Here is a 47,832-nt window from a genome sequence, read left to right on the forward strand (position 1 = left end):
TGACACACCGCATTCGCGAGCAAGCCCGCTCCCACATTTGCTCCGTATCGCCTGAAGGGGCCGGTTTACTTACCCTGCACCCCGGGTAGAATGGCGCCTCTGCCCAATCACCCGAGCTCACTTCATGGCGTTGCCGACCCTACGCATCATCGGTTTCATCATCGGCATCTTCCTGATCACCCTTGCGATCGCCATGGTCGTCCCGATGGCCACCCTGGTGATCTTCGAACGTACCCAAGACCTGCCCTCGTTCCTGTGGGCCAGCATGATCACCTTTATCGCCGGCCTGGCCCTGGTCATTCCCGGCCGTCCCGAGCACGTGCACCTGCGCCCCCGGGACATGTACCTGCTCACAGTGACAAGCTGGGTGGTGGTGTGCGTGTTTGCCGCCTTGCCGTTCCTGCTGACCCAGCACATCAGCTACACCGACTCGTTTTTTGAAAGCATGTCCGGCATCACCGCCACCGGTTCCACGGTGCTGAGCGGGCTGGACAGCATGTCCCCGGGCATCTTGATGTGGCGCTCGTTGCTGCACTGGCTCGGCGGCATCGGCTTTATCGGCATGGCGGTGGCGATCCTGCCGCTGCTGCGCATCGGTGGCATGCGCCTGTTCCAGACCGAGTCTTCGGACCGTTCAGAGAAGGTCATGCCCCGTTCACACATGGTGGCGCGCCTGATCGTGGCGACTTACGTGGGCATCACGATCCTCGGCAGCCTGGCGTTCTGGTGGGCCGGGATGGGCCTGTTCGATGCGATCAATCACGCGATGTCAGCCATTTCCACCGGGGGTTTCTCCACCTCCGATGAATCCCTGGCCCACTGGAAACAACCCGCCGTGCACTGGGTGGCGGTGGTGGTGATGATCCTCGGCAGCCTGCCGTTCACCCTGTATGTGGCCACGTTGCGCGGCAACCGTCGGGCACTGATCAAGGATCAGCAAGTACAAGGCTTGCTCGGCCTGTTGATCGTGACCTGGCTGGTGCTGGGCACCTGGTACTGGTGGACCACCAACTTGCACTGGCTGGACGCGCTTCGGCATGTGGCGGTGAACGTCACGTCCGTGGTCACCACGACCGGCTTTGCACTGGGGGACTACAGCATCTGGGGCAACTTCTCACTGATGCTGTTCTTCTACCTGGGCTTTGTCGGCGGCTGCTCCGGCTCTACGGCGGGCGGCATCAAGATCTTCCGGTTCCAGGTCGCCTATATCCTGCTCAAGGCCAACTTGAACCAGCTGATTCACCCGCGCGCGGTGATCAAGCAGAAGTACAACGGCCACCGCCTCGATGAAGAAATCGTACGCTCGATCCTGACCTTTTCGTTCTTCTTCGCCATCACCATCTGCGCGATTGCCCTGGCCTTGTCGCTGCTGGGGCTGGATTGGATGACCGCGTTGACCGGTGCCGCCAGCACCGTGTCCGGCGTGGGCCCGGGCTTGGGCGAGACCATCGGCCCGGCCAGCAACTTCGCCAGCCTGCCAGATGCAGCCAAGTGGATCCTGTCGTTCGGCATGCTGCTGGGACGGCTGGAGATCATTACAGTCTTTGTTCTGTGCATTCCGGCGTTCTGGCGTCACTGATCGTCGAGGCTTCCAGCAACCGCGCCCGGTATTCGCCGGGCGTGGCGTCGAACCAACGGCGAAACGCGCGGAAGAAATTGCTCGGGTCGGCAAACCCCAACAGGTAGGCGATTTCCAGCAGGGTCATGCTCGGCTGTGCCAGGTACTGCTCGGCCAGTTCGCGGCGGGTGTCGTCGAGCAGCGATTGGAAACTGGTGCCCTCCTCCTGCAAACGCCGCTGCAACGTGCGCTGGGACAGGTGCAGGGTCTGGGCGACCACCTCACGCTTGGGCTCGCCCTGAGGCAGCAGGCGGCACAGCACCTGCCGCGCCTTGTGGGTCACGCGGCTTTCCGAAAAACGCGCCAGGTATTCACCGGCAAACCGATCATGCAGCAGCGCCATGGCCTCGTTGGCCGTGGGCAGCGGCGCGTCCATGTCGGCCCGCTCGAAAATCAGCGCGTCATAGGGCGCGTTGAATTCCAGGGGCGCGTGGAAAGCTTGTTTGTAGGGCGCCAGGTCCACCGGTTGATCGCCTTGCAACAGCACCTTGCGCGGCTGCAGGGTACGCCCGGTCAACCAGCCGCACAGCGCCAGGGCACTGGCCAGCGAAGCCTCGGCGCTTTGCCGGGTGGGGGGCAAGTGATCGCCATGCACCGTCAGAATCAACGCATAGCCTTCGGGCAACAGTCGGAAACTCAGGTCGGCGCTTTCGGCGATGATCCGCTGGTAGCGCACCAGGCGCATAAAACCTTCGGCCAGCGTGTTGCTGGACATCAGCGCATAACCGGCCACATGAAACGATGCGGGACGCACCACCTTACCCATGTTCAGGCCGATCGCCGGGTTGCCCGACAGCTCGACCGCCCGTTGCCAGAGTCGGGTCATGGAGTCTTGTGGAAAACGCGCGTCAGGGTCACTGAGGGCGGCATAGTCCAGGCCCAGTTGCTTGAACAAGGCCCGGCAGTCCAAGCCGTCCATTTCCAACGCCTTGACTATCCCCATCGCCCAGCTTGCAGAAGTTGTTCGTTCGCTCATGGCGTCTTCTTAAAAAAGCAGGCTTAAAACGGCAGCCAGGAAGCCAAGGATACTAAAGTGGCATCTATTGTCACTGGCTGTTACCACTGATCACTCTAGACTCAAATAAGCTCCCCGCCGAACATCTGTTGGGCACCACAATAACGAGAGGGCCGGCTACCGTGGAAAATGTCAGACAATTCAACAGCTTCGCCGAGTTCTACCCGTATTACCTGAGCGAACATGGCAACAGCACCTGCCGGCGCCTGCACTTTATCGGCACCACGCTGGTGATTGGCATCCTGGCCTACGCCATCGGCAGAGGTTCGTTGGGCCTGTTGCTGGCTTTGCCGATAGCCGGTTACAGCTTTGCCTGGGTCGGCCATTTCTTCTTCGAAAAAAACCGCCCGGCGACCTTCCAGCACCCGTTCTACAGCCTGCTGGGGGATTTTGTGATGTACCGCGACATGATCCTGGGCAAGGTGCCGTTCTAGCCCCACGACCGTTTTAACCGTGAAAGTTCGTACATCCGGCGAGATAAAAATCTTTTTGTCATTTTAGGTGCTGTATCCTGCCAAGGCTTTTTGAGAGCGCGGAATCACCTGCGATTGATAAAACAGACCTTGCGAGGAGCGACGACGATGCACGAGATACCTAATCTCCCCTTCCCAAGCCTGCACCCAACCGAGCAGCCAACACCGCAGCAGGCCAGCAACAAGCAGCCTGAGGCCAAAGAAGCAAAACCAGTCGACAGCAAACGCCAGGACTGACGCCGTAACAGACCGTGTGGAAAGCGCAACATTGAGCGCTTTCCACACTGCCTGAAGACTTTGGATACCGCGATGACCGACACCCTTCCCGACGCCGCCGTACTCGACGCTGCCCTGCAGATGGTTGAAGTATGGAACCGTCTGAGCGCCGACAAACAGGCCCTGCTGCTCAAGCGCTTCGGCACCCAGGAAAACGCCTTGGCCGCCCTGGTGACCACCCAACTGTTGGCCCCTGCCCAGCCTTGACGCCTTTTTGAGCTGACGTTTTTTGCTTTTGCCACCCTGCGCAGGCCAAAGCACCGGTATCATTAGCAGCCTATCTTTACCTGCTGCGACAGTGGACCTTTCCCATGCCAGATACCCAGCGCCCCATGGCGGTCACGCTGCAAGTCGTTTCCATCGTGTTGTTTACCTTTATCGGCTACCTGAACATCGGCATTCCCCTCGCCGTCTTGCCGGGCTATGTGCACAGCGAACTGGGCTATGGCGCGGTGATCGCCGGCCTGGTGATCAGCGTGCAATACCTGGCCACCCTGCTGAGCCGCCCGTATGCGGGAAAAATCATCGACAACCTGGGCAGCAAGCGCGCGGTGCTGATCGGCTTGGCCGGTTGCGGCCTGAGCGGTGTGTTCATGTTGTTTGCGGCGTTCTTTTCCAGCTTGCCGGCCTTGAGCCTCGGCAGCCTGTTGATCGGCCGCCTGGTGCTGGGCAGCGCCGAAAGCCTGGTAGGTTCCGGCGCCATCGGGTGGGGCATTGGCCGCGTCGGTGCGGCGAATACCGCCAAGGTCATCTCCTGGAACGGCATCGCCAGCTACGGGGCGCTGGCCGTCGGCGCACCGCTGGGCGTGGTGCTGGTCAGGCACTTCGGGCTGTGGAGCATGGGCGTCAGCATTATCCTGCTGGCGGTCATCGGCCTGTTGCTGGCCTGGAACAAAGTTGCCGCGCCCATCGTTGCCGGCGTGCGCCTGCCGTTCATGAACGTGCTGGGTCGGGTACTGCCCCACGGCTGCGCCTTGGCCCTGGGCTCGATCGGCTTCGGCACCATCGCCACCTTCATCACCCTGTACTACACCACCCAGCATTGGGATAACGCGGTGTGGGCCTTGAGCCTGTTCGGCGCCAGTTTTATCGGCGCGCGCTTGCTGTTCGGCAACTTGATCAACCGGATCGGCGGTTTTCGCGTGGCAATCGCCTGCCTGTCGGTGGAGGTCCTCGGCCTGCTGTTGCTGTGGCTGGCGCCGGACGCCAACCTGGCCCTGGCCGGTGCGGCGTTGAGCGGTTTCGGCTTTTCCCTGGTGTTTCCGTCCCTGGGCGTGGAGGCGGTCAACCTGGTGCCCGCGTCCAGCCGGGGTTCGGCCGTGGGGGCCTATTCGTTGTTTATCGACTTGTCCCTGGGCATCACCGGCCCGCTGGCAGGCGCTGTGGCGGCAGGTTTTGGCTTTGCATCGATCTTCCTGTTCGCCGCCCTGGCCGCCTGCGGTGGGTTGGTGCTCAGCGTGTACCTGTACCGCCAGGCCCCCAAAGCCCGCGAGGCGCGCGACGCCTAGAAGTCGACCTTGCCGCGCCCGGCCTTGATCGTGCCGCGCTTGGTCTTGGATTCCAGGCGACGTTTTTTCGAGCCCAGGGTCGGCTTGGTCGGGCGGCGCTTCTTTTCCACCTTGGTGGCGCTGAGGATCAGTTCCACCAAACGCTCCAATGCATCCGCGCGGTTCTGCTCCTGGGTCCGGTATTGCTGGGCCTTGAGCACCAGCACCCCTTCGCTGGTGATCCGGCTGTCACGCAGCGCCAGCAAACGCTCCTTGTAGAACGCCGGCAGCGACGAGGCCGGAATATCAAAGCGCAGGTGCACCGCGCTCGACACCTTGTTGACGTTCTGCCCACCGGCGCCCTGGGCGCGAATGGCGGTCAGCTCGATCTCGGCGTCGGGCAGGTGCACATTATTGGAAATCACCAGCATCAATTAAAAACCTTAGGCAACGGACAAGCCCAACTCGGACAACAACATCGACGCCTGGGCTTTGGAAATCACGGCGCCTTTGAACAGTTTGGCATCATTGAGGCGAAACCCGCTCAAATCCGCGCCCCGCAAGTCCGCGCCGGCGAAATTGGCGCCGTTGATGCGCGCATGGGCCAGGCTGCAGTCGATCAATTCAGCCTTGCGAAAATCTGCGTCCGACAAGTCGCTGTCAGAAAAATCCAGGTTATTGAGCACCGTGCGCGCAAACGACAAACCAGATAAAAACGCGCTGTTGAGCAAACTCTCACTGAAGCTCAGGCCCAATGAAGCGCAATGGGTGAAGTTGGCGCCGGTCAGCTTGCACTGATCAAATTGGGCCTGGGACAGTTTGCTGCGTTGCCAGCGGGTGTTGTTCAGGTCGCAACTGTGGAACTGTGCTTCCAACAGATTCGCCGCTTCAAAGACCGCCTGGCCGGCGCGACAGCTTTTCCACTGCGTACCTTCCAGGCGCGAGCCGAGGAACGAGGCCTGGGCCAGGATGCAGCGTTCGAATATCCAGTGGTCCAATGCCATGCGCGACAGGTCGGCCCCACTCAGGTCGACACCCACCAGGCGCAAAGGCCCGCCGTGTTGGTCGATCAGGTCTTCCAGCTCGTCGCGCTGCAGGGTGCCGCCGTCGATATCGGTGTGGTGCATGGGGCCTCCGGGCGCGGAACAGGTGAAAACGAGGCGGGAGTCTAACCCGTGAGCGCCCACAAAAAACCCGGCAATATGCCGGGTTTTCTGTTTGCGCAAGGCGGGTTACTTCAGTGCCGCACTCGTCGAGGTCAGCGCCGCTTCGGCACTGCGCTTGTTCTTGACCCAGTAGCACACCGCCATGAACGCCACCCACACCGGGATCGCGTACACCGACACCTGGATCCCCGGGATCATCAGCATGATCACCAGGATAAACGCCACGAACGCCAGGCAGATGACGTTGCCGTACGGGTACCACAGCGCCTTGAACAACGGCACCTGCTTGGTGCGGTTCATGTGCTGGCGGAACTTGAAGTGGGAGAAGCTGATCATCGCCCAGTTGATCACCAGCGTGGCCACCACCAGGGACATCAGCAGTTCCAGGGCATGCTGCGGGATCAGGTAGTTCATCAGCACCGCCACCAGGGTGACGGCCGCCGAGGCAAGGATCGAGCGCACCGGCACGCCGCGCTTGTCGATCTTGGCCAAGGCCAGTGGCGCATCACCCTGCTCGGCCATGCCCAGCAGCATGCGGCTGTTGCAGTAGGTGCCGCTGTTGTACACCGACAACGCCGCGGTCAGTACCACGAAGTTGAGGATGTGCGCGGCGGTGTTGCTGCCCAGCATCGAGAACACCTGCACGAACGGGCTGCCACTGTAGGCATCGCCGGACGCGTTGAGGGTTTGCAGCAGGCTGTCCCAAGGGGTCAGCGACAGCAGCACCACCAGTGCGCCGATGTAGAAGATCAGGATGCGGTAGATCACCTGGTTGATCGCCTTCGGGATCACGGTGCGCGGTTTGTCTGCTTCGGCAGCGGTGAAGCCGAGCATTTCCAGGCCGCCGAAGGAGAACATGATGATCGCCATGGCCATCACCAAACCACCGACGCCGTGGGGGAAGAAGCCGCCGTGTTCCCACAGGTTACTCACCGAGGCTTGCGGGCCGCCGCTGCCACTGACCAGCAGGTAGCTGCCCAGGGCGATCATGCCGACGATGGCGACCACCTTGATGATCGCAAACCAGAACTCGGCTTCACCGAAGACTTTGACGTTGGCCAGGTTGATCGCGTTGATCAGTACGAAGAACGCGGCGGCCGAGACCCAGGTCGGGATCTCGGGCCACCAATAGTGCACGTACTTGCCGACGGCAGTCAGCTCCGACATGCCCACCAGGATGTACAGGATCCAGCAGTTCCAGCCCGACAGGAAGCCGGCGAAACCGCCCCAGTACTTGTGGGCAAAGTGGCTGAAGGAACCGGCGACCGGCTCTTCGACGATCATTTCGCCGAGCTGGCGCATGATCATGAAGGCGATGAAGCCGCAGATGGCATAGCCCAGGATCATCGACGGGCCGGCCGACTTGAGCACCCCGGCCGAGCCCAGGAACAGGCCGGTGCCGATGGCGCCCCCGAGGGCGATCAACTGGATATGCCGATTTTTCAGGCCGCGTTTCAGCTCGTCTGAAGAGGAATGGGGTCCACTCATGAAAAGGGTCTCACGCAAGGTTTGATGATGTTGAATGCACGTTGCTGTCTTGAATCTCGACTCAAGCAGCGCCGCTCAAACCCCAGCGCAGGCACCAGGAGTACAGCGTCGTTCTAAAGGTCATGCGTCACCTGTTTGTTTTTATCTGTGACGAAATCGAACCCGTCTGGCTCGTGGCCAGGCGGAGTGATCAGGGAAGGTAAACCCTGAGGTCTTGGCCTTTTGCGTGGGTACGCAAGGGGGGTCACAGTAAAACGCGGCGCATTGTACACCGCTCGACAGCTTAGGGCGGCCCTCGGCAAGGGCACGCGACAATCTGTCAGGCATTCCTTACAGCATCGCCACGCCCAGGAATGCAGCGACTTTCACGTAAATTAATCGTTACAGCGCGGAAAATAAGCGTTACAGCCAGCAACGAACAGAAAAATGTCGGTAGGAAATCTCCGACAAATTACCCTCGCCAGTCCGTTGTTTTTTCTAAATAAATATTTCTGGCGAAAAAACAGAACAAAAAATCCAAATGAGACCGTGTCAATAAATATTTTGCATTCCGAAACACTCTCTCCTAGGTTCTTCCCACTTGCCCAGTGAAGCCCGCTGGCAAGCCGTTCTCAAACAACGTCCTCTAGGAGAAACACCATGCAAGCACTGGAAAACGACCTGGAAACCGAACTGCAACTCGACGATTGGTTTGAAGCGCCGACCCATGAGGCCGCCGTTGAAATGATGCAAGCCGACGCCGTCGTGCCATTCGGCACCGCGATGTGGCCGTTCTAACACCCGGCAGGCACTGGCAGGTGCTGTGCACGGCATCTGCCTCCTTACCCAAGGCACAGAAGGACACCCGTCATGGACAAGGCCCGCGCCGTCGAACACTTTCTCTACTACCTGGCCCACCACCCGGCCCTCAGCGGCCTGAACTGCCCGAACGTGCTGCTGGGCCATACCGAACGCTATGACGCCATCGCCCAGGCGATCACCCACGGCAGCGCCGCCCGTTTCAATTTCCAGGTGCAGCGCCTGGACCTGGCCGCCTGCGACAGCCTGGCCCAGGCCATTGAAGCCTGCGACCTGTACCTGTTTCTCTACGACTCTTCGACCCTGCCCAACCCACGCGCCGAAGGCCCGGACTTTATCCGCGCCCTGCAAGGCGTGATGGCCGAGCACTGGAAGAAATCCCTGCTGTTCAAGGATTATGGCGACTATTTCTACGACACCTTCAGCGTTGAGCCACAGCGCATCGCCGACCTCAACGCCACGCTGATCCGGCGCATGTCCCAAGCCAACGTGCTGAGCTTTACCGACAAGCACGGCTCACGCCTGGAAGCGCCGATGAGCAGCATCAAGAAGTGGACCAATATCAACGGCGTCGGCAACCACGACCTGGCCCCCGGCGAGATCGCCACCCACAGCGAGGCCATCAATGGCCAGGTGCGGTTTGTCGGCACATTCCTGAGCACCATCCCCTTTGCGCGCAAATACGGCGTGTTGCAGTCACCGTTGGAGCTGTGGATCGAGAACTCGACCATCTGCAGCGTGGCCAGCGACGTGCCGGGGCTGGCGGATGACTTCAACAAGTACCTGAACGCCAACCCGTCGAACCGGCGTGTGGAGGAATTGGGGATTGGCACCAACGAAGGCGTGAAGGATTTGTATGCACGCAATGCCGGGTTCGAGGAGCGCCATTGCGGGCTGCACCTGGGCCTGGGCGGCGGGCAGAAAGGCAGCCATCACCTGGATCTGATCTTTGCCAGTGGGGTGTTGGCGTTGGATGACAAGCCCGTCTTCGACGGCACCTTTGCCTTCTGATCAGTGATTTAGAAACCTATGAAGATCCAAATGTGGGAGCGGGCTTGCTCGCGAAGGCGGAGTATCAAGTAACACATGCATCAACTGACACGCCGCCTTCGCGAGCAAGCCCGCTCCCACATTTTTGACCGTATTCCAAGGCATAAAAAACGCCAACCCTAGGGTTGGCGTTTTTGTGCAGCGCTTAAACCATCACTGCGGTTTCTTGCGACCAAAACCAGGACGCTGGCCCGAACCGGCCGGGGCGCCGCGGCGCTTGCCCGACGGCTCGTCCGCCACCAGTTTCGGGCCAGGGCGCTTGTTCGCCGCTGGCTTGGCTGGACGCTTGGTGCTGGCGTTGTCGGCCGGACGTTCGCTTTCACCGCGGTTGCTGCGACCACCGGCCGGCGCTGGGCGCGGTGCACGTGGCGCACGTTCACCTTCCTGGCGCGACGGCGCGATTGGGCGACGCTCGCCTTCGATCTGCGGCTCACGGGAAATACGACCGCCGGTTGCCGGTGCATTCAGCGCCGGGCGCAGGGTGCGGGCCACGCGTTCGGTACGCGGCACAGGGCGCGACGATTTACGCTGCATCCGCTCAAGCTTGTCTTTGCTCTTGGCGTTCATCTGCGGCATGGCGACCGGCGTCAGGCCCACTTCGGCGCTGAGGATGTCGACTTCGTACTGGCTCATTTCGCGCCAGCGGCCCATCGGCAGGTCGGAGTTCAGGAACACCGGGCCGAAACGCACGCGCTTCAGGCGGCTGACCACCAGGCCCTGGGATTCCCACAAGCGACGTACTTCACGGTTACGACCTTCCATCACCACGCAGTGGTACCAGTGGTTGAAACCTTCGCCACCTGGCGCCTGCTTGATGTCGGTGAACTTGGCCGGGCCGTCTTCCAGCACCACGCCCGCCTTGAGGCGTTCGATCATCTCGTCGTCAACTTCGCCACGTACGCGCACGGCGTATTCGCGGTCCATCTCGTACGACGGGTGCATCAGGCGGTTGGCCAGCTCACCGTCGGTGGTGAACATCAGCAAGCCGGTGGTGTTGATGTCCAGGCGACCGATGTTGATCCAGCGGCCTTCTTTGGGCTTGGGCATCTTGTCGAACACGGTCGGACGGCCTTCCGGGTCGTCACGGGTGCAGATCTCGCCGTCCGGCTTGTTGTACATGATCACGCGGCGCACCGATTCGGCGGCCTCTTCACGCTTGATGACCTTGCCATCAATGGTGATTGCATCGTGCAGGTCGACGCGCTGGCCGAGGGTGGCCTCGACGCCGTTGACCTTGATGCGCTTCTGGGTGATCCAGGCTTCGACGTCGCGGCGCGAGCCCACGCCGATACGCGCCAGCACCTTTTGCAGTTTTTCGCCTGCTGGGCCGATTTCCTGGCTGTCGTTCTGGTCTTTGTCGTTCATCTTAAGCACCTCCCGGTGGGTCGATTCAGGCGTGGCCTGAAGAGTGTTGAAAGCGGGGCTTTGGCCGACGGTGTCGGCAAAGGGTCGCGAATCATACGCGTATGGCGCGCGTTGCGCATCAGAGACTAGTCGATAAAGGCCAAGTCACCTGCTTTACGCCGACCGGTGGACCACAGCAGGTCAAAATGTGGGAGCGGGCTTGCTCGCGAATGCGGTGGATCAGTCGCCATCTCCGGTGACTGTCCCTCCGCTTTCGCGAGCAAGCCCGCTCCCACAGGGGTTCAGCAGTGTTTGCAGGAACGCGTCAGTCCTCGAACTGGCGGCGCTCGGCTTCAATGGCTTCGGCCAGGGCGCGGGCTTCGTCTTCTTCGTCGCTCAGGGGCGGCTGCTCCAGGGCGGCGACGGCGGCGAGGAGTTTTTCGCGGGCTTCGGCGACGCCGAGGATGTCTTCCTCGGGTTCCGGCTCAGGCTCGGCCTCGGGTTCACTGTTTTCCTGGGTTTGCGGCTCGGCAGCGCCGTCACGCAGCAAATCGTCGAAGTCGGTCTTGATGCCCTGCTCCATATCGTCCAGTTCCAGCAGCAAGGTGTGGAAACTGGTTTCGTCCTTCGGTTCTTCCGGTTCGGCGCTGGCGTCGGCCAGTTCCTGCAGGCCCTCGGGCACCGGCGCATCGTCGAAATCGAGCACCGGCTCGGCTTCCATCTCGCGCAGTTCGGCAAGCGGCGGCAAATCATCAAGGTTCTTCAGGTTGAAGTGGTCGAGAAACACCTTGGTGGTGGCGAACATCGCCGGTTTGCCGGGCACGTCGCGGTAGCCGACGATGCGGATCCACTCGCGTTCCAGCAGCGTCTTGACGATATGGCTGTTGACCGCCACGCCCCGCACGTCCTCGATCTCGCCCCGGGTGATCGGCTGGCGATAGGCGATCAGCGCCATGGTCTCCAGCATCGCCCGGGAATAACGCTGCGGGCGTTCTTCCCACAAACGGCCGACCCACGGGGAAAACTTCTCACGGATCTGCAGGCGATAACCCGACGCCACTTCGCGCAGCTCAAAGGCACGGCCGTCGCAGGACTTGCGCAGGATCTCCAGCGCCTTCTTGAATACCGGCGGCTCGGGGCGCTCGGCTTCTTCAAAGAGTTCGAACAGGCGCTCCAACGATTGCGGTTTGCCCGAGGCCAGTAGAAAGGCCTCCAGCAACGGGGCCAGTTCGCGGGGTTCAGTCAGATTCATTGATTCAGCTCTTTATTCGGCTCGCGCCCGCACGTGGATAGCCGCAAAAGGCTCATTCTGGACCAGCTCGACCAAGGATTCCTTGACCAGTTCGAGGATCGCCATAAAGGTCACCACCACCCCCAGGCGCCCTTCTTCCGCAGTAAACAGCTCAACAAACGGCACAAAGCCGCCGCCCTTGAGGCGTTCCAGCACATCACTCATGCGCTCACGGGTGGACAGCGCCTCGCGACTCACCTGGTGGCTTTCAAACATGTCGCCACGGCGCAGCACCTCGGCCATGGACATCAGCAATTCTTCCAGGCTCACGTCCGGCAGCAGCTTGCGCGCGCGGGCCTCGGGGGCATCGAGCTTGGGCACCACCACATCACGGCCCACCCGGCTCAAGCCGTCGATGCCTTCGGCGGCGGCCTTGAAGCGTTCGTACTCTTGCAGGCGGCGGATCAGTTCGGCGCGTGGGTCGTCCTCTTCGGCTTCCACCGTCTCCGAACGCGGCAGCAACATGCGCGACTTGATCTCGGCGAGCATGGCGGCCATCACCAAGTACTCGGCGGCCAGTTCCAGGCGCACCGACTGCATCAACTCGACATAGCCCATGTACTGGCGGGTGATTTCCGCCACCGGGATGTCGAGGATGTTGATGTTCTGTTTGCGGATCAGGTACAGCAGCAAGTCGAGCGGGCCTTCGAAGGCGTCGAGGAAAACCTCCAGGGCATCCGGCGGGATGTACAGGTCCAGCGGCATTTCCATGACCGCCTGGCCATAGACCATGGCAAATGGCAGCTCCTGCTGGGCGCCGGCCTGGGGGTCAACCGTTTCCACCACCGACATTCAGGCCTCGACCATGAACGGAGCCGGGTCACCGCAACCCACGCGGATCACTTCGGGTTCACCGTCGGCCAGGTTGATCACGGTTGAGGCCTTGTTGCCGCCGTAGCCGCCATCGATGATCAGGTCCACCTGCTTTTCCAGCAGTGAACGCATTTCGTACGGGTCGTAAAGCGGCTCGGTCTCGCCGGGCATGATCAGCGACACGCTCATCAGCGGCTCACCCAGCTCCTCCAGCAGCGCCAGGGCAATCGGGTGCTCGGGCACGCGCAGGCCGATGGTGCGCTTCTTGGGGTGCAGCAACAGGCGCGGCACTTCACGGGTGGCGTTGAGAATAAAGGTGTAGGGCCCCGGCGTGTGGGCCTTGAGCAAACGGAAGGTGCCGGTGTCGACCTTGGCGAACAGGCCGAGCTGGGACAGGTCGCTGCAGATCAGCGCGAAGTTGTGCTTGTCGTCCAACTGACGCAGGCGTCTGACACGCTCGACCGCACCCTTGTCGCCGATCTGGCAACCAATGGCGTAGGACGAGTCCGTTGGGTAGATCACCACGCCACCGGCACGGATGATCTCCACGGCTTGCTTGATCAGGCGCGCCTGGGGGTTTTCCGGATGAATCTGGAAGAATTGACTCACGTGTTCTACCTGTTCAGACGGTGGCAATAATGGGGTCATGCTTGAATCGCCCCCACAAGAGCGGCAGGTCTTCCGGGACGGGGCGGTACTCGCCGATCTCGGACCAGCCGCCTGGGCCATGAAAATCACTGCCGGCGCTGACCAGCAGACCAAATTCGCGGGCAAGAATCGCCAGGCTGCCCACCTGCTCGGCGGGTTGGTGCCCGTTGACCACCTCGATGGCGTGGCCCCCCGCTCCAATATAGTCGGCAATCAGCTTGCGGCGCTTGCTGCGGGTGAAATCGTAATGCCAGGGATGCGCCAGGCTGACCCAGGCCCCGGAGGCCCGCAAGGTCTCGACGGTGTCTTCCAGGGTCGGCCAGTGCTGCTTCACATCCCCCAACTTGCCGGCGCCCAGCCATTTGCGGAAGGCTTCGGCGCGGTCTTTGACAAAACCTTCACGCACCATCCAGTCGGCAAAGTGCGGCCGGGCCGGTGCGTTGCCGCTGTCTCCCAGTTCCTGCTGGATCGCGCGGGCGCCTTCGAGGGCGTTGGGCATGCCTTTGAGGCTGAGTTTTCGGCTTATTTCTTCGGACCGCAGCCAGCGGCCATCGTGCAAATCGGCGATGGCCTGCACCAACGGCGGGGCCTTTTGGTCGAAACCGTAGCCCAGTACATGAATGGTGGCGCCACCCCAGGTGCAGGACAACTCCACGCCGTTGACCAGTTGCATGCCCAATGAATGGGCGGCTTCACGGGCTTCGTCCAAGCCTTCGAGGGTGTCGTGGTCGGTCAACGCCAGGACTCGCACGCCTTTTTCAAACGCACGCGCAACCAGTACCGCAGGCGCCAGGGCGCCGTCGGAGGCCGTGCTGTGGCAGTGCAAATCAACATTCACGGGGATGTGTAACCTCAAGTCAGGTGGCGCTTTCGCTACCAAGGATGTTTGTTATTATGCCGCCACATCCAGCTTCTGGCTCTTACTGTGAAACAATTCATCGACTTCATCCCGCTGTTGCTGTTTTTCATCGTTTATAAACTCGACCCCAGGGTCATCGATCTCGCCGGCCATGAGCTGACGGTCGGAGGCATCTACAGCGCCACCGCCGTGCTGATCATCAGCTCCGTCGTGGTCTACGGCGCCATCTTCATCTCCCAGCGCAAGCTGGAAAAAAGCCAATGGCTGACCCTGGTCGCCTGCTTGGTCTTCGGCAGCCTGACCCTGGCCTTCCACAGCGAAACCTTCCTCAAGTGGAAAGCCCCGGTGGTGAACTGGCTGTTCGCCCTGGCCTTCATTGGCAGCCACTTCATCGGTGACCGCCTGCTGATCAAGCGGATCATGGGCCACGCACTGACCCTGCCGGAGCCGGTCTGGACACGCCTGAACGTGGCCTGGATCGTGTTTTTCCTGTTCTGTGGCGCTGCCAACCTGTTCGTGGCGTTCACCTTCCAGAGCTACTGGGTCGACTTCAAGGTGTTCGGCAGCCTGGGCATGACCGTATTGTTCCTGATCGGCCAGGGTATCTACCTGTCGCGCCACCTGCATGACACCGACCCTACCACGCCAAAAACCGAGGACTGACATGCTCTACGCCATCATTGCCACCGACGTCGCCAATTCGCTGGAAAAACGCCTGGCCGCACGTCCGGCCCACCTGGAGCGCCTGAACGTATTGCAGGCCGAAGGCCGTCTCGTGCTGGCGGGCCCGCATCCGGCTGTCGACAGCAATGACCCGGGCGCGGCGGGTTTCACCGGCAGCCTGGTGGTTGCCCAGTTCGCTTCCCTGGCTGACGCCCAGGCCTGGGCCAAGGCCGATCCGTATGTCGCGGCAGGCGTTTACGCCGACGTCGTGATCAAGCCGTTCAAGCAAGTCTTGCCTTGATAACGGCGGCGCCGAACCTATTCGGTTCGGCAATCGCCTGATGGCTCATCATTCTCGGTAACCTGCCGACAACGTTCTGAATATTCGTGTGGAATCAGGAGTTCCGATGCGCTTAAGTCAGTTGTGTCTGTTGGCAGTGTTAATGATCGGGGCCACGGCCCACGCTGAAGAACCCTCGAACACCGGCAGTTCCACGCCCCTGTCCTTGAGTGCCGGCAGCCAGATCACCGATTTGCAGCAACGTTTGAAAGAAAGCGAGCGATTGCGCGAAGAACTGAGCAAACAATTGCAAAATGCAGACGCTGCTCGCGAAAGCGCCCAACTGAGTCGCTTGCGCCAGGAGAACCAACGCCTGGTCCAGCAACTCAAAGAAACACAAAGTGGCGCCTTGACCCGCTGGCTGACCGAGCAACAACAGTGGTTTGTCACCGGTGGGGCTGTCGCACTGATCGCCTTGCTGTGCGGGATCTTCGCCAGCGGTGGGCACCGTCGCCGTCGACAATGGCTAAATTGAGTGAGTCATGAGCGAGCTGTTACTGATAGATGATGACCAGGAGCTCTGTGAGCTGCTGACCAGTTGGTTGAGCCAGGAAGGTTTCCAGGTGCGTGCCTGCCACGACGGCTTGAGTGCGCGCAAAGCCCTGGCCGACAGCGCACCGGCCGCGGTGGTGCTCGACGTGATGCTGCCCGACGGCAGCGGCCTTGAGCTGCTCAAGCAATTGCGCAACGACCATCCGGAGTTGCCAGTGCTGATGCTCTCGGCCCGGGGCGAACCGCTGGACCGCATCCTCGGCCTGGAACTGGGCGCCGACGACTACCTGGCCAAGCCCTGCGACCCACGCGAACTCACGGCCCGCCTGCGCGCCGTGTTGCGCCGCAGCCACCCGGCCGCCGTGTCCACCCAGCTGGAACTGGGCGACCTGTGCTTCAGCCCGGTGCGTGGCGTGGTCACTATCGATGAACAGGAATTCCCCCTCACCGTCTCCGAAAGCCGCCTGCTGGAAGCCTTGCTACGCCAGCCGGGCGAGCCGCTGGACAAGCAGGAACTGGCGCAGATCGCCCTGGGCCGCAAGCTGACCCTTTACGATCGCAGCCTGGACATGCACGTGAGCAACCTGCGCAAGAAGATCGGCCCGCACCCGGACGGCCGCCCACGCATCGTGGCGCTGCGTAGCCGGGGCTACTACTACAGCCTCTGAACACGCTGCAGAAGTCCTGTGGAAGCTGGCTTGTGTGAGAGCGGGCTTGCTCGCGAATGCGGTAGATCAGCCACTCTTTGCGGCGACTGACACACCGCCTTCGCGAGCAAGCCCGCTCCCACATTCGAATAGCTAAGCCCTGATAGTTTTGTCAGTTCGCACCAAAACCCTCTTTACCCAAGCTTTACCCACACCTGACCGCCGCTGACCTCTATCTCCTTAATCTACTCACATCCGGACTCACCGGAATAGAGACAGGAGAATCACCATGCGCAAGACCCTTATCGCTTTGATGTTCGCCGCTGCCCTGCCAACCGTTGCCATGGCGGCACTGCCTGACGGCCCAGGCCCGATGGGCGGCCCCGAAGGCCACATGATGGGTGGCCCGGGCCACGGCGGTGAACACGGTCCGCGTGGCAAAGGCGGCCCCTTCAGCCAGCTGGACCTGACCAAGGAACAGCGCCAGCAGATCGGCAAGCTGATGGGCGACCAATGGCACGCTCGCAAAGACCTGGTCAAAAAGTACCTGGATAAACTCCCGGCCGCTGACCAGAAAGCCATGCAGGACGAAATCGCAGCCGGCAAGCAGAAAACCCAAGCCGACATCCGTGCCGTGCTCAAGCCTGATCAGCAGAAGAAGTTCGACGAGATCGTCAAGAAACAAGCCGAGCGCCGTGCCGAGTGGAAGGAATTCCAGGCCTGGAAAGCGCAACAACCGCAAAAAGCGCAATAATGGCTTAGCGTCACGCTCCAGCCCAGTGGTCACCGCCACTGGGCTTTTCCTGTTTGAGGGTTTCCTGTGCGTTCATTGTTCTGGCGTATCCTGGCCAGTTTCTGGCTGGCCATCGCCCTGGTTGCCGGGTTGTCGATTCTGCTTGGGCACATGCTCAACCAGGACGCCTGGATTCTCAGCCGTCACCCCGGCCTCAATACCCTGGCGCAGGAGTGGACGCAGCTCTATGAAACCCAGGGCGAAGATGCCGCTCAGGAGTTGCTGCAACAGCGCAAACGCCAGTACCACATCGACGTACAAGTGCTGAATGAAAGCGGCGACCCGGTGGTTCGCGGCACCTTTCCGCGCCGTGCCGCCGCCTTCGAAGCCCGGCAAAACGACAGCCAGGACGGTCACCTGCCTTGGCGCCGCCTGACCGCCGAATACACCAGTGAAAAAACCGGCGATACCTACCTGCTGATCTACCGCATTCCCCACCCGGAACTGGATGCCTGGCACCGCAGCAGCCTGGCCTGGCCCTTGAGCGCGCTGGCAATTGCCCTGGTGGTGCTGACCCTGTTCAGCCTGCTGGTGACGCTGTCCATCACCCGCCCGCTCAGCCGCTTGCGTGGCGCGGTACATGACCTCGGCCAGACCACCTACCAGCAAAACAGCCTGGCGCGCCTGGCCAACCGGCGTGATGAGTTCGGCGTATTGGCCACCGACTTCAACCGCATGGGCGCGCGCCTGCAAAGCCTGATCGGCAGCCAGCGCCAGTTGCTGCGCGACGTGTCCCACGAACTGCGCTCGCCCCTGGCGCGCCTGCGCATCGCCCTGGCCCTGGCCGAACGCGCCAGCCCCGAAGAACGGGAAAAACTCTGGCCACGCCTGACCCGTGAATGCGACCGCCTGGAAGCGCTGATCAGCGAAATCCTGGTACTGGCCCGCGTCGATGCCGACAATGCCGGCGCCGAAGAGGTTGAACTCACTCCACTGCTCAAGGCCCTGCAAAAGGACGCGCAACTGGGCGCCCCCGACCAGGTGGTGCAACTGACTGCCGAACCCGACCTGCACCTCAAAGGCTGGCCGACCATGATTGAACGCGCCGTGGACAACCTGCTGCGCAACGCCCAGCGTTTCAACCCGCAAGGCCAGCCCATCGAGCTGAGTGCCCAACACTTGAGCGAACGCATTCTGATCAGCGTGCGCGACCACGGCCCCGGTGTTGAAGAGGAACACCTGAGCCAATTGGGCGAGCCGTTCTTTCGCGCCCCCGGTCAGGTCTCCCAAGGCCACGGGCTGGGCCTGGCGATTGCGCGCCGCGCGGCCGAGCGGCATGGCGGCAGCCTGATCCTGGCCAACCATCCGCAAGGCGGTTTTATTGCCAGCATCGAGCTGCCATTGGAGCCGGGGGTTGCCACACCGCCCTGAGGATCTTCTATAGTGGCCCTTCTCTTACGGAGGGCCTTTGATGACTGACCTGCTGACCCCCATCCAAGCCGCACTCGCTTTACCCCCTACACCGCTGACCTTTACCGAAGCCGGCGCCCTGCCCTCGACCTTCGCCGTGACCGACCTGGCCAGCGCCAGCATCGGCGCCGCCGGCCAGGCCGTGGCCCAGTTGATCGAGCAACAGACCGGGCGCTTGCCGGGTGTCACCGTAGACCGGCGCCTGGCGTCCTTCTGGTTTTCCTCGTCCATTCGCCCGGTCGGCTGGCAAGTGCCGCCCCTGTGGGACCCGGTGGCCGGTGATTACGCCTGCGCCGACGGCTGGATCCGTTTGCACACCAACGCGCCCCACCACCGCGCCGCCGCCGAACGCGTGCTGGGCAAGGTCGCCGACCGTACCGAGATGGCGAGCAAAGTAGCCCCCTGGAACGCTGCCGAACTGGAACAGGCGATTGTCGATGCAGGCGGTTGCGCCGCGCAGATGCGCACCTGGCAAGCCTGGCAGGCCCACCCGCAAGGGCTGGCGGTGAATGCCGAAGCGCTGGTGCAGCGCCAGACCTATGACACCACCACCGACAAACCCTGGCTCGGTAACGTGGCGCGCCCCTTGGCCGGCCTCAAAGTGCTGGACCTGACTCGCGTACTGGCTGGCCCAGTGGCCAGTCGCTTCCTCGCAGGCCTGGGCGCCGATGTGCTGCGCATCGATTCACCCGCCTGGAACGAACCCGGCGTAGTGCCGGAAATGACCCTGGGCAAACGCTGCGCCCGCCTGGACCTCAAGAGCGCCGAAGGCCGGCAGGTCTTTGAAACGTTACTCAAAGAGGCCGACATCCTGTTCCACGGTTACCGTGCCGATGCCTTGGAAGAACTGGGCTACACCGCCAACGCGCTGCAGCAGATTGCGCCCGGCCTGATCGACGTGAGCCTCAACGCCTACGGCTGGAGCGGCCCCTGGCGCAACCGTCGGGGCTTCGACAGCCTGGTGCAGATGAGCAGCGGGATCGCCGACGCCGGCATGGCCTGGAAACAGGCGGACAAACCGGTGCCTTTGCCGTTGCAGGCACTGGATCACGCCACCGGGTATCTGATGGCGGCCGCTGCGATTCAGGCGTTGAGCGAGCGGCTGAAGTCAGGGCGTGGCGGTTCGGCGCGGTTGTCGTTGGCGCGCACGGCGACGTTGTTGGTGGAGGCTGGGCAGGTGCCGGAGCAGCCTGCGTTGCGGGCCGAGGAGCCGAGTGATCAGGGGTTGGTGGTAGAGCAAACCAGTTGGGGGCCCGCCCATCGGTTATTGGCGCCGTTGACCATCAGCGGCACGCCGTTGCAGTGGGATTTGGCGGCGGGGGAATTGGGGTCACACCGGGCGCAGTGGTGACCTGACGAACGCCTTCGCGAGCAAGCCCGCTCCCACATTTTGACCGTATTTCAAAGGGTGTACGCGGTATAAATGTGGGAGCGGGCTTGCTCGCGAAGAGGCCCTCACAGCCACCCTCAATCCCCCCGGCTCAACGACGTCCACAAATGCTGCGCCGCATACGCCCGGAGCGGCCGCCACGCCTCGGCCCGGGCCAATAACTGTCGCGCCGACACTGGTCCACCCTCCAGCGCCGCCAGCGCGTTGATCAAACCGATATCCCCCGACGCAAACGCATCGGCCTCGCGCATCTGGCGCATGGCGATGTACTGCGCTGTCCAGTCGCCAATCCCCGGCAACGCAACCAAGCGCGCCACGCCTTCCTTGAGGCTGGCCTTGGGTTCAAACAGTTCAGGATCATCCAACAGCGCCTGGGCCACTCCGGACAAGGTGCGGCCACGGGCTTTGGGCATGCCCAACGTGGCCAGGTCCGCCGCCGCCAACACTTCGGCGGTGGGAAATACATGGGTGATGCCCCCATGGGGCGTCTCCAGCGGCGTACCGTATTGCGCCACCAACTTGCCCGCCAGGAGGATCGCCGCGACCACCGTGATCTGTTGGCCCAGCACGGCACGAATGGCCAGCTCCAGGCCGTCCCAGGTGCCCGGCACCCGCAAGCCGGGGCGTGCGGCAACCAATTGCGCCATCAGCGGGTCCTTCGCCAATTGCGCGTTGATCAGTTGCGGCTGGGCGTCCAGGTCAAACATGTTGCGCAACCGCCGTTCGATCTCGGGCAAGGCCGACGGGCTCGGAAAATCGACATCAACGTCCAGCCAATCCCCTGCCCCCGGCGCCACGCTGATCAGGCCAGGTTGCCCGTTCACACGGATACTGCGCCGGTACACGCCGGCCTCGACGGTCTCCAACCCGGTGATCGCCCGCAGCGACAAAAAACCCACCATCGCCGCCCAATCATAGGGCGGTTGATACGCCAGTTTCACAACGACAGCACCCCGCTGTACAACCCATACGCCGCCAACCCCGCGCCAGCGATCACGCAGCTGAAAATGCCTTTTTCCATGGCCGTGAACAAGGGCTGGCCCTGCTCACGCTTGGCCAATGCAAACAGGATCACCCCCGGCGCGTACAGCAGCGCCGACAGCAACAGGTATTTCAAGCCGCCGGCATACAAGAGCCACACGGCGTAGCCGAGGGCGATCAGACCGACGAGCAAATCCTTCATGCGACGGCGCTGGGCACCTTCATAGGTTTCACCGCGCCCGCTCAACAGCACGGCGTAGGCCGCCGACCACAGGTACGGCACCAGAATCATCGAGGACGCCAGGTAGATCAGCGTGGTGTAGGTGCTTTGGGAAAACAGCGTAATCACCAGGAACAGCTGGATCATCACATTGGTCAGCCACAAGGCATTGACCGGCACCTGGTTGGCATTTTCCTTCTTCAAGAACGCCGGCATGGTCTTGTCATGGGCGGTGGCGTAGAGGATTTCCGCGCAGAGCAACGCCCAGGACAGCAAGGCACCGAGCAACGAAACCGCCAGGCCGATGCTGATCGCCATCGCGCCCCAAGGGCCGACGATATGCTCCAGCACACCGGCCAACGACGGGTTTTGCAATTGCGCCAGTTCTGGCTGGCTCATGATCCCCAAGGACAACACATTCACCAGCACCAACAGTGCGAGCACGCCGAGAAACCCGATCACCGTGGCGCGCCCCACGTCCGAACGTTTTTCGGCGCGGGCCGAATACACGCTGGCGCCCTCAATGCCAATAAACACAAACACGGTGACCAGCATCATGTGACGCACTTGGTCCACCACGCTGCCCATGCTCGGGTTGCCCAGGCCCCAGATATCGCGGGTGAAGATATCGGCCTTGAACGCCACGGCAGCAATCACGATGAACATCAGCAGCGGCACGATCTTCGCCACGGTGGTCACCTGGTTGATGAACGCCGCCTCCTTGATCCCGCGCATCACCAGAAAATGCACGGCCCACAGCAACAGCGACGCGCAAGCGATGGCGATGGGCGTGTTGCCCTGGCCGAACACCGGGAAAAAGTAACCGAGGGTGCTAAATAGCAACACGAAGTAACCGACGTTGCCCATCCACGCACTGATCCAATAGCCCCAGGCCGATGAAAACCCCATGTAATCGCCAAAACCGGCCTTGGCGTAGGCATACACACCCGAGTACAGCTCGGGTTTGCGATTGGCCAGGGTCTGGAATACGAAGGCCAGGGTCAGCATGCCGACGGCGGTGATCGCCCAGCCGATCAACACGGCACCGACCTCGGCACGGGCCGCCATGTTCTGCGGCAATGAGAAAATCCCGCCGCCAATCATCGAGCCCACCACCAGGGCAATCAGAGCACCAAGTCGAAGTTTCTGGGCCGGTTGGGACATGAAAACTCCTGAATAAAAATAATTGCTTGAGCTGACAACTGTGCACTCAACTCATTAACTCAGCGAGTGTAGCGTTTATTAGGGACCGCGATAAAACAGGCAGGCTCATAACGTAATGGCATGTCAATTATTAAAGTTTAGGCTTATTTAGAATTTAAATACCGCTTGAACTTCGCCGTTCGCGAGCTACGCCACACTGTCAATGAGAAAAGTTTGCACTTTAAAAAAAACAGACTAGCTTCAAACGTCCATACCCCTGACTAAATGATTAACCACAACGGGCGCAAGGCTCTGGAACAAGCCTTCCCGAGGACTTCTATCGCCCACGAACTTTCAGCCTAAGTCATTAATTCACAATGGAATGTGCCAATGAAGTGATCTGAGTCAGCTGTTTGAATAGCGCACGGAATTATTCTGTGGTCTCTCTTCTCCTGCATTGGAGTCACGCAATGTCTGAAACTCCCGGAAAACTAAGGCTTGGTGCACTCGTTGCACTTGTCGTGGGCTCGATGATCGGCGGGGGGATCTTCTCACTGCCGCAGAACATGGCCGCCAGCGCCGACGTCGGCGCCGTGTTGATCGGTTGGGTCATCACAGCCATCGGCATGCTGACCCTCGCATTTGTGTTCCAGACCCTCGCCAACCGCAAACCTGACCTCGACGGCGGCGTCTATGCCTACGCCAAGGCCGGCTTCGGCGACTACATGGGTTTCTCGTCCGCCTGGGGCTATTGGATCAGCGCCTGGCTGGGCAACGTCGGTTACTTCGTGTTGCTGTTCAGCACCCTCGGCTACTTCTTCCCCCTCTTCGGCGAAGGCAACACGCCAGCGGCCGTGATCGGCGCCTCGGTGTTGCTGTGGGCCGTGCACTTTCTGGTGCTGCGCGGGATCAAGGAAGCGGCGTTCATCAACCTGGTGACCACCGTCGCCAAGGTTGTGCCGCTGGTGCTGTTCGTGTTGATCGCCCTGTTCGCGTTCAAGCTGGACATCTTCACCGCTGACATCTGGGGCGTGAAAAACCCGGACCTGGGCAGCGTGATGAACCAGGTGCGCAACATGATGCTGGTCACCGTGTGGGTGTTCATCGGCATCGAAGGCGCAAGCATCTTCTCGTCCCGTGCGGAAAAACGCTCCGACGTGGGCAAGGCCACGGTGATCGGCTTTATCACCGTGCTGCTGTTCCTGATGCTGGTGAACGTGCTGTCCCTGGGGATCATGACCCAGCCGGAACTGGCCAAGCTGCAGAACCCCTCGATGGCCGCCGTGCTGGAGCATGTGGTGGGCCACTGGGGCGCGGTGCTGATCAGCGTTGGCTTGATCATCTCGCTGCTGGGGGCGCTGCTGTCGTGGGTGCTGCTGTGTGCGGAGATCATGTTCGCTGCCGCCAAGGACCACACCATGCCGGCGTTCTTGCGCAAGGAGAACGCCAACCACGTGCCGGTCAATGCCCTGTGGCTGACCAACGCCATGGTGCAACTGTTCCTGGTGATCACGCTGTTTTCGGCCAGCACCTACCTGTCGCTGATCTACCTCGCCACCTCGATGATCCTGGTGCCTTACCTGTGGTCGGCGGCCTACGCGCTGCTGTTGGCGGTACGCGGCGAGACCTACGAAACCGCCCTGGCCGAGCGCAAGAAAGACCTGTTCATCGGCGCCATCGCCCTGGTGTACGCGATCTGGCTGCTCTACGCCGGCGGCACCAAATACCTGCTGCTCTCCGCCCTGCTCTACGCCCCCGGCGCAATCCTGTTCGCCAAGGCCAAGCGTGAACTGGGCAAACCGATTTTCACCAACGTCGAGAAGCTGATTTTCGCCGCAGTGGTCATTGGCGCCCTGGTGGCAGCCTATGGGCTCTACGACGGCTTCCTGACGCTGTAATTGTTGATAACTGGAGGATCTGTAATGACCACGGAAAAAGTGAAGTACGGCGTACATTCCGAAGCCGGCAAACTGCGCAAAGTCATGGTGTGCTCCCCAGGTTTGGCCCACCAGCGGCTGACCCCCAACAACTGCGATGAACTGCTGTTCGATGACGTGCTGTGGGTGGCCCAGGCCAAGCGCGACCACTTCGACTTCGTGACCAAGATGCGCGAGCGGGATATTGATGTGTTGGAAATGCACAACCTGCTCACCGACATCGTCGCCATCCCCGAAGCGCTGGACTGGATCCTGGAGCGCAAGATCACTGCCAATACAGTTGGCCTGGGCCTGGTCAATGAGGTCGGCTCCTGGCTGCGCAGCCTGGAACCGCGCAAGACCGCCGAGTATCTGATCGGGGGCGTGTCGGCCGATGACCTGCCGAGCACCTTCGGCGGCAAGGCGATCGAGATGTTCCGCGATTTCCTCGGCCACTCCAGCTTCATCCTGCCGCCGCTGCCCAACACCCAGTTCACCCGCGACACCACGTGCTGGATCTACGGCGGCGTGACGCTCAACCCGATGTACTGGCCGGCGCGACGCCAGGAGACCCTGCTGACCACTGCCATCTACAAGTTCCACCCCGAGTTCACCAACGCCGACTTCCAGATCTGGTACGGCGACCCCGACCAGGAACACGGCGCCTCGACCCTGGAAGGCGGCGACGTGATGCCCATCGGCAACGGCGTGGTCCTGATCGGCATGGGCGAGCGTTCGTCCCACCAGGCGATCGGCCAGCTGGCGCGCAACCTGTTCAAGAACAAGGCGGTGGAAAAGGTGATCGTGGCCGGCCTGCCGAAATCCCGTGCGGCGATGCACCTGGACACCGTGTTCAGCTTCTGCGACCGCGACCTGGTCACCGTCTTCCCCGAAGTGGTCAGCCAGATCGTCCCGTTCACCCTGCGCCCTGACGAGAGCAAGCCCCACGGCATCGATATCCAGCGCGAGAAAACCAACTTCCTCGACACCGTCGCCGCCGCCCTCGGCCTCAAGGCCCTGCGCGTGGTGGAAACCGGTGGCAACAGCTTCGCCGCCGAACGCGAGCAGTGGGACGACGGCAACAACGTGGTGGCCGTGGAGCCAGGCGTGGTCATCGGCTATGACCGCAACACCTACACCAACACCCTGCTGCGCAAGGCCGGGGTGGAAGTCATCACCATCAGCGCCGGTGAACTGGGCCGTGGCCGTGGCGGCGGCCACTGCATGACCTGCCCGATCATCCGCGACCCAATCGACTACTAAGCGACCATCCCTGGCCGGCGTCCATAAGACACCGGCCAGGCAGATCACCGAATCCTAGGAGAATCATCATGGCGTTCAACATTCACAACCGTAACCTGCTCAGCCTGGAACACCACACCCCACGTGAGCTGCGCTACCTGCTGGACCTGTCCCGCGACCTCAAGCGCGCCAAGTACACCGGCACCGAACAGCAACACCTCAAGGGCAACAACATCGCGCTGATCTTCGAAAAAACCTCCACCCGCACCCGTTGCGCCTTCGAAGTGGCGGCCTATGACCAGGGCGCCAATGTCACCTACATCGACCCGAATTCCTCGCAGATCGGCCACAAGGAAAGCATGAAGGACACCGCCCGCGTGCTCGGGCGCATGTACGACGCCATCGAATACCGTGGCTTCAAGCAGGAGATCGTCGAGGAGCTGGCCAAGTTCGCCGGCGTGCCGGTGTTCAACGGCCTGACCGATGAGTACCACCCTACCCAGATGATCGCCGACGTGCTGACCATGCGCGAACACGCCGACAAGCCGATCCACGAGATCAGCTACGCGTACCTCGGGGACGCGCGCAACAACATGGGCAACTCGCTGCTGCTGGTGGGCGCCAAGCTCGGCATGGACGTGCGCATCTGCGCGCCAAAAGCGCTGTGGCCCCACGACGACCTGGTAGGTCGCTGCAAAAAATACGCAGAAGAAAGCGGTGCGCGCATCACCCTCACCGAAGACCCGAAAGCGGCGGTGAAGGGTGTGGACTTCATCCACACCGACGTGTGGGTGTCGATGGGCGAGCCGGTGGAAGCCTGGGCCGAGCGTATCGAGCAACTGCTGCCGTACCAAGTGAACGCCGAGCTGATGAAAGCCACCGGCAACCCGCGCACCAAGTTCATGCACTGCCTGCCGGCGTTCCACAACAGCGACACCAAGGTGGGCAAGCAGATTGCCGAGCAGTACCCGCACCTGGCCAACGGCATTGAAGTGACAGACGACGTGTTCGAGTCGCCAGCCTGTATCGCCTTCGAGCAAGCGGAAAACCGCATGCACACCATCAAGGCGATTCTGGTGTCGACCCTGGCTGACCTCTAAGGCACGACACCGTCAATGTGGGAGCTGGCTTGCCTGCGATGCAGGCAACTCGGTCGCTCAGGTAGACCGCGGTGATGCCATCGCGGGCAAGCCCGGCTCCCACAAAAAACCCGGCTCCCACATTGACGGTGTTCCTTCATCAGAATTTTTAGAAGGACATTCGCTATGCGTATCGTCGTTGCACTGGGCGGTAACGCCCTGCTCCGCCGTGGTGAACCCATGACGGCGGACAACCAACGCGCCAATATCCGGATCGCCACCGAACAGATCGCCAAGATCCACCCCGGCAACGAGCTGGTGATCGCCCACGGCAATGGCCCGCAAGTCGGCCTGTTGTCGTTGCAGGCGGCGGCCTACACCCAGGTCTCGCCGTACCCGCTGGACGTGCTCGGCGCCGAAACCGAAGGCATGATCGGCTACATCATCGAACAGGAACTGGGCAATCTGCTGGACTTCGAAGTGCCATTCGCCACCCTGCTCACCCAGGTGGAAGTGGACGCCAAGGACCCGGCCTTCAAGAACCCGACCAAGCCCATCGGCCCAGTGTATTCCAAGGCCGAAGCGGAAAAGCTCGCCGCTGAAAAAGGCTGGGCCATTGCGCCGGATGGCGACAAGTACCGCCGCGTGGTCGCCAGCCCACGGCCCAAACGCATTTTTGAAATCCGCCCGATCACCTGGTTGCTGGAAAAAGGCAGCATCGTGATCTGCGCGGGTGGCGGTGGTATCCCGACGATGTACGGCGAGGACGGCAAGCTCAAAGGCATTGAAGCGGTGATCGACAAAGACCTCTGCTCCTCGTTGCTGGCCGGGCAGTTGAAAGCCGATTTGCTGGTAATCGCCACCGACGTCAACGCGGCGTTTATCGACTACGGCAAGCCCACCCAAAAGGCCATCGGCCAGGCCCACCCGGACGAAATGGAAAAACTCGGCTTCGCCGCCGGCTCCATGGGGCCCAAGGTGCAAGCGGCCTGCGAGTTCGCCCGCCAGACTGGAAAAACCGCCGTCATCGGTTCACTCTCGGACATCGAAGCCATCGTCCAGGGCAGCGCCGGCACACGCATCAGCACGGCAACACCTGGCATCACCTACCTGTGAAGTAGAGGAGAAACGCCTATGGCCACCTTTGAACCGGGTCACTTGCACGTCGAACGTCATGCGCTTAACGCCCAGGACTATAGCTACAACCTGTGCATCGACTACGAAGTCAGCCAGGACCCCAAGGAAGGCAAGGGGATGCTGTTCAAACTGCATGGCTCGGTCCAGGGCAAGGACCTCAAGGAAGAGTTTTTCCTGCCCAAGGACCAGGCGTTCGACTTTGCCCGGCATGCCATGAACATCGCGCAGAAGTACGGCATGCCGAAGATCGCCGTGCTCAATGGCGCGATGCACAAGCAGTACGACTTGATGTTCGAGGATGTGCGGCATCAGCTGGACGTGAAACCCGGCGACCCGATCAAGCCTGAACACCTTGAGTAAAAACACCGCAAGTCCCCTGTGGGAACGGGCTTGCTCGCGAATGCAGTGGATCAGTTAGCACATCTATGACTGACCCACCGCATTCGCGAGCAAGCCCGCTCCCACATTTTGATCTCCACCCGCTCCAAGGCATACTTGCCGCCTCTGCTCTCCAGAATTGCAAATCGCCCCATGCGTATCCACGTCAGCTTCATCGACCGCGTCGGCATCACCCAGGAAGTCCTGGCCCTGCTCGGTGGGCGCAATCTCAACCTGGATGCGGTGGAGATGGTGCCGCCCAACGTCTACATCGATGCGCCGACGTTGAGCGCCGAGGTGCTCGAAGAGTTGCGTGACGCGCTGTTCAGCGTGCACGGTGTGCAGGCCGTGACCGTGGTGGACATTCTTCCAGGCCAACGCCGCCACCTGCAACTCGACGCCCTGCTGGCCGCCATGACCGACCCGGTGCTGGCCCTGGACAGCGCGGGCAAGATCCTGCTGGCGAACCCGGCCCTGATCGCGCTGTACGGGCGTGAACCGGCCGGCGAAAGCATCAGCGACCTGTTCAACGACCCGGCACTGCTCGACACCTTGCTCGAACACGGTTTTCGCCTGCCGCTGCGCGAGATCAGCGTCAACGGCCAGACCCTGCTGCTGGACGCCACGCCGATCACCGACGCCGGCGCCCTGCTAACCCTCTATCAACCCAACCGCATCGGCGAACAACTGTCGGCGTTGCACCACGACCATGCCGAAGGCTTTGACGCGCTGCTGGGCGAGTCACCGGTGATCCGCACCCTCAAGGCGCGGGCGCAGCGAGTGGCAGCCTTGGATGCGCCGCTGTTGATCCAGGGCGAAACCGGCACCGGCAAGGAGTTGGTGGCCCGCGCCTGCCATGCCATCAGTGCACGTCACAGTGCGCCGTTCCTGGCATTGAACTGCGCGGCGCTGCCGGAAAACCTCGCCGAAAGCGAACTGTTCGGCTATGCGCCCGGTGCCTTTACCGGCGCCCAACGGGGCGGCAAGCCGGGGTTGATGGAGCTGGCCAACCAGGGCACGGTGTTCCTCGATGAGATCGGCGAAATGTCGCCGTACCTGCAGGCCAAGCTGCTGCGCTTTCTCAATGACGGCAGCTTTCGCCGCGTGGGTGGCGACCGTGAAGTAAAGGTCAATGTGCGCATCCTCAGCGCCACCCATCGCGACCTGGAAAAGATGGTCAGCGAAGGCACCTTCCGCGAAGACCTGTTCTACCGCCTCAACGTGCTCAACGTCGAAGTGCCGCCCTTGCGCGCACGCGGCCAGGACATCCTGTTGCTGGCGCGCTATTTCATGCAGCAGGCCTGCGCGCAGATCCAGCGCCCGGTGTGCCGCCTGGCGCCCGGCACGTACCCGGCACTGCTGGGCAACCGCTGGCCGGGCAATGTGCGTCAGTTGCAGAACGTGATCTTCCGCGCCGCCGCCATCTGCGAAAGCAGCCTGGTGGACATCGGCGACCTGGACATCGCCGGCACCTCGGTGGCGCGCCAGAGCGACGGCGAAATCGACAGCTTGGAACAGGCCGTGGAGGACTTCGAGCGCAACCTGCTGGAAACCCTCTACACCAGCTACCCCTCCACCCGCCAGCTGGCCAGCCGGTTGCAGACCTCCCACACGGCGATTGCCCATCGCCTGCGCAAATACGGCATTCCCAACAAGCCCTGACTGACAAAACGCGGTCCATATGTGGGAGCTGGCTTGCCTGCGATAGCGGTGTGTCAGCCTGCCCAAGTGTCACTGACAGACCGCTATCGCAGGCAAGCCAGCTCCCACAGAGATCGTGTTCCAAATTTTAGTCCAGGAACGACATCGGCTGTACTGAAAGCGCTACAGCGTAACGATATCGCTACAACCCTGTTTTTTGCGCGCCATGCAAGGCTTTGATCCACATAGGCTTTTTTTCTTGCGCCTGACTGTAGCGAAATCGCTACACCCAAACCGCATAACGCTATCACCTATTTCTCTAAGTTATTGTTTTGTAACGTTTTAAAAACCTTGGCCGCGATTTTGCTAAGCAACTCCCCATTATTCCAATCCCGTCCACCAGACGAATCTGGCCCCGAGGAGTTTCCATGAGCGAGTTGCGTTTCACTGAAGATCACGAATGGCTGCGCGCCGAAGCCGACGGCAGCGTCACCGTGGGTATCACCGCTTTCGCGCAGAACGCGCTGGGTGATGTGGTTTTCGTGCAACTGCCGGAGTTGCAGGCCTATGACAAAGGCGCCGAAGCCTCCACCGTGGAATCGGTCAAGGCCGCCAGCGGCGTGTACATGCCCCTGACCGGTGAAGTGCTGGAAGTGAACGACGCACTCAGCGACAGCCCGGAACTGGTCAACGAAGACCCGATGGGTGAAGGCTGGTTCTTCCGCTTTAAACCGGCCGATGCCGAAGCGGTAGCTAAACTGTTGGATCAGGACGCGTACGACCGCCTGATCAAAGCCAACGCTGAAGCCTGAGGAGCGCGCCATGACTGTTCAACTGACCACCGCCAATGAATTCATCGCCCGCCACATCGGCCCGCGCGCGGAAGACGAGCAGCACATGCTCGCCAGCCTGGGCTTTGACTCCCTGGAAGCCCTGAGCGCCAGCGTGATCCCGGAAAGCATCAAGGGCACCAGCGTGCTGGGCTTGGAAGACGGCCTGAGCGAAGCCGAGGCCCTGGCCAAGATCAAGGCCATCGCCGGCAAGAACCAACTGTTCAAGACCTACATCGGCCAGGGCTACTACAACTGCCACACGCCGTCGCCGATCCTGCGCAATCTGCTGGAAAATCCGGCCTGGTACACCGCCTACACCCCATACCAGCCAGAAATCTCCCAAGGCCGCCTGGAAGCGCTGCTGAACTTCCAGACCCTGATCAGCGACCTCACCGGCCTGCCGATCGCCAACGCCTCCCTGCTCGACGAAGCCACCGCTGCCGCCGAAGCCATGACCTTCTGCAAACGCCTGAGCAAGAACAAGGGCAGCAACGCTTTCTTCGCCTCGGTCCACAGCCACCCGCAAACCCTCGACGTGCTGCGCACCCGTGCCGAGCCGCTGGGCATCGACGTGGTGGTGGGCGATGAGCGCGAACTGACTGACGTCAGCCCGTTCTTCGGCGCCCTGCTGCAATACCCGGCGAGCAACGGCGACGTGTTCGACTACCGCGCACTCACCGAACGCTTCCACGCCGCCAACGCCCTGGTGGCCGTGGCCGCCGACCTGCTGGCCCTGACCCTGCTGACCCCGCCGGGTGAGTTCGGCGCCGACGTGGCCATCGGCAGCGCACAACGCTTCGGCGTGCCGCTGGGCTTCGGTGGCCCGCACGCGGCGTACTTCTCCACCAAGGATGCATTCAAGCGCGACATGCCGGGCCGTCTGGTCGGTGTGTCGGTCGACCGTTTCGGCAAGCCGGCCCTGCGCCTGGCCATGCAGACCCGCGAGCAACATATCCGCCGCGAGAAAGCCACGTCGAACATCTGCACCGCACAGGTGCTGCTGGCCAACATCGCCAGCATGTACGCCGTGTACCACGGCCCCAAAGGCCTGACCCAGATCGCCCAGCGTGTACATCAGCTGACCGCGATCCTGGCCAAGGGCCTGACCACCCTGGGCCAGAAGGTCGAGCAGGAACACTTCTTCGACACCCTGACCCTCAACACCGGCGCCAACACGGCCGCCCTGCACGACAAGGCCCGTGCCCAGCGCATCAACCTGCGTGTAGTCGACGGTGAGCGCCTGGGTGTCTCGGTGGACGAAACCACCACCCAGGCCGACATTGAAACCTTGTGGGCGATCTTTGCCGACGGCAAGGCCCTGCCAGCTTTCACCCAAACTGAAAGCACGCTGCCAGCCGCCCTGCTGCGCCAGTCGCCTGTGCTCAGCCACCCGGTGTTCAACCGTTATCACTCCGAAACCGAGCTGATGCGCTACCTGCGCAAGCTGGCCGACAAGGACCTGGCGCTGGACCGCACCATGATCCCGCTGGGCTCGTGCACCATGAAGCTCAACGCCGCCAGCGAAATGATCCCGGTGACCTGGGCCGAGTTCGGCGCCCTGCACCCGTTCGCCCCGGCTGAGCAAAGCGCCGGCTACCTGGAGCTGACCTCCGACCTGGAGGCCATGCTCTGCGCGGCCACCGGTTACGACGCGATCTCCCTGCAGCCGAACGCCGGTTCCCAGGGTGAGTACGCAGGCCTCCTGGCCATCCGTGCCTACCACCAGAGCCGTGGCGATGAGCGCCGCGACATCTGCCTGATCCCGTCGTCGGCCCACGGCACCAACCCGGCGACCGCCAACATGGCCGGCATGCGCGTAGTCGTCACCGCCTGCGATGCGCGCGGCAACGTCGACATCGAAGACCTGCGCGCCAAGGCCATCGAGCACCGCGATCACCTGGCGGCGCTGATGATCACCTACCCGTCCACCCACGGCGTGTTCGAGGAAGGCATCCGCGAAATCTGCGGGATCATCCACGACAACGGCGGCCAGGTGTACATCGACGGCGCCAACATGAACGCCATGGTCGGCCTGTGCGCACCAGGCAAGTTCGGCGGCGACGTGTCCCACTTGAACCTGCACAAGACCTTCTGCATCCCACACGGCGGTGGCGGCCCGGGCGTTGGCCCGATTGGCGTCAAGTCGCACCTCACGCCGTTCCTGCCCGGCCACGCGGCCATGGAACGCAAGGAAGGCGCGGTGTGCGCGGCACCGTTCGGCAGCGCGAGCATCCTGCCGATCACCTGGATGTACATCAGCATGATGGGCGGCGCAGGCCTCAAGCGCGCTTCGCAGCTGGCGATCCTGAATGCCAACTACATTTCCCGTCGCCTGGAAGAGCACTACCCTGTGCTCTACACCGGCAGCAACGGCCTGGTGGCGCACGAATGCATCCTTGACCTGCGCCCGTTGAAAGACAGCAGCGGCATCAGCGTGGACGACGTGGCCAAGCGCCTGATCGACTTCGGTTTCCATGCGCCGACCATGTCGTTCCCGGTGGCCGGCACCTTGATGATCGAGCCGACCGAAAGTGAATCCAAGGAAGAGCTGGACCGCTTCTGCAACGCCATGATCGCGATCCGCGAAGAAATCCGCGCGGTGGAAAACGGCACCTTGGACAAGGACGACAACCCCCTGAAAAACGCCCCGCACACCGCTGCAGAACTGGTGAGCGAGTGGACACACCCCTACACCCGCGAGCAGGCGGTGTACCCAGTGCCATCGTTGATCGAAGGCAAGTACTGGCCGCCGGTCGGGCGTGTGGACAACGTGTTTGGTGATCGCAACCTGGTGTGCGCTTGCCCGTCGATCGAGAGCTACGCGTAACCGACTGACGGAACACGGTCCAATGTGGGAGCTGGCTTGCCTGCGATAGCGGTGTATCAGACACAGAAATGTTGCCTGACCCACTGCCATCGCGGGCAAGCCCGGCTCCCACATTGACCGAGATCAACCACAAGATTTTCGCCCAATAATAAGAAACCGGAGAACAACTCATGTCTTTAAGCGTGTTCGACCTGTTCAAGATTGGCATCGGCCCCTCCAGTTCCCACACCGTCGGCCCGATGCGCGCCGCCGCTCGATTTGTCGAGGGCCTCAAGCGCGACAACCTGTTGAGCGCCGCCGCCTGCGTCAAGGTGGAACTCTATGGCTCGCTGGGCGCCACCGGTAAAGGCCACGGCAGCGACAAGGCCGTGTTGCTGGGCCTGGAAGGCGAACACCCGGACACCGTGAATACCGAAACCGTCGCCGCTCGCCTGGCGCAGATGCGCAAGGACGGCCGCCTCAATTTACTCGGTGAACACAGCATTGCGTTCAACGAGAAAGAACACCTGGCGATGATTCGCAAACCCCTCGCCTACCATCCCAACGGCATGATTTTCCGCGCCTTCGACGCCGCCAATATCCAGATCCGCAGCCGCGAGTATTACTCGGTGGGTGGGGGTTTTGTGGTGGATGAGGACGCCGCCGGCGCCGACCGCATTGTCGAAGACGCCACGCCCCTGACCTTTCCGTTCAAGCACGGCAAAGACTTGCTCAACCATTGCACCACTTACGGGCTGTCCATCAGCCAGGTCATGTTGACCAACGAAAGTGCGTGGCGCCCGGAAGCGGAAACCCGCGCCGGCTTGCTCAAGATCTGGCAAGTGATGCAGGACTGTGTGGACGCGGGCTGTCGCAATGAAGGGATCTTGCCGGGCGGCTTGAAGGTCAAGCGGCGTGCAGCGGCGTTGCATCGCCAGCTGTGCAAGAACCCGGAGTCATCACTGCGTGATCCGTTGTCGGTGCTGGACTGGGTCAACCTCTACGCCCTGGCCGTCAACGAAGAAAACGCCAACGGCGGGCGCGTGGTCACCGCGCCCACCAATGGTGCGGCCGGGATCGTGCCAGCGGTGCTGCATTACTACATGCGCTTTATCCCGGGCGCGAACGAAGACGGTGTGGTGCGCTTTCTGCTCACCGCTGCCGCCATCGGCATTTTGTACAAGGAGAACGCCTCGATCTCCGGCGCCGAAGTCGGCTGCCAGGGTGAAGTGGGCGTGGCCTGTTCCATGGCGGCCGGTGCGCTGTGTGAAGTCCTGGGCGGCACGGTTTCCCAGGTGGAAAACGCCGCTGAGATCGGCATGGAACACAACCTCGGCCTCACGTGCGATCCGATTGGCGGGCTGGTGCAGGTGCCCTGCATCGAGCGCAATGCCATGGGTTCAGTGAAAGCCATCAATGCGGTGCGCATGGCGTTGCGCGGGGACGGACAGCATTTTGTGTCCCTCGACAAAGTCATCCGCACCATGCGCCAGACCGGCGCCGACATGAAAAGCAAATACAAGGAAACCGCCCGTGGCGGTTTGGCGGTCAACATTATCGAGTGCTGACGCCCCAAGGCGCGCCAGCACGTTTTTCAGGAGCTGAATATGTCCACCGAAACCCTGTTGAAAACCCCGTTGCACGCACTCCACATCGAACTGGGCGCGCGCATGGTGCCCTTCGCCGGCTACGACATGCCGGTGCAATACCCGTTGGGCGTGATGAAGGAACACCTGCACACCCGTGATCAGGCCGGGCTGTTCGACGTGTCTCACATGGGCCAGATCCGCCTCACCGGCGCGAATGCCGCCAAGGCCCTGGAAACCCTGGTGCCGGTCGACATCATCGACCTGCCGGTGGGCATGCAGCGCTACGCGATGTTCACCAACGAACAGGGCGGCATCCTCGACGACCTGATGGTGGCCAACCTGGGCAACGACGAGTTGTTCCTGGTGGTCAACGCCGCCTGCAAAGAGCAGGACCTGGCCCACCTGCGCAAGCACATCGGCGACCAGTGCAGCATCGAGCCGCTGTTTGAAGAGCGTGCACTGCTGGCCCTGCAAGGCCCCGCAGCGGTGAAAGTGCTGGCGCGCCTGGCGCCGGAAGTCACCAAGATGACCTTCATGCAATTCGCCTCCCTGCGCCTGCTGGGCGTGGACTGCTACGTCAGCCGTTCGGGCTACACCGGTGAAGACGGTTTTGAAATCTCGGTGCCCGCCGCCAACGCCGAGAGCCTGGCCCGCAGCCTGCTGGCCGAGACCGAAGTACAGGCCATCGGCCTGGGCGCCCGCGACTCCCTGCGCCTGGAAGCCGGCCTGTGCCTGTATGGCCACGACATGAACACCGACACCACGCCAATCGAAGCCAGCCTGTTGTGGGCGATCTCCAAGGCCCGCCGTACCGATGGCGCGCGCGCTGGCGGGTTCCCGGGCGCCGACCGGATCTTCACCCAGCAACAAGCCGGTGTGAGCCGCAAGCGTGTGGGCCTGCTGCCTCAAGAACGCACCCCGGTGCGTGAAGGCGCAGAAATCGTCGATGAACACGGCACCGTGATCGGCACCGTGTGCAGCGGCGGTTTTGGCCCGACGCTGGGCGGCCCGCTGGCCATGGGTTACCTGGACAGCGCGTTCATCGCACTGGACACCGAAGTGTCTGCGTTGGTACGTGGGAAAAAGGTGCCACTACGTGTAAGTAAAATGCCATTTGTGCCGCAACGTTACTACCGTGGCTGAGTGACTGTTTCTATAAGTAACGCGGTTGCGTTAACGTGCACTAAACTGTAACGCAACCGCCATAAAACAGTGCATTGACGATAGTCAATGCACTTGGGAATAACCTATAACAAGTGATCAACTCTATCGAATAAGTGGGATCCACATTGTTGACCAAACTGTCACAAAGCCAAGCAAAACCTGGGCTTTGGGCAGGGCTTGTTTTTTCTCCTTTAGTTGGCGTAGAGTTTGCTCACTGTGTTTGCATGGGTCGCTTTGAACCTGGACCTGGGCAGTAGCTGAAGTAGTTGTGCTACAACCCGTTCGATGTCTCTTACTTTCCTGCAACTCAGCCCAGTACTCTTTCATGCGAAAGGGGCTGTCATTAATTTTTAGCGTCAAAGGAAAGAAGAAAATGGCTGAACGTCAGAGCGGTACCGTCAAGTGGTTTAACGACGAGAAAGGGTTTGGTTTTATCACTCCAGAAAGCGGTCCGGATCTGTTCGTCCATTTCCGCGCTATTCAGGGCAACGGCTTCAAGAGCCTGAAAGAAGGCCAGAAAGTGACCTTCATCGCCGTGCAGGGCCAGAAAGGCATGCAGGCTGACGAAGTACAAGCAGAAGGCTGATCCTTCCTGCGACAAAAAGCCCCTGATGGTGACATCAGGGGCTTTTTTATGCGCGTTTGTTCGTAGAATGGCTTTTTATTCAGAGAGCCCTGCCATGTCCAAACCCCTGCTCAATCCCCAGGGCGCGTTCCCCGCCGTTGGCCTTGGCCGGCGTCTGGCGGCCATGTTCTATGACTTCCTGCTGTGCACCGCCCTGCTGATTGTCACCGCATTCCTCTACAAGCTGGTGTGGATGGCGTTTATCGGCGAGGCCAAGATGCGTACGCTGACCGAGTCCGGGGCACTGGACGGCGACCCATTGCTGTCGACGATCCTGTTCTTTGTGCTGTTTGGTTTCTTTGCCAAGTTCTGGACCCATTCGGGCCAAACCCTGGGCATGCAGGTGTGGGGCGTGCGCGTACAGAACGCCGACGGTTCGCGCATCAGCCTGTGGCAAGCGCTGCTGCGCTTTGTGGTGGCGATTGCGTCGTGGCTGTGCGTGGGGCTGGGGTTTTTCTGGTCGCTGTTTGATAAGCGCAAGCGCAGCTGGCATGACATCTACTCGGACACGCAGCTGGTGCACATTCCCAAGCAGAAGAAGTAATCCAGGCTGGCGAAAATCCAAATGTGGGAGCGGGCTTGCTCGCGAAGGCGCTGTGTCAGTCGATACATTCATTGACTGATGCACCGCATTCGCGAGCAAGCCCGCTCCCACATTTTTAATTGTGCCCGCTCTGGATCAGGCGTTGCCGGCGAGTTTCAGTCGGGCAGCCTGGGTGAAGTCGAGCATGCGCTTGAGCGGGCGCACCGCGTGCGGGATCACCGAAGGCTCCACGAAGATCTCGTTACTGCCCTCGCGCAGGCACTGCAACGTGCGCTCCAGCGTGTTCATCGCCATCCACGGGCAGTGTGCACAACTACGGCAAGCGGCGCCGTTGCCGGCGGTAGGCGCTTCGACGAAGACCTTGTCCGGGCACAGCTGCTGCATCTTGTAGAAGATGCCGCGGTCAGTGGCCACGATGAAGGTCTTGTTCGGCAAGCGCTGCGCCGCAGCAATCAGCTGGCTGGTGGAGCCGACCGCGTCCGCCAGCTCGATCACCGAGGTCGGCGACTCCGGGTGCACCAGAATCGCAGCGTCCGGGTACAGGGCCTTCATGTCCTCCAGTTGCTTGGACTTGAACTCTTCGTGGACGATGCACGCGCCGTCCCACAGCAGCATATCGGCACCGGTCTGGCGCTGGATGTAGGTGCCCAGGTGCTTGTCCGGGCCCCAGATGATCGTCTCACCGTTGTCCATCAGGCTCTCGACGATTTCCAGTGCGCAGCTGGAGGTCACCACCCAATCGGCACGGGCTTTGACCGCCGCCGAGGTGTTGGCGTACACCACTACGGTGCGCTCGGGATGCTGGTCGCAGAACGCCGAAAACTCATCCACCGGGCAGCCAAGGTCCAGGGAGCACGTGGCCTCCAGGGTGGGCATGAGGATGCGTTTTTCGGGGGTGAGGATCTTGGCGGTCTCCCCCATGAAACGCACGCCGGCCACCAAAACGGTCTTGGCCGGGTGGGCAGCGCCAAAGCGTGCCATTTCGAGGGAGTCGGAGACACAGCCCCCGGTTTCTTCGGCCAAGGCCTGAATCACCGGGTCGCAATAGAAGTGGGCGACCAGCACCGCGTCTTGAGCCTTGAGCTCGGCAGCGATGGCGGCGCGCAGGCTCGCCTCTTCTTCGATGCTCAGGGCCTTGGGCTGCTTGGCATCGAGGTGGGCTTGAACCAGAAGGCGTTCGGAAATGTGCGTCATGTTCGCAAGACCTGCAGGCGCAGTTGCGCGAAAGTCGAGTGTACCACCGGCTCTGGAGCCCTTCGGGCGCCGCCGGACGAAGTGATTGTGTTCATCAAGCACGGGTGAAGCTGCGCAAGGCTACAGAATATCGAGTGGATTCAAAAGCCTGAAGGTGCGTTACAGAGACCGGAGCGGACGGCCGCGCAGGATCAACCGCAGACCTTGACGGGGCTCAATAGCGCTCTTGTGCAAAACACACCCGCTCTACGACATAACAGAAACCTCTCAACGTTTATAAACATTTAAACCCCATGCCCCTCAACTCATACAGGAAAATTAAATTTAAGACTTGTCTCAAAAAACCCCTGATAAATTGCCAATCTCGTAAGTAACGGTAAGAATTGCCGCAACTCAATTCATGCACGAGCCACGCAGTGAATAACAGAACCGTCATCGCCGACAATCATCCGATCATCCGCTTGGGTCTTCGAAAAACGCTTAACGATAGCGGTTATAACGTTGTCGGCGAAGCCAACTCTGCGCACGCCGTATTGAAACTTTGCACGTCACTGCGCCCTGGCTTTTTACTGCTGGATGTCGCACAGCCTGAATTGGATGGTTTGCACTTGATCAGGCAGTTGGCACTGCAAAGTCTTCCCACAAAGATAGTGGTATTCACGAGCCTGGTATCCAGCACCATTACCGAGCGCTGTATGGCAGAGGGTGCACACGGCCTGGTCTACAAGCATGAAGAGGCGTCCCGGCTGATCGACTCTATCCGCACAATCGAGACGGGATACAACTATTTCCCGAATAAGGGGGCAGCCACCACTGATCAGGAATATGACACTCAAAGGGATGAAAAACTATTGAGTTCACTGTCCCTTCGAGAACTGAACATTCTGCAGAGGCTGTCCTGGGGGCAAACACAAAAATCCATTGCCGAGAGCATGTGCTTGAGCAGTAAGACCATCAGCACTTACAAAGCCAGGCTGTCCTTAAAGTTGAACGCCAATACCACCGTTGAACTGTATGAAATAGCCAAGCGCAATGGACTGTCCTGAAACACTAACACCCGCACCAGCGTTTTATTCAACACACATTCCATTATCAACTTCAACATCAGCACTATCCACCTGTAAGAGATATGCGTGCACGCTCGCACACTGTTTATATCAAGTTCAAGGAGGTTGGATTGCAATAGAGGTCTACCGATGAACACGGCCAACACACTCTTGTGTTTAGCATTAAATATTTACCACGAGGCCCGTGGAGAGCCCGAATACGGCCAAATCGCGGTAGCGTCCGTCACCATGAACCGCGCCGGCTGGCAAACCGAAAACATTTGCAGGGAGGTATACCGGGAACGGCAGTTTTCCTGGACGCACTCCAATGCCCAGCGCCAACCGATGGAAGAAAAGGCCTGGCGCAAGGCCAAGACCCTCGCGGCACAAGTGCTTAACGGGGAACACAAGGACCCCACTGACGGCGCCACACACTTCCATGCTTCAAGCATCAAACCCTATTGGAGTCGATCCTTTCAGAAAAAAATGCGTATCGGCCGGCATATTTTCTACGCGGAGAAATAACCACCGGGCGAGCGGGCGGCTTCAAATGTCCTTGAGGTGCAGGTGTAATTTGAACAGTTCCGTATCGGTGCGCACATTCAGTTTGCGCAGTGCGGCCTGTTTCTGACCACTGATCGTCTTGCGGCTGCGCAGGAACTTGACCGCGATTTGCGAGACGGACATCCCCTCAAGGCAGCAACGCAGCACTTCACGTTCCTTGGGCGACAACGCAGGGTAGTTGACCAGTTGTTCAGGGCCCGAATCGCCTTCCTCACCCGAAGCAGCAGGCGTTTCAGGGGTTGAATCCAACTCTGATGCCATGGCCGGCGAAAGGTACAAACGGTCCAGTGCCACGGTGCGTATCGCACGCACCAGGTGCTCAGGGTTCTGTGACTTGCCGAAGAAACCGTTGGCACCCGCGCGTATGGCCATGTTGACCGTCGCCGGCCGTTCCATGGACGAAAGCACCAGGATGCGCAAGTCAGGGTGATGGCCGCGCAACAGTTGAATCAGGCGCAAGCCGTCGAGTTCACCCTCACTCAATTGGTAATCGAGGATCAGCAGGTCAATGGCCTCTTCACGCAGGGCCTGCAGAAGCTGGTTGCCTTGGGAATACACACCGACGACTTTGATGTCGGACTCGGAGGACAAACGAACCGTCAGTGCGTCACGTATCAACGCATGGTCATCCAGGAGAGCCACCTTGAGCGGTGAAACTACCGACCATCTCATCGTAAAGCCCTCCTGATACATACGAAATTACGCGAATTGCCTGACAGGTCATTCGCCATTGCAAATACACACTATCCTAAGTCTGTGAGAAAAAAAACCAGGGAATTGCGTTTCTGAACGATCGATCTAAAAACTCGAAAAATGCTAACTAACGCCTTGTATTTAAAGTATTTTTTTAAAAACACCAGTCGAGCGGGCGCTGTGTGAAGTTCGTCGATTTCGCGCCAATACAGCGCTCTTCATTTTTCATTCGACAGCGGTACGCGATGAAGCAGCAGCAAGCATTTGCCGCTGGAAAAAATGGTTCACAGGGAGGTCTTGTACAGGGCACGGATGCGGCGACGAAGCTATCTTGACGGGTAATAATTCGTACAAAATAGAATGAAATGTACTACGGACGCTAACCTCTTCCGAGGCGCGCTTCCGAGCGGACTGGATCGTCAATGCTGCCTATTGGACCTGACACCTTGAAGAACTTTAAACGTTTGTTCGCCTGGTTATCGGGCACCCTGGTCTTGCTGATGGCTACCAGCGCCCTGGCGCTGACCCGTGAGCCGGTAACGTTGCTGGTCAACGCCCCCACCAACATTCCTCACGTCGAATTCGATACCCAGACCCGCGCCTGGCTGGCCACCGGCCCCCAAATCAATGTGGCGATCTGGAACGGCGCGCTACCGCCGCTGCACATGGGCTTCGACCAAAGCCAGTTCGAAGGCGTGGCGGCGGACTACCTGGGCGCCATCCGTGCAGCCACCGGGCTGCGCTTGAAGATCTGGCGCTACCCCAGCCCCAAAGAAGCACGGGAAGCGCTGGCCCGAGGCGAAGTGGACCTGCTGGCCCTGCATGACGTCACCCAAGGCCAGGAAGGCGCCCTGACACAATCGCGCCCCTACTTGCTTAATCGCAAGGTCATCGCCCGGCGCATCGGTGAAACTTTGCCGCCGACCACCGACCTGGAAGGCCAGCGCCTGGCCTATGTGGGGGACGACAACGTCGGCGCGGCCCTGCAAGCACAGTACCCCAAAGCCCGGTTGATCCAGTATTCCAACCACCTGATCGGCCTCACCTCACTGGTGTACAACCAGGCGGACGCCATGTGGATGGATGCGATTACGGCGGAGTTCATGATTCGCCTGCTCTACAACAACGATGTGTATATCTCCGGCGACGCCCTCCCCCGCGTCTCGGCCGATATCAATTTCGCGATCAGCGACCGGCAACCGCAGTTGTTGAAGGCGATCAACACCACCCTCGACGCCATCCCGCCCCTGGACATGATGCGCATCACCACACGCTGGGGCTTGAGCAACAACTTTGTCGTGGACCAGCCCCCGCTGGAGCTGGATGCCGCCGAGACGGCCTGGTTGGCCAACCACAAGAGCATCCGGATTCTGGTGGCCGGCGCCTATGCGCCCCTGACGTTCTTTGATGACCATGATGAGTTCCAGGGCCTCAGCGCAGACTTGCTGAAAATCGTCAGCCAACGTACCGGCCTGAAACTGGAGATCGTGCGCAGCAACAGCATTCCCACCATGCTCAAGCAGCTGCAGGACAATCAGGCCGACCTGATCGCCGCCCTCAGCATTGGCGAGGCGCGGCTCAAGCCCGAACAATTCACCCGGCCTTACCTCATCAACCCGTTCGTGCTGGTGACCCGACGCTCGGGCACCACGCTGGACACCCTCGACGCACTCAACGGCAAACGCCTGAGCATTCCCACCGGTAACCCGCTGGCCAACTGGCTGACGCAACACTACCCACAGATCATCCAGGTACCGGTTCCCAATGCCGTGCGCGGCATCGAAATGCTCTCCAAGGGCGACGTCGACGCGGCGGTGCATATCCAGATCGGCGTCGATTACTTCATCAAGCAGCATTTCCAGGATGCCTTGCAGATCAGTGCCGTGATCGGCGAATACCCCGCCCGTATCGCCATGGCGGTCGGTGATGACGACCCGCAGCTCAAGAGCATCATCAACAAGGTGCTCCTGGGCATTCCCCCCGAAGAGCTCAAGACCTTGAGTGACCGCTGGCGCAACCACGCCGCCCCGGCCGTTTCCAGTTCGTGGAACGCCTACAAGGATGACCTCTACCCCATCATTGGCGCGGCCGTGGCCTTTGTCCTGGCGTTCCTGGTGTGGAACTACTACCTGCAGATCCAGATCCGCAAACGGCGCAGTGCCGAACGCGCCCTCAGCGACCAATTGGCGTTCAGCAAGACCTTGATCGACGGCTCCCCTATCGCGCTGTACGTGCGCGACAGGTCGGGGCGCCTGGCCCAGTGCAACCTGGCTTACCTGGAGTTTCTGCACACGACCCAGGAGGACGTCATCGGCAAGACCTTGAGTGAAACCGGGGTCATTTCGCCAGCGCTCAGTGCCCAGTACCAACAGATCTATGCGCAGAGCGAGAAGAGCCAGGAACCGACCTTCGCCGACCTGGACATCGAGATCGACGGCCAGCAGCGCCAGATTTACCACTGGACGCTGCCCTTCCAGAACGCTGCCGGCGAGTTTTCCGGGGTGATCGGTGGCTGGCTCGACATCAGCGAGCGTGAGCAATTGATGGAGCAGTTGCTGCTGGCCAAGGAAGCCGCCGATGATGCCAACGAATCCAAATCGACCTTCCTGGCGAGCATGAGCCATGAAATCCGCACGCCCATCAGTGCGCTGATCGGGCTGATCGAGATGCTGCGGGTACGCGGTGGCACCCCGGAACAGCTGGACGAAAACCTGCGGGTGGCGCACCTCTCCGCGCAGTCGTTGCTGTCACTGATCGGCGACATCCTCGACCTGTCGAAAATCGAAGCCGGCGCGATGCACCCCTTGCATCGCCCACTCACTTGATCGAACTGCTTGAGTCGGTGCACACCCTGTTCGAGGTCAACGCACAGAACAAACACCTGAGCTTCGACCTGCGGGTCGACGCCCATGACCCGCTGGTGATCATCGATTCGTTGATGCTCAACCAGATCATCGCCAACCTGATCAGCAACGCGATCAAGTTTACTGAACAAGGGTCGGTGACGCTGTCGCTCAAGCAATTGCCGGATGACGCCACAACAGGGTTTTGCCGCTATCTGATCGAGGTACGCGACTCGGGCGTGGGCTTGAGCGAGGCCGCGAAAAAAGCCATCTTCGAACCGTTCGTGCAGGTGGGAGCCGGCACCCGCAGCGCGCGCGGCACCGGTTTGGGCCTGAGCATTTGCACACGCCTGGCGGCGTTGCTGGACGCGCGCCTCAGCGTCACCAGCACACTCGGCCAAGGCTCCTGCTTCCAGCTGGAGTTCGCTGCCGAGCGCACCCAACTGGCGCCCGCCTCACAACCGGCACAAGCGCCCGGCACAACGAACCACCGCCTGAATATCCTGGTGGTCGAGGACCACGCGCCCAATCGCTTGTTGCTGTGCCAGCAACTGGAGTTCCTGGGGCACCGCGTGGTGCCTTGCGACGATGGCGAAACCGCCCTGGCCGAATGGAAACAGGCCGACCCGCCCTTCGACCTGACCATCACCGACTGCAATATGCCGCTGATGGATGGCTATGAACTGACCCGCCAGATGCGCAGCCTGGAGCAGGACCGAGCCATGAGCCCGCACCCCATCTTTGGCCTGACGGCCCATGCCCAGTCGCAAGTCATCCAGGACTGCCTGGATGCGGGCATGACCCAGTGCCTGTTCAAACCGACCGGCATCGAGGCCCTGGCCCAGCACATCGGCGCCGTCTCTGCCGAAGCGGCCCGGCGCGCCGGTGCGGCCAGCGCGAGTGGCGGGGAATTACAGAAGCTAAAATTCCTGGCGCCTGAGGCGTACAAGCCCCTGGTCGAGAAATTCATCAGTGCCAGCTACGAAGACCGCGCCAGCTTCAAGGCCCTGTTGAGTACCAACGACACCCGGAAAATCGGCACGCTGACCCACAAAGTCAAAGGCGGCGCCTTCATGGCCGGCGCCAGGCAACTGGTCGAGGCCTGCACGCAGTTGGAAGACCTGCTCGAACAAGATCCGCCCGGGGCTTACCAGCCGCAAGTGGAACGCGTCATGGCGGTGATGCAAACCCTGGAACAACAGTTGTTGGCCGAGATCGCGTAACCCAGGGGCTGGCGGCTAGTCCGTCAGTTCCACCCGCCACTGCCCGGCGCCAAGGGGCGCCGCGACAAAAAACGGCAAGTCCGCCGACCAGTACTTGCCTTGCACTCTCGAGTGATAGCGGCACACTTCCTGGCCGGCCTGATCCAGTACACGCCAGCCCTGGCGCTCACCGCAGGCTTTGGTGCTGTGCCCACGGATCGCCTTGAAGCTCGCATTGCTGCCCACATGAAAACGCTCGGTCTGCCAGCGGATCGGCGCGTGGGCAGGGAGCGGCTGGGCGCCATGAAAATCGAACCAATCATCATGGTTCAACACGCTTTGGCGCAGCATCGGCCACACCTGCTCGCGCAGGAAAATCTGGTCGGCAAAGCGTGTCACGTCAGACTGTTGCGCCAACCAGCGCTGCATCAACGGTTTCAAAGCAGGCAAGCCGCCTCGGCAACCACCCCAAAGCCCCGCCAGAATCAGCTCGGTGTGGGTGAAAGAATCGCGAATGTGGTGAAACCAGTACGGGCTCGCCAACCACTGGTCAATCGCCGCTTGCTCACGCTCGGACAGCAACGAGTCGGCATCGCGGATCAGGTAACGGTCTACCTCTGGGTCATCCACCACCAGAAAACGCCACATCAAAGGATGCACACCGTCGCGCGCCGAACCGCTCATGTCGATCACCTGTGCACCGGCGTCCAGCAGGCGTTGCCGGATCACGGCCGGCACGCTGTCATCCAGGTACACGCGGCAACGCCACGCGGGAAACAACTCCCGGGCCACCTGCACATTGGCGATGGCCGACTCGCAGTAACGCGGGCTGTCACCGAACAAGGTGTAGGCAATGATGTTGCGTTCCGGGGTGCCCGGCTGAAAGGCTGCCGGTGCAGCCGCGCGCGGCCCGGGTTCGACGGCATGGCCATGGCGCGCGTCGGCACGCTCCAGCGAAAGCTTGCCGTAGGCGTGTACATCGTCGCGCAGGCCCAGGTGGCCGCAGACCTCGGCTAACCCATCCAGCCACGTCGCGCTGGCCTGGGCCTGCAAGGCGGGCGGCGCATTGAAGATCCGCAGGTACACCGCGTGTGCCTGGCTGAAATGATTGAGCCGCATCAGGCACAACGCATAATCCGACAATACGCCCATGTGCTGCGGCACGATCTTCAACGCACCTTCGGCCGCGCCGAGCCCGGCACCGTAGTCATTGCGCGCCATCGCCGCCTGGAACGCCTGGGCGCACTGCTGAAACCTCTGGGCCGGGCTGAACGAGGCCCCCACAGAACGTCCTTTTTTGGCCAGGCTCATCGTGCCTCTCCACGCAACCAGGCGCCCAGCGTGCCGGCACCGGCGTACTGGCGCAAAATCGCCTGGTAACCGTCGAACCGGTTGCTGACTTCGCTGACCCGGTTGCCATAGTGATCGGACTCGGCCGACAACACGTCCAGCAGGGTGCGTTTACCCAGGTGGTACCACTGCTCGTAAAACGCCACGCGAATACCGTCCGACTCGTTCGTCAGGCTGCGGTACAACTCGGCACGCTCCAGAAAGGTCTTGGCCTCATGGTTGGCGGTGCGAATGCCGTATTCCAGGTCCAGACGCTGTTGCTCGGCCGTCTGTCGACCGGCTTCAGCGCGCTGCAAGGCCGCGCGTTCCGAGGCGCGGGTGGAGCCGCCCCGGAAGGCGCCCCAGGACAACGACAAATGGGTTTCCCACGGCTGTTCACGGCCCAGGGCATCATCGGCCGTGGACTTGTTGATCACCCAGTTCAACTGCGGCAAGGACGATGCACGCACCACCTTGGCCTGCAATTCGGCAGACTCGGTCTGCTCCCGCGCTTGATTGAGCGAGGGATGGTTATCCACCTTGCCCAACAAGGCATCGAGGTTGGCCAGGCGAATGTTCCACTGCGGGGTGCGCGGAATCGCGATCGGCCGGTCGCCGACCAGTTTGCGCAGGTTGATCTCGGCATCCTTGGCTTTCGTCTCGGCCGCATCGCGTGCCGCCTGGGCCTGCAACATGCGGGACTTGGCCTGGGTCAATTCACTGGCGCGGCCTTTGTCCACAGCGACGATACCGGCCAGCATCTTGACCAGCTCATTCATGCGGTCGACGTACTGCTGGCTGAGGTCGACGATCAGGCGCTGCTTGCCCAGTTCGACAATACGGTTGGTCACGTCGAAGGCCGAGTTTTCCAGCTCGGCCTCAATGGCCGACGCCGCCGCCGCCGACAGGTGCCGACGGCTCTCGATGGTGCTCTGGATACGTCCCCAGTCATACACAGGGGTGACGATACTCAGGTTGATCCCGGTGCTGCTCGAGCTTTCGTTATCCGACGAGCCGCCGAATTTCTTGGAACCGGCAGTGGTGCTCAGGTCGACCTGGGGCCAACGCTGGCCCTTGGCTTCATCGATGTCGGCGTCGGCGGCATACTGCTCGGCCACCGCGGCCTGCACCTTGGGACTGCGCTCGGCAGCGGCGCGCACGGCCCGATACAGAATCTCGCGCAGCTCGAATTCAGACGGGCCCACGGCAGTGACCTGCCGCATCGCTACCGATTCGGATACACCCAGGGTGGCCAAGGCCGAAACCCCCGGCAGCTCGCCGCTGCGCGAAGGCGCCACGTTCACCGTCGAAGGCGCACGCGGCATCGGCTTCGCCACGCTGCCGGCATCCACCTTGGTAAACGACAGCGACTCGCTGCGTGACGACACGGGCCGCGCCGATGGCGTAGATACCGTTGCCGCCGCAGGCTGGAAGGTCACCACCTCGGCGTGACGGGGTTCGGCTTCACGCACCACCGCAGGACGCGGCGGTGGCGTATAAGCCGGTGCCGCTGCGGGCTGAAAAGTCACCACCTCGGTGCGACGCGGTTCGGCTTCACGCACCACCGCAGGACGCGGCGGTGGCGTATAAGCCGGTGTCCCT

44 protein-coding genes are annotated in these 47,832 nt (G+C 61.3%); 29 read left to right on the plus strand and 15 right to left on the minus strand.

Annotation, left to right across the window (positions count from 1 at the left end):
* Positions 1-124 precede the first annotated feature (124 nt).
* Positions 125-1,579: a TrkH family potassium uptake protein gene (locus HX803_RS28130; protein ID WP_178925294.1), complete on the plus strand. Its 1,455-nt coding sequence runs from the start codon at positions 125-127 to the stop codon at positions 1,577-1,579.
* Here the strand turns inward: HX803_RS28130 and HX803_RS28135 are convergent.
* Complete coding sequence (locus tag HX803_RS28135; RefSeq protein WP_178925297.1) at positions 1,536-2,594, minus strand: AraC family transcriptional regulator; 1,059 nt, start codon at positions 2,592-2,594, stop codon at positions 1,536-1,538. The genes HX803_RS28130 and HX803_RS28135 overlap by 44 nt on opposite strands.
* A gap of 161 nt (positions 2,595-2,755) precedes the next feature.
* Here HX803_RS28135 and HX803_RS28140 point away from each other — a divergent pair, with 161 nt between their 5' ends.
* The 3 genes from HX803_RS28140 to HX803_RS28150 all read left to right on the plus strand — a co-directional run bounded on the left by HX803_RS28140 (position 2,756) and on the right by HX803_RS28150 (position 4,890).
* Positions 2,756-3,067 carry a DUF962 domain-containing protein gene (locus HX803_RS28140; protein ID WP_178925299.1) on the plus strand — a complete coding sequence of 104 codons (312 nt, stop codon included), beginning with the start codon at positions 2,756-2,758 and terminating at the stop codon, positions 3,065-3,067.
* A 348-nt stretch (positions 3,068-3,415) separates the two neighbouring features.
* Positions 3,416-3,589: a hypothetical protein gene (locus HX803_RS28145; RefSeq protein ID WP_178925301.1), complete on the plus strand. Its 174-nt coding sequence runs from the start codon at positions 3,416-3,418 to the stop codon at positions 3,587-3,589.
* 104 nt (positions 3,590-3,693) lie between these two features.
* Entirely contained in the window at positions 3,694-4,890 is a 1,197-nt protein-coding gene (locus HX803_RS28150; protein WP_178925303.1) for an MFS transporter, read from the plus strand.
* Here the strand turns inward: HX803_RS28150 and arfB are convergent.
* The 3 genes from arfB to HX803_RS28165 form a co-directional block, all read right to left on the minus strand.
* On the minus strand, positions 4,887-5,300 hold the full coding sequence (gene arfB, locus HX803_RS28155) for an alternative ribosome rescue aminoacyl-tRNA hydrolase ArfB (protein ID WP_176994266.1): 414 nt from the start codon (positions 5,298-5,300) through the stop codon (positions 4,887-4,889). The two genes, HX803_RS28150 and arfB, sit on opposite strands and share 4 nt — an antisense overlap.
* 12 nt (positions 5,301-5,312) lie before the next feature.
* The gene (locus tag HX803_RS28160) at positions 5,313-5,996 is read right to left on the minus strand and encodes a pentapeptide repeat-containing protein (protein ID WP_178925304.1); all 684 of its coding nucleotides are present in this window, start codon (positions 5,994-5,996) and stop codon (positions 5,313-5,315) included.
* 105 nt (positions 5,997-6,101) lie between these two features.
* Positions 6,102-7,523: an amino acid permease gene (locus tag HX803_RS28165; RefSeq protein ID WP_178925306.1), complete on the minus strand. Its 1,422-nt coding sequence runs from the start codon at positions 7,521-7,523 to the stop codon at positions 6,102-6,104.
* 639 nt (positions 7,524-8,162) lie between these two features.
* Between HX803_RS28165 and HX803_RS28170 the strand changes: the two genes are divergently transcribed.
* Together HX803_RS28170 and HX803_RS28175 are read left to right on the plus strand one after the other, a co-directional pair.
* Positions 8,163-8,300 (plus strand): hypothetical protein, encoded by a 138-nt coding sequence (locus tag HX803_RS28170; RefSeq protein WP_003175756.1) that lies wholly within the window; start codon positions 8,163-8,165, stop codon positions 8,298-8,300.
* A gap of 72 nt (positions 8,301-8,372) precedes the next feature.
* A complete protein-coding gene (locus HX803_RS28175) occupies positions 8,373-9,332 on the plus strand; it encodes a leucyl aminopeptidase (RefSeq protein ID WP_178925308.1) in 960 nt (319 codons plus the stop codon).
* A gap of 192 nt (positions 9,333-9,524) precedes the next feature.
* On the opposite strand, the gene rluB is transcribed toward HX803_RS28175, so the two are convergent.
* From rluB to HX803_RS28200, 5 genes are all read right to left on the minus strand, one after another.
* Positions 9,525-10,736 (minus strand): 23S rRNA pseudouridine(2605) synthase RluB, encoded by a 1,212-nt coding sequence (gene rluB / locus HX803_RS28180; RefSeq protein ID WP_178925310.1) that lies wholly within the window; start codon positions 10,734-10,736, stop codon positions 9,525-9,527.
* Between the two features lie 304 nt (positions 10,737-11,040).
* A complete protein-coding gene (gene scpB / locus HX803_RS28185) occupies positions 11,041-11,967 on the minus strand; it encodes an SMC-Scp complex subunit ScpB (protein WP_178925312.1) in 927 nt (308 codons plus the stop codon).
* Between the two features lie 12 nt (positions 11,968-11,979).
* On the minus strand, positions 11,980-12,678 hold the full coding sequence (locus HX803_RS28190) for a ScpA family protein (RefSeq protein ID WP_178925357.1): 699 nt from the start codon (positions 12,676-12,678) through the stop codon (positions 11,980-11,982).
* A gap of 120 nt (positions 12,679-12,798) precedes the next feature.
* Positions 12,799-13,428 carry an L-threonylcarbamoyladenylate synthase gene (locus tag HX803_RS28195; protein WP_178925359.1) on the minus strand — a complete coding sequence of 210 codons (630 nt, stop codon included), beginning with the start codon at positions 13,426-13,428 and terminating at the stop codon, positions 12,799-12,801.
* Between the two features lie 13 nt (positions 13,429-13,441).
* The gene (locus HX803_RS28200; protein ID WP_178925314.1) at positions 13,442-14,305 is read right to left on the minus strand and encodes a PHP domain-containing protein; all 864 of its coding nucleotides are present in this window, start codon (positions 14,303-14,305) and stop codon (positions 13,442-13,444) included.
* Between the two features lie 87 nt (positions 14,306-14,392).
* Between HX803_RS28200 and HX803_RS28205 the strand changes: the two genes are divergently transcribed.
* The 7 genes from HX803_RS28205 (at position 14,393) to HX803_RS28235 (ending at position 20,022) form a co-directional block, all read left to right on the plus strand.
* Complete coding sequence (locus tag HX803_RS28205; RefSeq protein WP_178925316.1) at positions 14,393-14,989, plus strand: septation protein A; 597 nt, start codon at positions 14,393-14,395, stop codon at positions 14,987-14,989.
* A gap of 1 nt (position 14,990) precedes the next feature.
* Positions 14,991-15,290 carry a YciI family protein gene (locus tag HX803_RS28210; protein WP_178925318.1) on the plus strand — a complete coding sequence of 100 codons (300 nt, stop codon included), beginning with the start codon at positions 14,991-14,993 and terminating at the stop codon, positions 15,288-15,290.
* 106 nt (positions 15,291-15,396) lie between these two features.
* Positions 15,397-15,804 (plus strand): translation initiation factor 2, encoded by a 408-nt coding sequence (locus HX803_RS28215; protein ID WP_178925320.1) that lies wholly within the window; start codon positions 15,397-15,399, stop codon positions 15,802-15,804.
* Positions 15,805-15,811: 7 nt separating this feature from the next.
* Complete coding sequence (locus HX803_RS28220) at positions 15,812-16,489, plus strand: response regulator transcription factor (RefSeq protein ID WP_176994278.1); 678 nt, start codon at positions 15,812-15,814, stop codon at positions 16,487-16,489.
* 268 nt (positions 16,490-16,757) lie between these two features.
* Positions 16,758-17,222: an LTXXQ domain protein gene (locus tag HX803_RS28225; protein WP_176994279.1), complete on the plus strand. Its 465-nt coding sequence runs from the start codon at positions 16,758-16,760 to the stop codon at positions 17,220-17,222.
* Between the two features lie 66 nt (positions 17,223-17,288).
* Positions 17,289-18,632 carry a HAMP domain-containing sensor histidine kinase gene (locus HX803_RS28230; RefSeq protein ID WP_178925322.1) on the plus strand — a complete coding sequence of 448 codons (1,344 nt, stop codon included), beginning with the start codon at positions 17,289-17,291 and terminating at the stop codon, positions 18,630-18,632.
* 40 nt (positions 18,633-18,672) lie between these two features.
* A complete protein-coding gene (locus tag HX803_RS28235) occupies positions 18,673-20,022 on the plus strand; it encodes a CoA transferase (protein WP_178925324.1) in 1,350 nt (449 codons plus the stop codon).
* A 116-nt stretch (positions 20,023-20,138) separates the two neighbouring features.
* Here HX803_RS28235 and HX803_RS28240 read toward each other — a convergent pair whose 3' ends face one another.
* Together HX803_RS28240 and arcD (HX803_RS28245) are read right to left on the minus strand one after the other, a co-directional pair.
* Complete coding sequence (locus HX803_RS28240; RefSeq protein WP_178925326.1) at positions 20,139-21,002, minus strand: DNA-3-methyladenine glycosylase; 864 nt, start codon at positions 21,000-21,002, stop codon at positions 20,139-20,141.
* Positions 20,999-22,426 carry an arginine-ornithine antiporter gene (arcD, locus tag HX803_RS28245; protein WP_178925328.1) on the minus strand — a complete coding sequence of 476 codons (1,428 nt, stop codon included), beginning with the start codon at positions 22,424-22,426 and terminating at the stop codon, positions 20,999-21,001. The genes HX803_RS28240 and arcD (HX803_RS28245) overlap by 4 nt, the downstream gene beginning before the upstream one ends.
* 449 nt (positions 22,427-22,875) lie before the next feature.
* Here arcD (HX803_RS28245) and arcD (HX803_RS28250) point away from each other — a divergent pair, with 449 nt between their 5' ends.
* The 12 genes from arcD (HX803_RS28250) to HX803_RS28305 all read left to right on the plus strand — a co-directional run bounded on the left by arcD (HX803_RS28250) (position 22,876) and on the right by HX803_RS28305 (position 37,359).
* Positions 22,876-24,303 carry an arginine-ornithine antiporter gene (gene arcD / locus HX803_RS28250; protein ID WP_178925329.1) on the plus strand — a complete coding sequence of 476 codons (1,428 nt, stop codon included), beginning with the start codon at positions 22,876-22,878 and terminating at the stop codon, positions 24,301-24,303.
* Between the two features lie 24 nt (positions 24,304-24,327).
* Positions 24,328-25,584 (plus strand): arginine deiminase, encoded by a 1,257-nt coding sequence (arcA, locus tag HX803_RS28255; RefSeq protein WP_176994285.1) that lies wholly within the window; start codon positions 24,328-24,330, stop codon positions 25,582-25,584.
* Between the two features lie 68 nt (positions 25,585-25,652).
* Positions 25,653-26,663, plus strand: a complete 1,011-nt coding sequence (locus HX803_RS28260) for an ornithine carbamoyltransferase (protein WP_176994286.1) — start codon at positions 25,653-25,655, stop codon at positions 26,661-26,663.
* 165 nt (positions 26,664-26,828) lie between these two features.
* Positions 26,829-27,758, plus strand: coding sequence for a carbamate kinase (arcC, locus tag HX803_RS28265; RefSeq protein ID WP_178925331.1), 930 nt, complete (start codon positions 26,829-26,831; stop codon positions 27,756-27,758).
* Between the two features lie 18 nt (positions 27,759-27,776).
* Complete coding sequence (locus tag HX803_RS28270; protein WP_176994288.1) at positions 27,777-28,139, plus strand: DUF5064 family protein; 363 nt, start codon at positions 27,777-27,779, stop codon at positions 28,137-28,139.
* A gap of 171 nt (positions 28,140-28,310) precedes the next feature.
* Positions 28,311-29,819 (plus strand): sigma-54-dependent transcriptional regulator, encoded by a 1,509-nt coding sequence (locus tag HX803_RS28275; protein ID WP_178925333.1) that lies wholly within the window; start codon positions 28,311-28,313, stop codon positions 29,817-29,819.
* A gap of 407 nt (positions 29,820-30,226) precedes the next feature.
* Positions 30,227-30,610 carry a glycine cleavage system protein GcvH gene (gene gcvH / locus HX803_RS28280; RefSeq protein WP_056858590.1) on the plus strand — a complete coding sequence of 128 codons (384 nt, stop codon included), beginning with the start codon at positions 30,227-30,229 and terminating at the stop codon, positions 30,608-30,610.
* Between the two features lie 10 nt (positions 30,611-30,620).
* Positions 30,621-33,458, plus strand: coding sequence for an aminomethyl-transferring glycine dehydrogenase (gene gcvP / locus HX803_RS28285; RefSeq protein WP_178925335.1), 2,838 nt, complete (start codon positions 30,621-30,623; stop codon positions 33,456-33,458).
* 170 nt (positions 33,459-33,628) lie between these two features.
* Entirely contained in the window at positions 33,629-35,005 is a 1,377-nt protein-coding gene (locus HX803_RS28290) for an L-serine ammonia-lyase (protein WP_178925338.1), read from the plus strand.
* 39 nt (positions 35,006-35,044) lie between these two features.
* Positions 35,045-36,169, plus strand: coding sequence for a glycine cleavage system aminomethyltransferase GcvT (gene gcvT / locus HX803_RS28295; RefSeq protein ID WP_178925340.1), 1,125 nt, complete (start codon positions 35,045-35,047; stop codon positions 36,167-36,169).
* Positions 36,170-36,563: 394 nt separating this feature from the next.
* Positions 36,564-36,776, plus strand: coding sequence for a cold-shock protein (locus HX803_RS28300; protein ID WP_003316897.1), 213 nt, complete (start codon positions 36,564-36,566; stop codon positions 36,774-36,776).
* Positions 36,777-36,870: 94 nt separating this feature from the next.
* On the plus strand, positions 36,871-37,359 hold the full coding sequence (locus HX803_RS28305; RefSeq protein WP_178925342.1) for an RDD family protein: 489 nt from the start codon (positions 36,871-36,873) through the stop codon (positions 37,357-37,359).
* A gap of 135 nt (positions 37,360-37,494) precedes the next feature.
* Here the strand turns inward: HX803_RS28305 and nadA are convergent, their stop codons facing one another.
* Positions 37,495-38,553 (minus strand): quinolinate synthase NadA, encoded by a 1,059-nt coding sequence (gene nadA / locus HX803_RS28310; protein ID WP_178925344.1) that lies wholly within the window; start codon positions 38,551-38,553, stop codon positions 37,495-37,497.
* 416 nt (positions 38,554-38,969) lie between these two features.
* Here nadA and HX803_RS28315 point away from each other — a divergent pair, with 416 nt between their 5' ends.
* Both HX803_RS28315 and HX803_RS28320 read left to right on the plus strand, forming a co-directional pair.
* Positions 38,970-39,599, plus strand: a complete 630-nt coding sequence (locus tag HX803_RS28315) for a response regulator transcription factor (protein ID WP_178925346.1) — start codon at positions 38,970-38,972, stop codon at positions 39,597-39,599.
* Positions 39,600-39,749: 150 nt separating this feature from the next.
* On the plus strand, positions 39,750-40,124 hold the full coding sequence (locus tag HX803_RS28320) for a cell wall hydrolase (RefSeq protein ID WP_178925347.1): 375 nt from the start codon (positions 39,750-39,752) through the stop codon (positions 40,122-40,124).
* A 21-nt stretch (positions 40,125-40,145) separates the two neighbouring features.
* Here HX803_RS28320 and HX803_RS28325 read toward each other — a convergent pair whose 3' ends face one another.
* Positions 40,146-40,835 carry a response regulator transcription factor gene (locus HX803_RS28325; RefSeq protein WP_178925349.1) on the minus strand — a complete coding sequence of 230 codons (690 nt, stop codon included), beginning with the start codon at positions 40,833-40,835 and terminating at the stop codon, positions 40,146-40,148.
* A 467-nt stretch (positions 40,836-41,302) separates the two neighbouring features.
* Between HX803_RS28325 and HX803_RS28330 the strand changes: the two genes are divergently transcribed.
* Both HX803_RS28330 and HX803_RS28335 read left to right on the plus strand, forming a co-directional pair.
* On the plus strand, positions 41,303-43,681 hold the full coding sequence (locus HX803_RS28330; RefSeq protein WP_178925351.1) for a transporter substrate-binding domain-containing protein: 2,379 nt from the start codon (positions 41,303-41,305) through the stop codon (positions 43,679-43,681).
* Positions 43,678-44,922: an ATP-binding protein gene (locus HX803_RS28335; RefSeq protein ID WP_178925353.1), complete on the plus strand. Its 1,245-nt coding sequence runs from the start codon at positions 43,678-43,680 to the stop codon at positions 44,920-44,922. Before HX803_RS28330 ends, HX803_RS28335 begins: the two co-directional genes overlap by 4 nt.
* A 15-nt stretch (positions 44,923-44,937) precedes the next feature.
* Here the strand turns inward: HX803_RS28335 and HX803_RS28340 are convergent, their stop codons facing one another.
* Both HX803_RS28340 and HX803_RS28345 read right to left on the minus strand, forming a co-directional pair.
* Entirely contained in the window at positions 44,938-46,212 is a 1,275-nt protein-coding gene (locus HX803_RS28340) for a tetratricopeptide repeat protein (RefSeq protein ID WP_178925355.1), read from the minus strand.
* The coding region (locus HX803_RS28345) for a TolC family protein (RefSeq protein ID WP_256732958.1) at positions 46,209-47,832 on the minus strand (1,624 nt) is incomplete at its 5' end. The genes HX803_RS28345 and HX803_RS28340, both read right to left, overlap by 4 nt.

The sequence above is a fragment of the Pseudomonas sp. P7548 genome, assembly GCF_013386585.1.
In the GTDB taxonomy this organism is placed as follows: domain Bacteria; phylum Pseudomonadota; class Gammaproteobacteria; order Pseudomonadales; family Pseudomonadaceae; genus Aquipseudomonas.

Excerpts from the sequence above, each read along its gene's own strand:
- HX803_RS28130 (WP_178925294.1), top strand. The coding sequence starts at position 125 with ATGGCGTTGCCGACCCTACGCATCATCGGTTTCATCATCGGCATCTTC.
- HX803_RS28135 (WP_178925297.1), bottom strand. The coding sequence starts at position 2,594 with ATGAGCGAACGAACAACTTCTGCAAGCTGGGCGATGGGGATAGTCAAG.
- HX803_RS28145 (WP_178925301.1), top strand. The coding sequence starts at position 3,416 with ATGACCGACACCCTTCCCGACGCCGCCGTACTCGACGCTGCCCTGCAG.
- HX803_RS28150 (WP_178925303.1), top strand. The coding sequence starts at position 3,694 with ATGCCAGATACCCAGCGCCCCATGGCGGTCACGCTGCAAGTCGTTTCC.
- arfB (WP_176994266.1), bottom strand. The coding sequence starts at position 5,300 with ATGCTGGTGATTTCCAATAATGTGCACCTGCCCGACGCCGAGATCGAG.
- HX803_RS28160 (WP_178925304.1), bottom strand. The coding sequence starts at position 5,996 with ATGCACCACACCGATATCGACGGCGGCACCCTGCAGCGCGACGAGCTG.
- HX803_RS28165 (WP_178925306.1), bottom strand. The coding sequence starts at position 7,523 with ATGAGTGGACCCCATTCCTCTTCAGACGAGCTGAAACGCGGCCTGAAA.
- HX803_RS28170 (WP_003175756.1), top strand. The coding sequence starts at position 8,163 with ATGCAAGCACTGGAAAACGACCTGGAAACCGAACTGCAACTCGACGAT.
- HX803_RS28175 (WP_178925308.1), top strand. The coding sequence starts at position 8,373 with ATGGACAAGGCCCGCGCCGTCGAACACTTTCTCTACTACCTGGCCCAC.
- rluB (WP_178925310.1), bottom strand. The coding sequence starts at position 10,736 with ATGAACGACAAAGACCAGAACGACAGCCAGGAAATCGGCCCAGCAGGC.
- scpB (WP_178925312.1), bottom strand. The coding sequence starts at position 11,967 with ATGAATCTGACTGAACCCCGCGAACTGGCCCCGTTGCTGGAGGCCTTT.
- HX803_RS28210 (WP_178925318.1), top strand. The coding sequence starts at position 14,991 with ATGCTCTACGCCATCATTGCCACCGACGTCGCCAATTCGCTGGAAAAA.
- HX803_RS28215 (WP_178925320.1), top strand. The coding sequence starts at position 15,397 with ATGCGCTTAAGTCAGTTGTGTCTGTTGGCAGTGTTAATGATCGGGGCC.
- HX803_RS28220 (WP_176994278.1), top strand. The coding sequence starts at position 15,812 with ATGAGCGAGCTGTTACTGATAGATGATGACCAGGAGCTCTGTGAGCTG.
- HX803_RS28225 (WP_176994279.1), top strand. The coding sequence starts at position 16,758 with ATGCGCAAGACCCTTATCGCTTTGATGTTCGCCGCTGCCCTGCCAACC.
- HX803_RS28235 (WP_178925324.1), top strand. The coding sequence starts at position 18,673 with ATGACTGACCTGCTGACCCCCATCCAAGCCGCACTCGCTTTACCCCCT.
- arcD (WP_178925328.1), bottom strand. The coding sequence starts at position 22,426 with ATGTCCCAACCGGCCCAGAAACTTCGACTTGGTGCTCTGATTGCCCTG.
- arcD (WP_178925329.1), top strand. The coding sequence starts at position 22,876 with ATGTCTGAAACTCCCGGAAAACTAAGGCTTGGTGCACTCGTTGCACTT.
- arcA (WP_176994285.1), top strand. The coding sequence starts at position 24,328 with ATGACCACGGAAAAAGTGAAGTACGGCGTACATTCCGAAGCCGGCAAA.
- HX803_RS28260 (WP_176994286.1), top strand. The coding sequence starts at position 25,653 with ATGGCGTTCAACATTCACAACCGTAACCTGCTCAGCCTGGAACACCAC.
- arcC (WP_178925331.1), top strand. The coding sequence starts at position 26,829 with ATGCGTATCGTCGTTGCACTGGGCGGTAACGCCCTGCTCCGCCGTGGT.
- HX803_RS28270 (WP_176994288.1), top strand. The coding sequence starts at position 27,777 with ATGGCCACCTTTGAACCGGGTCACTTGCACGTCGAACGTCATGCGCTT.
- HX803_RS28275 (WP_178925333.1), top strand. The coding sequence starts at position 28,311 with ATGCGTATCCACGTCAGCTTCATCGACCGCGTCGGCATCACCCAGGAA.
- gcvH (WP_056858590.1), top strand. The coding sequence starts at position 30,227 with ATGAGCGAGTTGCGTTTCACTGAAGATCACGAATGGCTGCGCGCCGAA.
- gcvP (WP_178925335.1), top strand. The coding sequence starts at position 30,621 with ATGACTGTTCAACTGACCACCGCCAATGAATTCATCGCCCGCCACATC.
- HX803_RS28290 (WP_178925338.1), top strand. The coding sequence starts at position 33,629 with ATGTCTTTAAGCGTGTTCGACCTGTTCAAGATTGGCATCGGCCCCTCC.
- gcvT (WP_178925340.1), top strand. The coding sequence starts at position 35,045 with ATGTCCACCGAAACCCTGTTGAAAACCCCGTTGCACGCACTCCACATC.
- HX803_RS28300 (WP_003316897.1), top strand. The coding sequence starts at position 36,564 with ATGGCTGAACGTCAGAGCGGTACCGTCAAGTGGTTTAACGACGAGAAA.
- HX803_RS28305 (WP_178925342.1), top strand. The coding sequence starts at position 36,871 with ATGTCCAAACCCCTGCTCAATCCCCAGGGCGCGTTCCCCGCCGTTGGC.
- nadA (WP_178925344.1), bottom strand. The coding sequence starts at position 38,553 with ATGACGCACATTTCCGAACGCCTTCTGGTTCAAGCCCACCTCGATGCC.
- HX803_RS28320 (WP_178925347.1), top strand. The coding sequence starts at position 39,750 with ATGAACACGGCCAACACACTCTTGTGTTTAGCATTAAATATTTACCAC.
- HX803_RS28325 (WP_178925349.1), bottom strand. The coding sequence starts at position 40,835 with ATGAGATGGTCGGTAGTTTCACCGCTCAAGGTGGCTCTCCTGGATGAC.
- HX803_RS28340 (WP_178925355.1), bottom strand. The coding sequence starts at position 46,212 with ATGAGCCTGGCCAAAAAAGGACGTTCTGTGGGGGCCTCGTTCAGCCCG.